56 protein-coding genes (1 of these 56 running past the window's edge) are annotated in these 56168 nt (G+C 63.1%); 35 read left to right on the top strand and 21 right to left on the bottom strand.

Annotated features, from left to right (window positions below; genetic code table 11):
- The 3 genes in view from KO539_RS19100 to KO539_RS19090 are tightly spaced (at most 19 nt apart) and all read left to right on the top strand, a layout consistent with a single transcriptional unit that may run on beyond the window.
- Positions 1 to 109: the 3' end of a hypothetical protein gene (locus KO539_RS19100; RefSeq protein ID WP_035828715.1), read on the top strand. 404 nt of this gene lie to the left of the window's left edge; the window shows 109 of its 513 coding nt (coding positions 405-513); its start codon lies off the left edge, out of view; it ends in the stop codon at positions 107 to 109.
- Complete coding sequence (locus tag KO539_RS19095) at positions 99 to 887, top strand: hypothetical protein (RefSeq protein WP_035825364.1); 789 nt, start codon at positions 99 to 101, stop codon at positions 885 to 887. The genes KO539_RS19100 and KO539_RS19095 overlap by 11 nt, the downstream gene beginning before the upstream one ends.
- A gap of 19 nt (positions 888 to 906) precedes the next feature.
- Positions 907 to 1779, top strand: a complete 873-nt coding sequence (locus KO539_RS19090; RefSeq protein ID WP_219310943.1) for a hypothetical protein — start codon at positions 907 to 909, stop codon at positions 1777 to 1779.
- A gap of 67 nt (positions 1780 to 1846) precedes the next feature.
- Here KO539_RS19090 and KO539_RS19085 read toward each other — a convergent pair whose 3' ends face one another.
- Positions 1847 to 2749, bottom strand: a complete 903-nt coding sequence (locus tag KO539_RS19085) for a LysR substrate-binding domain-containing protein (RefSeq protein ID WP_219310942.1) — start codon at positions 2747 to 2749, stop codon at positions 1847 to 1849.
- Between the two features lie 103 nt (positions 2750 to 2852).
- Between KO539_RS19085 and KO539_RS19080 the strand changes: the two genes are divergently transcribed.
- The gene (locus tag KO539_RS19080) at positions 2853 to 4127 is read left to right on the top strand and encodes an MFS transporter (protein WP_219310941.1); all 1275 of its coding nucleotides are present in this window, start codon (positions 2853 to 2855) and stop codon (positions 4125 to 4127) included.
- 80 nt (positions 4128 to 4207) lie between these two features.
- A complete protein-coding gene (locus KO539_RS19075) occupies positions 4208 to 4534 on the top strand; it encodes a hypothetical protein (RefSeq protein ID WP_099379466.1) in 327 nt (108 codons plus the stop codon).
- Here KO539_RS19075 and KO539_RS19070 read toward each other — a convergent pair whose 3' ends face one another.
- Together KO539_RS19070 and KO539_RS19065 are read right to left on the bottom strand one after the other, a co-directional pair.
- On the bottom strand, positions 4535 to 5419 hold the full coding sequence (locus tag KO539_RS19070) for a LytTR family DNA-binding domain-containing protein (protein ID WP_219310940.1): 885 nt from the start codon (positions 5417 to 5419) through the stop codon (positions 4535 to 4537). It lies immediately after the preceding gene.
- Positions 5416 to 6528: a sensor histidine kinase gene (locus KO539_RS19065; RefSeq protein WP_219310939.1), complete on the bottom strand. Its 1113-nt coding sequence runs from the start codon at positions 6526 to 6528 to the stop codon at positions 5416 to 5418. The genes KO539_RS19070 and KO539_RS19065 overlap by 4 nt, the downstream gene beginning before the upstream one ends.
- 199 nt (positions 6529 to 6727) lie before the next feature.
- On the opposite strand from KO539_RS19065, the gene ugpQ reads away from it, so the two are divergent.
- Positions 6728 to 7471, top strand: a complete 744-nt coding sequence (ugpQ, locus tag KO539_RS19060) for a glycerophosphodiester phosphodiesterase (RefSeq protein ID WP_219310938.1) — start codon at positions 6728 to 6730, stop codon at positions 7469 to 7471.
- Between the two features lie 103 nt (positions 7472 to 7574).
- Here the strand turns inward: ugpQ and KO539_RS19055 are convergent, their stop codons facing one another.
- Positions 7575 to 9632, bottom strand: a complete 2058-nt coding sequence (locus tag KO539_RS19055) for a TonB-dependent receptor domain-containing protein (RefSeq protein WP_225243423.1) — start codon at positions 9630 to 9632, stop codon at positions 7575 to 7577.
- A 158-nt stretch (positions 9633 to 9790) separates the two neighbouring features.
- Here KO539_RS19055 and KO539_RS19050 point away from each other — a divergent pair, with 158 nt between their 5' ends.
- From KO539_RS19050 to KO539_RS19025, 6 genes are all read left to right on the top strand, one after another.
- Positions 9791 to 10231 (top strand): Fur family transcriptional regulator, encoded by a 441-nt coding sequence (locus KO539_RS19050; protein ID WP_035825393.1) that lies wholly within the window; start codon positions 9791 to 9793, stop codon positions 10229 to 10231.
- A 121-nt stretch (positions 10232 to 10352) separates the two neighbouring features.
- Positions 10353 to 12965 (top strand): alanine--tRNA ligase, encoded by a 2613-nt coding sequence (gene alaS / locus KO539_RS19045; protein WP_219310937.1) that lies wholly within the window; start codon positions 10353 to 10355, stop codon positions 12963 to 12965.
- A gap of 237 nt (positions 12966 to 13202) precedes the next feature.
- Positions 13203 to 13430 carry a sulfurtransferase TusA family protein gene (locus KO539_RS19040; protein WP_010395510.1) on the top strand — a complete coding sequence of 76 codons (228 nt, stop codon included), beginning with the start codon at positions 13203 to 13205 and terminating at the stop codon, positions 13428 to 13430.
- 243 nt (positions 13431 to 13673) lie between these two features.
- Positions 13674 to 14423, top strand: a complete 750-nt coding sequence (locus KO539_RS19035; protein ID WP_034759884.1) for an electron transfer flavoprotein subunit beta/FixA family protein — start codon at positions 13674 to 13676, stop codon at positions 14421 to 14423.
- Between the two features lie 40 nt (positions 14424 to 14463).
- Entirely contained in the window at positions 14464 to 15396 is a 933-nt protein-coding gene (locus tag KO539_RS19030) for an electron transfer flavoprotein subunit alpha/FixB family protein (protein ID WP_034781780.1), read from the top strand.
- 92 nt (positions 15397 to 15488) lie between these two features.
- Positions 15489 to 17279, top strand: coding sequence for an acyl-CoA dehydrogenase (locus KO539_RS19025; RefSeq protein WP_219310936.1), 1791 nt, complete (start codon positions 15489 to 15491; stop codon positions 17277 to 17279).
- A 134-nt stretch (positions 17280 to 17413) separates the two neighbouring features.
- On the opposite strand, the gene KO539_RS19020 is transcribed toward KO539_RS19025, so the two are convergent.
- Together KO539_RS19020 and KO539_RS19015 are read right to left on the bottom strand one after the other, a co-directional pair.
- Entirely contained in the window at positions 17414 to 18040 is a 627-nt protein-coding gene (locus KO539_RS19020; protein ID WP_035825403.1) for a glycine zipper 2TM domain-containing protein, read from the bottom strand.
- A 125-nt stretch (positions 18041 to 18165) separates the two neighbouring features.
- Positions 18166 to 18600 carry an NINE protein gene (locus KO539_RS19015; RefSeq protein ID WP_219310935.1) on the bottom strand — a complete coding sequence of 145 codons (435 nt, stop codon included), beginning with the start codon at positions 18598 to 18600 and terminating at the stop codon, positions 18166 to 18168.
- Between the two features lie 277 nt (positions 18601 to 18877).
- Between KO539_RS19015 and rpsP the strand changes: the two genes are divergently transcribed.
- The 10 genes from rpsP (at position 18878) to KO539_RS18965 (ending at position 26268) form a co-directional block, all read left to right on the top strand.
- A complete protein-coding gene (gene rpsP, locus KO539_RS19010) occupies positions 18878 to 19129 on the top strand; it encodes a 30S ribosomal protein S16 (RefSeq protein ID WP_010395524.1) in 252 nt (83 codons plus the stop codon).
- 13 nt (positions 19130 to 19142) lie between these two features.
- Positions 19143 to 19700 (top strand): ribosome maturation factor RimM, encoded by a 558-nt coding sequence (gene rimM, locus KO539_RS19005; protein ID WP_034759867.1) that lies wholly within the window; start codon positions 19143 to 19145, stop codon positions 19698 to 19700.
- 50 nt (positions 19701 to 19750) lie between these two features.
- Positions 19751 to 20497 (top strand): tRNA (guanosine(37)-N1)-methyltransferase TrmD, encoded by a 747-nt coding sequence (gene trmD / locus KO539_RS19000; RefSeq protein ID WP_219310934.1) that lies wholly within the window; start codon positions 19751 to 19753, stop codon positions 20495 to 20497.
- 130 nt (positions 20498 to 20627) lie between these two features.
- Complete coding sequence (rplS, locus tag KO539_RS18995) at positions 20628 to 21011, top strand: 50S ribosomal protein L19 (RefSeq protein ID WP_035825414.1); 384 nt, start codon at positions 20628 to 20630, stop codon at positions 21009 to 21011.
- Positions 21012 to 21091: 80 nt separating this feature from the next.
- A complete protein-coding gene (locus KO539_RS18990; protein WP_219310933.1) occupies positions 21092 to 21751 on the top strand; it encodes a CoA pyrophosphatase in 660 nt (219 codons plus the stop codon).
- A 97-nt stretch (positions 21752 to 21848) separates the two neighbouring features.
- On the top strand, positions 21849 to 22808 hold the full coding sequence (locus KO539_RS18985) for a CobD/CbiB family protein (protein WP_035825418.1): 960 nt from the start codon (positions 21849 to 21851) through the stop codon (positions 22806 to 22808).
- A gap of 224 nt (positions 22809 to 23032) precedes the next feature.
- Positions 23033 to 23368, top strand: a complete 336-nt coding sequence (locus KO539_RS18980) for a DUF3579 domain-containing protein (RefSeq protein WP_029496213.1) — start codon at positions 23033 to 23035, stop codon at positions 23366 to 23368.
- A gap of 81 nt (positions 23369 to 23449) precedes the next feature.
- Positions 23450 to 23899: a CBS domain-containing protein gene (locus tag KO539_RS18975; RefSeq protein WP_035825422.1), complete on the top strand. Its 450-nt coding sequence runs from the start codon at positions 23450 to 23452 to the stop codon at positions 23897 to 23899.
- A 78-nt stretch (positions 23900 to 23977) separates the two neighbouring features.
- Entirely contained in the window at positions 23978 to 24796 is an 819-nt protein-coding gene (locus KO539_RS18970) for an AraC family transcriptional regulator (protein ID WP_219310932.1), read from the top strand.
- Positions 24793 to 26268 carry a nitrilase-related carbon-nitrogen hydrolase gene (locus KO539_RS18965; protein ID WP_219310931.1) on the top strand — a complete coding sequence of 492 codons (1476 nt, stop codon included), beginning with the start codon at positions 24793 to 24795 and terminating at the stop codon, positions 26266 to 26268. Before KO539_RS18970 ends, KO539_RS18965 begins: the two co-directional genes overlap by 4 nt.
- Positions 26269 to 26461: 193 nt before the next feature.
- Here the strand turns inward: KO539_RS18965 and KO539_RS18960 are convergent, their stop codons facing one another.
- The gene (locus tag KO539_RS18960; RefSeq protein ID WP_035825427.1) at positions 26462 to 27202 is read right to left on the bottom strand and encodes a GntR family transcriptional regulator; all 741 of its coding nucleotides are present in this window, start codon (positions 27200 to 27202) and stop codon (positions 26462 to 26464) included.
- A gap of 388 nt (positions 27203 to 27590) precedes the next feature.
- On the opposite strand from KO539_RS18960, the gene KO539_RS18955 reads away from it, so the two are divergent.
- From KO539_RS18955 to KO539_RS18945, 3 genes are all read left to right on the top strand, one after another.
- Positions 27591 to 30251: a TonB-dependent receptor gene (locus KO539_RS18955; protein WP_081922706.1), complete on the top strand. Its 2661-nt coding sequence runs from the start codon at positions 27591 to 27593 to the stop codon at positions 30249 to 30251.
- Positions 30252 to 30373: 122 nt separating this feature from the next.
- Positions 30374 to 31699: a glycoside hydrolase family 18 protein gene (locus tag KO539_RS18950; RefSeq protein WP_219310930.1), complete on the top strand. Its 1326-nt coding sequence runs from the start codon at positions 30374 to 30376 to the stop codon at positions 31697 to 31699.
- Positions 31696 to 32808, top strand: a complete 1113-nt coding sequence (locus KO539_RS18945) for an acyltransferase family protein (RefSeq protein WP_219310929.1) — start codon at positions 31696 to 31698, stop codon at positions 32806 to 32808. Before KO539_RS18950 ends, KO539_RS18945 begins: the two co-directional genes overlap by 4 nt.
- Here the strand turns inward: KO539_RS18945 and KO539_RS18940 are convergent.
- From KO539_RS18940 to KO539_RS18890, 11 genes are all read right to left on the bottom strand, one after another.
- Positions 32805 to 34007 (bottom strand): DUF5009 domain-containing protein, encoded by a 1203-nt coding sequence (locus KO539_RS18940; RefSeq protein ID WP_219310928.1) that lies wholly within the window; start codon positions 34005 to 34007, stop codon positions 32805 to 32807. The genes KO539_RS18945 and KO539_RS18940 overlap by 4 nt on opposite strands.
- Before the next feature lie 81 nt (positions 34008 to 34088).
- Positions 34089 to 35393, bottom strand: coding sequence for a lipopolysaccharide assembly protein LapB (locus tag KO539_RS18935; RefSeq protein ID WP_219310927.1), 1305 nt, complete (start codon positions 35391 to 35393; stop codon positions 34089 to 34091).
- 160 nt (positions 35394 to 35553) lie between these two features.
- Positions 35554 to 36699, bottom strand: a complete 1146-nt coding sequence (locus KO539_RS18930; RefSeq protein WP_219310926.1) for an ABC transporter ATP-binding protein — start codon at positions 36697 to 36699, stop codon at positions 35554 to 35556.
- Between the two features lie 14 nt (positions 36700 to 36713).
- Positions 36714 to 38042 (bottom strand): MFS transporter, encoded by a 1329-nt coding sequence (locus tag KO539_RS18925; protein WP_219310925.1) that lies wholly within the window; start codon positions 38040 to 38042, stop codon positions 36714 to 36716.
- Between the two features lie 26 nt (positions 38043 to 38068).
- Complete coding sequence (locus KO539_RS18920; RefSeq protein ID WP_219310924.1) at positions 38069 to 38905, bottom strand: carbohydrate ABC transporter permease; 837 nt, start codon at positions 38903 to 38905, stop codon at positions 38069 to 38071.
- Between the two features lie 12 nt (positions 38906 to 38917).
- Positions 38918 to 39787 carry a carbohydrate ABC transporter permease gene (locus KO539_RS18915; RefSeq protein ID WP_219310923.1) on the bottom strand — a complete coding sequence of 290 codons (870 nt, stop codon included), beginning with the start codon at positions 39785 to 39787 and terminating at the stop codon, positions 38918 to 38920.
- Between the two features lie 7 nt (positions 39788 to 39794).
- Positions 39795 to 41054 (bottom strand): ABC transporter substrate-binding protein, encoded by a 1260-nt coding sequence (locus tag KO539_RS18910; protein ID WP_219310922.1) that lies wholly within the window; start codon positions 41052 to 41054, stop codon positions 39795 to 39797.
- A 142-nt stretch (positions 41055 to 41196) separates the two neighbouring features.
- Positions 41197 to 42210 carry an SIS domain-containing protein gene (locus KO539_RS18905; protein ID WP_035825448.1) on the bottom strand — a complete coding sequence of 338 codons (1014 nt, stop codon included), beginning with the start codon at positions 42208 to 42210 and terminating at the stop codon, positions 41197 to 41199.
- The gene (gene nagA, locus KO539_RS18900) at positions 42200 to 43312 is read right to left on the bottom strand and encodes an N-acetylglucosamine-6-phosphate deacetylase (RefSeq protein WP_219310921.1); all 1113 of its coding nucleotides are present in this window, start codon (positions 43310 to 43312) and stop codon (positions 42200 to 42202) included. The genes KO539_RS18905 and nagA overlap by 11 nt, the downstream gene beginning before the upstream one ends.
- The gene (locus KO539_RS18895; protein ID WP_046685618.1) at positions 43309 to 44043 is read right to left on the bottom strand and encodes a GntR family transcriptional regulator; all 735 of its coding nucleotides are present in this window, start codon (positions 44041 to 44043) and stop codon (positions 43309 to 43311) included. Before KO539_RS18895 ends, nagA begins: the two co-directional genes overlap by 4 nt.
- A 2-nt stretch (positions 44044 to 44045) precedes the next feature.
- Positions 44046 to 44918, bottom strand: coding sequence for a BadF/BadG/BcrA/BcrD ATPase family protein (locus KO539_RS18890; protein ID WP_219310920.1), 873 nt, complete (start codon positions 44916 to 44918; stop codon positions 44046 to 44048).
- A gap of 347 nt (positions 44919 to 45265) precedes the next feature.
- Here KO539_RS18890 and KO539_RS18885 point away from each other — a divergent pair, with 347 nt between their 5' ends.
- The 9 genes from KO539_RS18885 to KO539_RS18845 all read left to right on the top strand — a co-directional run bounded on the left by KO539_RS18885 (position 45266) and on the right by KO539_RS18845 (position 53338).
- Positions 45266 to 45553 carry a hypothetical protein gene (locus KO539_RS18885; protein WP_035825453.1) on the top strand — a complete coding sequence of 96 codons (288 nt, stop codon included), beginning with the start codon at positions 45266 to 45268 and terminating at the stop codon, positions 45551 to 45553.
- Between the two features lie 230 nt (positions 45554 to 45783).
- On the top strand, positions 45784 to 46308 hold the full coding sequence (locus KO539_RS18880) for a hypothetical protein (protein WP_219310919.1): 525 nt from the start codon (positions 45784 to 45786) through the stop codon (positions 46306 to 46308).
- 51 nt (positions 46309 to 46359) lie between these two features.
- Positions 46360 to 47985 carry an ExeA family protein gene (locus KO539_RS18875; RefSeq protein WP_219310918.1) on the top strand — a complete coding sequence of 542 codons (1626 nt, stop codon included), beginning with the start codon at positions 46360 to 46362 and terminating at the stop codon, positions 47983 to 47985.
- Between the two features lies 1 nt (position 47986).
- Complete coding sequence (locus tag KO539_RS18870; protein ID WP_219310917.1) at positions 47987 to 48682, top strand: general secretion pathway protein GspB; 696 nt, start codon at positions 47987 to 47989, stop codon at positions 48680 to 48682.
- 100 nt (positions 48683 to 48782) lie between these two features.
- Complete coding sequence (locus tag KO539_RS18865; protein ID WP_219310916.1) at positions 48783 to 50234, top strand: alkaline phosphatase family protein; 1452 nt, start codon at positions 48783 to 48785, stop codon at positions 50232 to 50234.
- 94 nt (positions 50235 to 50328) lie between these two features.
- Complete coding sequence (mobB, locus tag KO539_RS18860; protein WP_176390481.1) at positions 50329 to 50865, top strand: molybdopterin-guanine dinucleotide biosynthesis protein B; 537 nt, start codon at positions 50329 to 50331, stop codon at positions 50863 to 50865.
- 57 nt (positions 50866 to 50922) lie between these two features.
- On the top strand, positions 50923 to 51123 hold the full coding sequence (locus tag KO539_RS18855) for a YjfB family protein (RefSeq protein ID WP_034781856.1): 201 nt from the start codon (positions 50923 to 50925) through the stop codon (positions 51121 to 51123).
- Between the two features lie 272 nt (positions 51124 to 51395).
- Positions 51396 to 51698: a DUF2282 domain-containing protein gene (locus tag KO539_RS18850; protein ID WP_077400619.1), complete on the top strand. Its 303-nt coding sequence runs from the start codon at positions 51396 to 51398 to the stop codon at positions 51696 to 51698.
- Between the two features lie 17 nt (positions 51699 to 51715).
- A complete protein-coding gene (locus tag KO539_RS18845) occupies positions 51716 to 53338 on the top strand; it encodes a DUF692 family multinuclear iron-containing protein (protein ID WP_219310915.1) in 1623 nt (540 codons plus the stop codon).
- A gap of 3 nt (positions 53339 to 53341) precedes the next feature.
- Here the strand turns inward: KO539_RS18845 and KO539_RS18840 are convergent, their stop codons facing one another.
- From KO539_RS18840 to fumC, 3 genes are all read right to left on the bottom strand, one after another.
- Positions 53342 to 53626 (bottom strand): hypothetical protein, encoded by a 285-nt coding sequence (locus KO539_RS18840; protein ID WP_035825472.1) that lies wholly within the window; start codon positions 53624 to 53626, stop codon positions 53342 to 53344.
- A gap of 109 nt (positions 53627 to 53735) precedes the next feature.
- Positions 53736 to 53957 (bottom strand): RNA-binding S4 domain-containing protein, encoded by a 222-nt coding sequence (locus KO539_RS18835; RefSeq protein WP_035825476.1) that lies wholly within the window; start codon positions 53955 to 53957, stop codon positions 53736 to 53738.
- Positions 53958 to 54052: 95 nt separating this feature from the next.
- Complete coding sequence (gene fumC / locus KO539_RS18830; protein WP_219310914.1) at positions 54053 to 55447, bottom strand: class II fumarate hydratase; 1395 nt, start codon at positions 55445 to 55447, stop codon at positions 54053 to 54055.
- Positions 55448 to 55619: 172 nt separating this feature from the next.
- On the opposite strand from fumC, the gene KO539_RS18825 reads away from it, so the two are divergent.
- A partial coding sequence (locus KO539_RS18825) for a FimV family protein (protein ID WP_374106456.1) occupies positions 55620 to 56168 on the top strand: 549 nt, incomplete at its 3' end.

Below are 56168 nucleotides of genomic sequence, written 5' to 3'. Positions count from 1 at the left end.
CGACCAGCTGGCCGCCAATGACGACGGCGACGACGATCACGACGAAGACGAAGCCACCGACGATTTTGCCCAGATGTTTGACCAGGATGGAGATGACCATGGCCGATAACACGGAACAAAAGAGTAACCTGCCCGCGCTGACGAAACAGGTCACGGAATTGGTACTGTCCGGTTCGCTGGGCCACGCCGAGCAGGCGTTTGCCGACGCGGCCGACCAGTATGGCGATCTGGCCGTGGTGGAAGTGCTGAGCGCCATCCCGCCGCAAGTGACGGCCCTGCATCTGGCCGGTTTTGATGGCGGCAAGATGTCGCTGGCCACCTTGCTGGTGCCGCCGAAGGCCTGGGCCGACAGCCTGGCCTTCATCGCCGCCACGTGGAGCGACGACCAGATCGAGGACGATCCGGAACGCATCGCCGAGTCGCTGTTCGCGCACATCCACGGCGTGGTGTTTTCCACCGACGACGCCGAGCGCCGCCGCGAGCTGCTGCTGGAAGCATCGGCCACCGACTGGGGCGCCACGGCGTTCGCCATCCTGTTCTCGATGGCGCCGAAGGAAATCCTCGAAGTGGCGGGCGAAATCGTCATCAAGGGACCGTATGTGACGGGCGTGACCTCGTCCGACAACGACGTCGTGCCGCTGGCCATCGAGCTGGCGCAAGCGAATGAGGACGGTTGGGACCGCTCGCTGTTCGAGCTGTTCCCCGACTTCCGCCACAGCGCCGACCTGGCTGACGCGGAATACTCCGACGACCCGGACGAAGAGCCGACCATGTTGCAGCGCAGCACCAAGGAATTGCTGTACCGCCTGCGCAAACAAGTGCCGAGCACGCGCAGCGCGCCACGCTCCAGCACGCGCCGCAGCCTGGGCACGGGCATTTTCTCGTAATGAAAGCAGGGAACGTCTAATGCTGCCAGCAATTGTTGTAGAGAATCTTCCGCGCCTGGTGCGCGCCATCAAACTGTTGCCGGGCGACCCGCGCGAGGACGCGGCGCTGGATCTGGCCGATGAATTGACGGGCATCACGGCCATGGTGGCCGAGAAGTTCACGAATGAACGCACGGCCGACGGCATCCAGAAAGCGCTGTACCTGACGGTGGGTGGCGTGTCCTTGGGCCTGGAGCAGGCCGTCACGCATGAAGGCGACCAGGCCGCCCTCGACTTCCTCGTCGAGCACGGCGCCGAGCATGCATTCCAGGTGGGCTTTCGCCTGATCAAGGAATTGTCGCAACTGCCAGAAGACGCCTTGGTGGGTGAATACGACCAGGACCCCGTCTACCTGCAGCGGCGCCTGCGCGAGCTGTTCATCGATATTTGCCAGGCCGACCCGAACCAGAACTGGGCCGGCTATGAAAAGTATGCGGTGCAGTTGCAACAGCGCAAGGAAGTGCAAGCCGTCGTGCGCCTGGCCGGCTGGCTGCGCCGTCACCACGACAACGGTCCCGTCAGCGACAGCGACTTGAATGCCGAGGGCGTCATCGCCCTGGCCATCATCTTTGCCATCGAAGGCGGCGGGCGCATCATCGCGCGCACGGGTCAGAAGGAGTTTGAACGCTTCGTGCGTTCCGTGCGCAAGAACAAGCCCGACTTCGAGGAAGGCTGGGCCGCCCTGGTGGCCAAGGTGCCCGTGCAGCATCACCCCGTGTTGCTCGACCGCATAGAGTCGTACCGCCGCAGCTGCACCGTCGTGCATAAAATCCTCACGCGGGCCAGCATGAAGAGCCTGTTCGAGGACCTGGAAAATTATGCGGGTTCGGAGCTGGATGCGGATTATTCGTGACCGCTGGTGTCGGATTACGCCCTACGGGCTAATCCGACCTGCGCCGACCTACGCCGACCTCATCGGCCTATTCTTTCTCTTCCATGGCCGCTTCCTCGGCCAGTTTTACAAATGCCGCCACCAGCGGCGACGTCTCTTCTTCCCTTTGTGCAAGCAATAAACTGGTCGTCGCCTGCGGGTCGGCGATCGGGCGGTAGCACACGCCATCCATGCGGATGCGGTCGAACGAGGCGGGCAGCACGGAAATGCCGCAGCCGGCCGCCACCAGGCCGATGATGGTCGACGCCTCGCCCGCTTCCTGCGCCACCTGGGGCACGAAGCCGGCCGCCTTGCACAGGCGGAAGATCTGCGGATAAATCCCCGTGCCCGCATCCTTGGGGTACATGACAAAGCCTTCGCCTGCCATGTCGGCAATGGCAATCGCATCCTTGGCCGCCAGCGCGTGGGCGACAGGCAGCACGAGGAAGAGCGGATCTTTGCGCAACTCCGTCAGGCGGATATCGTCCGGATACGTCGTTTCCGGCGGGCGCACGAAGCCCAGGTCCATGGTGCGGCCGCTGATCGCTTCCAGCTGATGCAGGGTCGCCATCTCGTGCAAGGTCAAGGTGACGTGCGGAAACTGCTGGCGGTAGCGGTTGATGACTGTAGCGAAATACGGCGTGAACGGCGTGGAAAAGGTAAAACCGATGCGCAACTCACCCGCTTCGCCCCGCTGTGCCCGGCGCGCCGTCACGGCTGCCTGTTCCGACAGGGCCAGGATGCGCCGCGCATCGTCGAGGAACAGGCGGCCTGCTTCTGTCAGGCGCACGGAGCGCTTGTTGCGCTCGAACAACTGCGCACCCAATTCCGCTTCCAGCGCCTGGATCTGCTGGCTCAGCGGAGGCTGGCCGATGTGCAGGCGCTCGGCCGCGCGCGTGAAGTGCAGCTCTTCGGCGACGGCGACAAAGTAACGCAGGTGGCGCAGTTCCATATAAGTAATATTTTAAAAGTATGAGTTGGGCCTTGAATATATATTGGACGATATGAGTTGGCAATCCTAAGATGAAGACTCGCTCCTTCTTCGAAACACGGCCATGTCTGATTCATCGCTTGCCTTTGCCCCCGCTGCCCCATCCGCCATTCCGGTTTCTGCTCCCGTTCCCCGCACGGCCATCGCCAAGGGTTCCATCGAATTCAAGCGCAGCAACCGCGCCCTGTTCTTCGGCGGCTTTTCCACCTTCAGCTTGCTGTATTGCATACAGCCCCTGTTCCCGCTGCTGTCGCAGCAGTTTCATCTGACGCCGGCGCAAAGCAGCTGGTCCTTGTCCGTGTCCAGCGGCTTGCTGGCCATCTCGCTGCTGCTGCTCAGTGCCGTGTCGGACCGGGTCGGCCGCAAGCCGCTGATGGTGGCGTCGATGTTTTCCGCCGCGATACTCACGATTTTGTCCGCGTTTGCGCAGGATTATGCGCAGCTGCTGGCGATCCGCGCCGCGCTCGGCATCGCCCTGGGCGGCATGCCGGCCGTGGCCATGGCGTATCTGGGCGAGGAAATCGAGGGCCCGTCCCTGGGCCTGTCGATGGGGCTGTATATTGCCGGCAGCGCGTTTGGCGGCATGTCGGGACGGCTGGTCGCTTCCATGCTCAGCGATTTCCTGTCGTGGCGCTGGGCCCTGGGCGTGCTGGGCGTGGCCGGCGTGCTGGCGGCGGCCGAATTCTGGCGCAGCCTGCCGGCGTCGAAAAATTTCGTGCCCAGTACCAAAGGCTGGAATGCCTTGCCGCACGCAATCAAACAGCATTTTTCCGACCGCGGCTTGCCGTGGCTGTTCTGCCTGGCGTTCGTGCTGATGGGCTGTTTTGTCAGCCTGTATAACTACATCGGCTACCGCCTGCTGGCCGCGCCATTTTGCTTGCGCCAGAGCACGGTCGGCTTGCTGGCCTTTCTGTACCTGATCGGCATCTTCAGCTCTGTCTGGGCGGGCCGGCTGGTGGACCGGCTGGGACGCCGGGGTGTGCTGTGGATCATGCTGTCGGTGATGTTGTCCGGCATTTTATTGACCCTGTTCGATTCGCTGCCGCTGATCGTCATCGGCATGGCGCTGGCCACCTTCGGCTTCTTCGCCTCGCACTCGATCGCCAGCAGCTGGGTCAGCCGCCGCGCCCGCGCACCGCAGGCCCTGGCGTCGGCCTTCTACCTGCTGTTCTATTACCTGGGGTCGAGCCTGATCGGTTCCGCCTCGGGCATGATGTGGGGCTTCGACGGCTGGACGGGCGTGGTCATCATGCTGGGGCTGTGCCTGGGCGGCGGCGTGCTGATCGCCTTGCGCCTGCGCCATCTGCAGCCGCTGGGGGCGCGCGAAGCGGTGGGCTGAGTCCTGCGATTTGGCCGTGGCGGGGAACCCTGTGCCAGCTTGGTGATCCAACCCGGATACCACGCGAACAGGAGATCATCATGATGCAGGTAAAGGAAGTGGCACGGCGCTTTGGCGCCATCGAACATGCAATCGGCCAGGCGGCCCAGCTGTGCGGCAAGCAGCAAGGCATGCCGATGGACTTGAAGGACTGCATCAACCAGCTGGACCAGCAAAAGAGCGCCGTACGGCAAGCCATCGACACGCAAGACGATGCGCGCATCCGGCAAGCCGTCGACCAGATGGAATCGCTGGGCGACCGCGCGAAGCGGGCGTGCGGCACGGCGGCCAGCGTGACGCCGGAAATGAAGAGCGCCGTGCTCAAGGTGCACGATGAATTATCGGACCTGAAGCACCAGCTACATTAGCTACATCTGGCGGAACAAATGCGCATATAAAGGGCTGACGCGCAGTTGCGCCGGGTGCTGGCGCAGGGTCAGCGACAGCTTGCCGGCCTCGTCGCGCACGGCCGTGGCAATGGCGCTGGCGTTGACGATGGTGCCCCGGTGAATTTGCCAGAATTGTTGCGGGTCCAGCTGGGGCAAGAGTTCCTTCAGGCTCGTGCGTATCAGCGCCTCGCTGTCCTGGCACACGACGTTGATGTACTTGTCCAGCGCTTCGAAATACACGACGTCGGCCAGTGCGATCATGCGCACGCTGTTGCCGACGGCCGCCCGTATCATTTGCAGGCGCGGGGCGGGCGGCAGCATGGCTTGCAGCTGGCTCAGCAGGCGGGCCATGTTGTCGTCGCTGGTGGATTGGGCCGCCTGCGGCGCTGGCGGCACCGTTTCGGCTGGCGCTGCTGTTGCAGTGGTTGCAGTGGTTGCGGCGGTGCCGCTGCCACCGCCGCTGTCGCGCAAGCGCTGTTGCAGGCGTTCCACCGTCTTGCCCAGGCGCGCATCGTTGACGGGTTTTAAGACGTAGTCGGCGGCCGCGTGCTCGAAGGCGGCCAGCGCGTATTCGTCGTAGGCGGTCACGAACACGATGTGGGGAAACGCAACGCCGTCCGGCCACTGTTCTGCCAGCTCTTCGGCCGCTTCCAGGCCCGTCTTGCCTGGCATCTTGATGTCGAGAAACAGAATGTCTGGCTGCAGCGCCAGGCCTTGCCGCAATGCTTCCACGCCGTTGGGGCAGGTGGCAACGATGTCGAGTTCCGGCCACAGCCGCTGCAAGGCGTGCGCGAGGGCGGCGGCGAGTATCGGTTCGTCTTCGGCGATCAGGGCGCGTGGCGCGTGTGGGGTGTATTGGCTCATGCGAGTGGACTCGTGATAGTCGTGATAGTGGATGGAAGGGGGAATGTCAGGCGGGCCGTCGCGCCTGCCGGATGGTTGGCGGCCAGGGACAGGCTGGCGGCATCGCCATGCATGCCGCGCAGGCGTTCGCGGATATTCGCCACGCCCAGGTGCGTGCCTTTGGTCTGGCCCGGATGGTCGAGGCCCAGGCCATCGTCGCTGACGGTGAGCAGCAGCACGCCGCCGTCGGTGGAGGCCTGCACGTGGATATGGCCGCCTTCGATCTTCGGTTCCAGGCCGTGCTGGATGGCGTTTTCCACCAGCGGCTGCAGCAGCATGGGCGGCACCTTGATCTGGCGCAAAGCCTCGGGCAAGTCCAGCGCAAAGCTCAGGCGCGCGCCCATGCGTATCGACATCAAGCCCAGGTAGGCTTGCATCAGGGAAAACTCCTGTTCCAGTGTGGTGGACTCGGCGCGCGAGGAAGAAAGTGTGGCGCGCAAATACTGGATCAGCTGGTCGAGCAGCAACTGGGCGCGGTCCGGGTCAAAGCTGATCAGGCCCTGCAGGTTGGCCAGGGTATTGAACAGCATGTGCGGTTCGATCTGCGCCTGTAGCAGCTGCAACTGGGCCTGCATGGCTTGACGCGCCACGGATTCGGCGCGGGCCTTTTCCTGGGCCGCCTCCATTTGCAGGCGGGCGATTTTTTCGCGGCTGCCAAAGAACAGGATGGCCGCTCCCGCCACCGCCAAGGTGAACACCGTCATGCCGACATTGCGTGACGACATGGATACGGGCGCGGGAACGTCGATATTGGCCAGCCAGCCGAACAGCATGGTGCCGGCGACCTGTGCCACGGCGGCGCTGACGATGATGAGGGCAGTGAAGGGCAGCCTTGGGGGGCGGCGTCCCTCGCCCCACCAAGCCAGGCGGATGCCGTCGATCAACAGGAAGGCGATGCCGCCTATGCACATGGATGCAAGCAGGTTGAGCCAGAAGCTTTGCCCGCCGCTCAGCACGAAGGTGATAAAGAGGGCACACAGGACATTGAGCAGCAGCGCATAGCGGGCATCACCCAGCAGGCGCCGGTAGGGAAAGCCCGTCTTGCGGGGGACGGTGTCGGTAGGATGCATGCGGGACAGCTTTCAGATGGGCGCTCAGGTTGGCAATGCGGCAATTATGGGCGGCTCTGCATGCGGGCGCAACGCCGTTGCGACGAAACAGGGCTGGCGTGGCGCCAATCGCCTGATCGCGTCCTTTACATGGTGGCGCTTGCACGCGATGATGGCAAGACGTCTTGATCGACCACCTGATCATCATAAAGGAATCCCCATGTGGCCTTACCCACGCACCCTGGCGCACCGCGGCGGCGGCACCCTGGCGCCTGAAAATACCATGGCCGCCTTGCGCTGCGGCCTGGCCTACGGTTACCATGCCGTGGAATTCGACGTCATGCTGGCGTCCGACGGCGTGCCCGTCGTCGTACACGACCCCGAGCTGGGCCGCACCGTGGCCGGCAGCGGCCAGGTCAGCGACTACACGGCCGCGCAGCTGGGCGCCATGGAGGCGGGTGCCTGGTTCGGCCCCGCATTCGCGGGCGAAGGCGTGCCCACGTTCGAGGCCGTGGTGGCCTATTGCAAGGCGCAGCGCATCTGGATGAATATCGAAATCAAGCCGGCGTCCGGCTTCGACGTGCCCACGGGCAAGACCGTGGCGCGCGCCACACGCGACTATTTCGCAAAGGAAATTGCTGCAGGAGAGTTATTGCCGTTGCTTTCGTCGTTCAGCATCGCTGCATTGGAAGCGGCGCGCGAGGCGGCCCCGGAACTGGCGCGCGGCTGGCTGGTCGAACAGATACCGGATGATTGGGTGAAAAAAGCAAAGGAACTGGGCGTGGTGGCGATCCATTGCGACCACCGGCAGCTGACGCCGGTACTGGCGCGGGAGGTCAAGGAGGCGGGATATGGACTGTTCTGCTACACCGTCAACACCCCGGAGCGGGCCAGCGAGCTGCTGGCCTGGGGCGTGGATGGGTTTTGTACGGACAGGATAGATATTATTCCATCCATGGCGTAGGTCGGATTAGGCGCGCAGCGCCGTAATCCGACAACATTGTTGGCGCCGCTGGTGTTGTCGGCTTACGCGCTTGCGCGCTAAGCCGACCTACGTTTCAAGCAGCTTAGAAAGTCACGCGCATACCGATGGTCACATTGCGCCCCATCAACGGCGCCGCATTCTTGATGAACGAGGTGTGGCTGTACGCCAGTTCATTCGTCAGGTTGTTCGCCTTGATGTAGAACTGGGCCGGCGTCGTGCCGATGCGCGTGTCGTAGTTGGCGGACAGGTTGAGCATGTTGTAGCCCGGCGTTGCCGTTTCGAACGCTGCCACTTTATCCTGCTTGCCCACGCGGTAGAGTTCGGCCACGCCGCTCCACGCCTGCCAGTTGGCGTCGAATTTCACGCCCAGGCGCTGGGCCGGGATGCGCGGCAAGTTGCCACCGCCGTCGGCCAGCTTGGCCCGTACGTAGTCGCCGAACACGCTGGCGCCGAACATGGGGTTCAGTTGCTGACGGATATGGCCTTCGACGCCCGTGAACGTAGCGTCGCGCTGGGCGTACTGGATCAGCTGGAAGCCTTCGTGGTTGTCCAGGGTGGAACCGAAGATGTAGTTGTCGACCTTGTTGCGGTAGGCGCTGGCCGAGAAGGTCGTGGCGCCCGCATATTTGCGCAAGGTCAAGTCGATATTGTTCGACGTTTCCTTGCCCAGGTTTTCATTGCCCAGCTCATACGTGGCCGTGGCCATGTGCACGCCATGCGCATACAGTTCCTCGGCGCTGGGCAGGCGGTGCGTGCGGGAAATGGTCGAGCCGAGCGAGTACTGGGGCGCGAATTTCCACACGGCGCCCAGGGAGATCGAGGTGCCCTTGGCGCTGCGGTCTTGCAAGGTGGCGCTGTCGACCGTGATGTCTTGCCATTCATGGCGCAAGCCCGCTTCGAAGCGCCATTGGTCGAGCTTGTATTCTTCCACCAGGAAGGCCGCGTGTTTCTTCGTGACCGTCGGCGCCACGTACGCTTCCTCGCCCAGGGCCGAGAAATCGCGCTTCGACGTTTGCAGGCCGACTACGCCGCGCCAGCCGAAGACGGGATGGTGTTCCATTTCCAGGCGTGCATCGTGGCCCTTGTTTTTAAACGTGGTGGCGATTTCCGTGCCTTCGATTTCATCGTGCTTGTAATCGGTGAACGCGGCACGCAGGCGCAGCTTGGCGAAGCCGGGCACGGGGTCGCGCAATTCGCCGCGCACGTCCCAGCGTTCGCTCTTCAGTTTCACGTAGGGCACGCTTTCGTGTTCATGCTCGTGCTCATGTTCTTCTTCGTCGCCATGGCCGTGGCCCTCGTGGCCGCCGCAATGCAGGTGCGCGCCATGCGGGTGGCAGCTTTCGAATTCGTGGTTGTGGCCGGGCAAGCCGTATTCCGCATGCTGGCTGGTGAAGGCCAGGCCCAGGAAGCCGCGCTGACCTACCCACGACACGCCCACGCTGCCCGTGTCCGTCTTGTTGTAGCTGCCGCCTACTGTCGAGCCGCCTTCCCAGCCGCTGCCGACCTTGTATTCTTTCGCGTCGCGCTTGACGCCTTCCGCGTGGAAGGCGATGTTGCCGGAGCCGCCAGTCACTTCAAAGGCGCCTGCCTTTTCGCGCGCGCCCGAGTTGGCGCGCACTTCCGCGCTGCCTTCCAAGCCCTTTGCCGGCACGCGCGTGGGGATTTTCTTGTCGATCACATTGACCACGCCACCGACGGCGCCGCCGCCATACGCCAGCGCGGACGGGCCGCGCAAGACTTCAATCTGTTCCGACAGCATCGGTTCGGCCGCGACAGCATGGTCGGGGCTGATGGTCGACGCATCCTGCACTTCGGCGCCGTCGGACAGCACTTTCACGCGCGGGCCATCCATGCCGCGGATGATGGGACGGCTGGCGCCGGCGCCGAAATGGCTGGACGTGATGCCGGGCTGGCCGGCCAGCGTTTCACCCAGGGTCGCTGCCCTTGCCAGCACCAGTGCCTCGCCTTCGAGCACGGTGACGGGCGTGCTCATGTCGTCGCTGCCCAGGGCCAGCGCGCTGGCCGAGACGGTGACGGCAGGCAAGGTTGTCGCCTGCTGCGCCAGTGCGCTGGCGGGAGCGGCAAAGGCCAGCATGATGGCCAGCGCGAGGGGAGTGGGTTGGTGAGGACGGACGGACATGGGCAAGATTTCCTTATCGGCTATCGGTGTTGGCAGGGTTGGGGCAGCGCGTGAAAAGGAAATAGCCTGCCCTAAGTTGATAATGATAACCCATTATCATTACTGTGTGACAGTTTTTCCGGGCGGTAGATAGAGGCGGATGGTGTATTCTGTCGGCTATGGAACGCACAACACGTCAAAAAACCGCTATTCAAGCCGCCATCGAGTCGGCCCAGCGCCCATTATCGGCGCAGGAAATCCTTGAACAGGCCAGCTTGCAGGTGACGCAGCTGGGCATCGCCACCGTTTACCGCAACTTGAAGTCCCTGGTGCTGGAAGAAAAAGTGCACGTGGTGACCTTGCCGGGCGAAAACCCGCGCTACGAGTCGAACGCTGTCGCCAATCACCACCACCACCATTTCCAGTGCACCACGTGCCAGCGCGTGTTCGACGTGCACGATTGCCCGGGCGACTTGAAGCGCATGGCGCCGCAAGGCTTTGTCGTCGAGCGCCACGAGCTGACCCTGTACGGCCGCTGCGCCGACTGCAATGCGGCCGCCGGCGCCAGTGTGGCTGGCACAGCCCCGCACGCCTGCGCCAGCCACCACGACCCGGCCTGAGCGGGCAGGGCGGCATCCATGGGCAGGCTTGCAACAATGCTGCCTGCCCGGCGCCAATTCCCGTATCTAGATCACGTATAATCTTCCCTTTAAAGCTGCCGCCACTCTTTGCCAAAAAAACATGAAATCAACTGAAATCCGCGACAAGTTCCTCAAATTTTTCGAGTCCAAGGGCCATTCCATCGTCCGTTCCAGCTCCCTGGTGCCAGGCAACGATCCGACCTTGCTGTTGACGAACAGCGGCATGGTGCAATTCAAGGACGTGTTTACGGGTACGGACAGCCGTCCGTACACGCGCGCCACCTCGGTGCAGCGCTGCGTGCGCGCCGGCGGCAAGCACAACGATCTGGAAAACGTCGGCTACACGGCGCGCCACCACACTTTCTTTGAAATGCTGGGCAACTTCAGCTTTGGCGACTATTTCAAGCGCGACGCGATTCAATACGCGTGGGAACTGCTGACCAAGGTATATGGCTTGCCGGCTGACAAGCTGACCGTCACCGTCTACATCGAAGATGACGAAGCGTACGATATCTGGGCGAGCGAGGTTGGTGTACCAACCGAGCGCATCATCCGCATCGGCGACAACAAGGGCGCGCGCTACGCATCGGATAATTTCTGGCAGATGGCGGACACGGGCCCATGCGGTCCATGCACGGAAATCTTCTACGACCACGGCGCCGACATTCCTGGCGGCCCGCCGGGTTCGCCTGACGAAGACGGCGACCGCTTCATTGAAATCTGGAACCTGGTGTTCATGCAGTTCAACCGCGACGAAGCGGGCGTCATGCACAAGTTGCCGAAGCCATGCGTCGACACGGGCATGGGCATGGAGCGCCTGGCCGCCGTGCTGCAGCACGTGCATTCGAACTATGAAATCGACCTGTTCCAGCATTTGATCCGCGCCGCCGCGCGCGAAACTGGTGCCACGGACCTGGAAAACAAGTCGCTGCGCGTGATCGCCGACCACATCCGCGCCGCCGCCTTCATGATCGTCGACGGCATCATTCCGGGCAGCGAAGGCCGCGCGTATGTGCTGCGCCGCATCATCCGCCGCGCCTTGCGCCATGGCCACAAGCTGGGCCAGACGAAACCGTTCTTCTACAAGCTGGTGGCCGATCTCGCCATCGAGATGGGCGGCGCCTATCCGGAGCTGGAAGAAGCGAAAGACAACGTCGCCAACATGCTCAAAGCCGAGGAAGAGCGTTTCGGCGAAACCCTGGAAACGGGCATGAAAGTGCTGGAAGCGCAGCTGGCCAAGGATGCCACGGGCATCGACGGCGCCACCGCGTTTACTTTGTACGAAACCTACGGCTTCCCGCCGGACCTGACGGCCGACATTTGCCGCGAACGCAACATCACCTTCGACCAGGCCGGCTACGACGCGGCACTGAAGGAAAGCCAGGAACTGTCGCGCAAGGGCGGCAAGACGCACAAGGACAGCAAGGTCGAGTACACGGGCGAGAAAAACACATTCGTCGGCTACGATCAATTGACGTTCAGCAGCAAGGTCGTGGCGCTGTACGCGGCCGGCACGCAGGTCACCGAACTGAAGGCGGGCCAGGATGGCATCGTCGTGCTCGACACGACGCCGTTCTACGCGGAATCGGGCGGCCAGGTGGGCGACCAGGGCGTGATTTCCTCGGGCGCCGGCAGCTTTGCCGTCAGCGACACCCTGAAAATTCAGGCGGACGTGTTCGGCCACCACGGCGTGCTCGAGTCGGGCGTGTTGAAAGTGGGCGACGCCGTCTCGGCGCAAGTCGACACGGCCAAGCGCGCGCGCACGATTCGCAATCACTCGGCCACGCACTTGATGCACAAGGCCTTGCGCGAAGTGCTGGGCAGCCACGTGGCGCAAAAAGGTTCGCTGGTCGACCCGGACAAGACCCGTTTCGACTTCAGCCACAATGCGCCGATGACGGCCGAGCAAATCGCCGCCGTGGAAACCATCGTCAATAAAGAGATCCTGGAAAACCGCGCCACGCAAGCGCACCTGATGTCGTTTGACGATGCCGTCAAGCATGGCGCGATGGCCCTGTTCGGCGAGAAATACGGCGACGAAGTGCGCGTGCTCGATATCGGCAGCTCGAAAGAGCTGTGCGGCGGCGTCCACGTGCAGCGCACGGGCGACATCGGCCTGTTCAAGATCATCGGCGAAAGCGGTGTTGCCGCCGGCATCCGCCGCGTGGAAGCCGTGACGGGTGAGGGCGCGCTGGCGCTGGTGCAAACCATCAACCGCCGCCTGGTCGAAGCGGCCAACGCCCTGAAGGCGCAGCCGGAAGAGCTGACTGCCCGCATCGGCCAGGTGCAGGATCACGTCAAGGCGCTGGAGAAGGAACTGGCCGCGCTGAAATCGAAACTGGCCTCGGGCCAGGGCGATGAACTGGTCACGCAAGCTGTCGACGTCAATGGCATCAAGGTGCTGGCGGCCGTGCTGGACGGCGCCGACGTGGCCCGCTTGCGCGAAACCATGGACAAGCTGAAGGACAAGCTGAAAACGGCCGCCATCGTGCTGGCCAGCGTGGCGGACGGCAAGGTCAGCCTGATCGCCGGCGTGACGGCCGACGCGACTTCCAAGGTCAAAGCGGGCGAGCTGGTGAACTTCGTTGCACAGCAAGTGGGCGGAAAAGGCGGCGGACGCCCCGATATGGCGCAGGCTGGCGGTACCGATGCTAGCGGCCTGGCGAACGCCCTGGCAGGCGTGCCGGCCTGGGTCGGCGAGCGCGCGAAATAAGGCGTAAGCTAGCAGGCATGCGGGGTTTTCGCCCCACAGCCCCTTGAAAACGGCCCGCAGACGGTGTTTGCGGGCCGTTTTGCCGTGTGGAATCTCGTTGTGACACCACAACAGCCGATGAACTATTTTGGTGCAGCGCGTCAATGCCCCTGATTTAGAGTAGTATGTCGAAAATCAGTACAACAAAACAATGGTGGGATATTGATGATGAGCGACACACTACTTGATACCGAGATTATGGAATTTCACAAAGAACTCGACGCGCGGGGCTTGAATTGCCCGTTGCCGATTCTGAAGGCGAAAAAGGCTTTGTCAGAGCTGCAGAGCGGGGAAGTGCTGCGCATCATGGCAACCGATCCCGGTTCCGTGCGCGACTTCCAGGCTTTCGCCAAGCAAACGGGCAATGCCCTGCTGTCGCATGTGCAGACGGGCACCGAATTCGTCTTCCTGATGCAACGCAAATAATTCTGCCAGCCGGGGCCGCCGTGGCGCGGCCTGGTTTTCCTTCCCGAACCAGCCCTTTTGCTGCCCTGCAGCGTAGCGGCGGACACCCTTGAAATCCCCGAAGCTGGACAGTTTAGATGGATTGCTCTAACAAAAAATCGCACGATCGTGCTTAAATTCGGTTCAAGATTCAAATTTCTCTTATAATCGAACGCACAATCAGCACTTGATCCGTCATTTTTATAATTTCCCAAAGGCATAGCTATGAAAGTCTTGGTACCCGTCAAACGCGTGGTCGACTATAACGTCAAAGTCCGCGTCAAGAGTGACGGCACTGGCGTCGATACCGCCAACGTCAAAATGTCGATGAACCCTTTCGATGAGATCGCGCTGGAAGAAGCGATGCGCCTGAAAGAAGCTGGCAAGGTCACTGAAGTGGTCGCCATCTCCTGCGGCGTGACGCAGTGCCAGGAAACCCTGCGCACGGCCATGGCCATCGGCGCCGACCGCGGCATCCTGGTGGAAACGACGACCGAACTGGAACCGCTGGCCGTGGCCAAGCTGGTGAAATCCCTGGCCGAGAAAGAGCAGCCGCAACTGATCATCCTGGGTAAGCAAGCCATCGATGACGACAGCAACCAGACCGGCCAGATGCTCGCTGCCCTGCTGGGTTGGCCGCAAGCCACGTTCGCTTCGAAAGTCGTGCTGGAAGACGGTAAAGTCACCGTTACCCGCGAAGTCGACGGCGGCCTGGAAACCCTGGCATTGACCTTGCCAGCAATCATCACCACCGACCTGCGCTTGAACGAGCCACGCTATGTGACCTTGCCGAACATCATGAAGGCGAAGAAAAAGCCGCTCGAGACCGTCAAGCCGGAAGACCTGGGCGTCGATGTTGCGCCACGCCTGAAGACCCTGAAAGTCGTCGAGCCAGCCAAGCGCTCGGCCGGCATCAAGGTCCCGGACGTCGCCACGCTGGTCGCCAAGCTGCGTACCGAAGCCAAAGTCATCTAAGCGGCCTCGCCGTTTATCCAGAACAATTACAGGACATATCATGGTCGCATTAGTTATTGCTGAACACGACAACGCTACCTTAAAGGGCAGCACCCACCACACCGTGACCGCGGCTGCCCAGTGCGGCGGCGACGTGCACGTACTGGTCGCAGGTTCGAACGCATCGGCCGCCGCCGCTGCCGCCGCGCAAATCGCCGGCGTGACGAAAGTCATCGTGGCCGACGCGCCATACTTTGCCGACGGCCTGGCCGAAAACGTGGCCGAGCAAGTGCTGGCCATCGCCGGCAACTACAGCCACATCCTGGCGCCAGCCACCGCCTACGGCAAGAACATCCTGCCGCGCGTGGCCGCCAAGCTGGACGTGGCGCAAATCTCGGAAATCACCAAGGTCGACTCGCCTGACACCTTCGAGCGCCCGATCTACGCCGGTAACGCCATTGCCACCGTGCAATCTGGCGACAAGATCAAGGTCATCACCGTGCGTACCACCGGTTTCGACGCCGCTGCCGCCACCGGCGGTTCGGCTGCCACGGAAACCGTCGCCGCCGTTGCCGACAATGGCAAATCGGCCTTCGTGGGCCGCGAACTGGCCAAGTCCGACCGTCCTGAACTGACCGCCGCGAAAATCATCGTGTCGGGCGGCCGTGGCATGGGTTCGGCCGAAAACTTCCACATCCTGGAGCCGCTGGCCGACAAGCTGGGCGCCGCCATGGGTGCGTCGCGCGCCGCCGTCGACGCCGGCTTCGTGCCGAACGACTGGCAAGTGGGCCAGACGGGCAAGATCGTCGCCCCATCGCTGTACATCGCCGTCGGCATCTCGGGCGCGATCCAGCATCTGGCCGGCATGAAAGACTCGAAAACCATCGTCGCCATCAACAAGGATCCGGAAGCGCCGATCTTTGCCGTGGCCGACTACGGCATCGTGGGCGATCTGTTCGAGATCGTGCCGCAACTGGTCAAAGAACTGGGTTAAGTCACACCCCTTCCGGTTTTGTTATTGACAAAGCCACGCCGGCCCGCCCCACACGGCGAGCCGCGCGTGGCTTTTTTCTTGGAGAAAAGAAGATGAGCTATCAAGCCCCGCTGAAAGACATGTTGTTCGTCATGAACGAACTGGCCGGCCTGGCCGAAATCCACACGCTACCTGGCTGCGAAGACGCGACGCCCGACACGGCCGAAGCCGTGCTGGAAGAGAACGCCAAGTTCTGCGGCGGCGTGGTGGCCCCCTTGAACGGTCCCAGCGACAAGGAGCCGAGCTTCTGGCACGACGGGCAAGTGACCACCTCGAAAGGCTTCAAGGAAGCCTTCAAGGCCTACGGCGAAGCGGGCTGGCAGGGCGTGCAGCATCCGACGGAATTTGGCGGCCAGGGCTTGCCCAAGCTGCTGGCCACGCCCTGTATCGAAATGCTCAACTCGGCCAGCATCTCGTTCGCCCTGGTGGCGTTATTGTCCGACGGCGCCATCGAAGCGCTGCTGACGGCCGGCAGCGACGAGCAAAAGGCGGTTTACCTGGAAAGCCTGGTGTCAGGCAAGTGGACGGGCACCATGAACCTGACGGAGCCGCAAGCCGGTTCCGACCTGGCGGCCGTGCGCACGCGCGCCGTGCCGCAGGGCGATGGCACCTATAAAGTGTTCGGCACGAAGATTTTCATCACGTACGGCGAACACGACATGGCGGAAAACATCGTCCACCTGGTGCTGGCCCGCACGCCGGACGCGCCCGCCGGCGTAAAAGGGATTTCCCTGTTCATCGTGCCGAAATTCCTCGTCAATGCCGATGGCAGCCTGGGCGCGCGCAACGACGCGCACTGCGTCTCCATCGAGCACAAGCTGGGCATCAAGGCCAGCCCGACGGCGGTGCTGCAGTTCGGCGACCACGGCGGCGCCATCGGTACGCTGGTGGGCGAGGAAAACCGCGGTCTCGAATACATGTTCATCATGATGAACGCGGCCCGCTTCGGCGTCGGCTTGCAAGGCATCGGCCTGGCCGAGCGCGCCTACCAGCAGGCCGTGGCGTTCGCCAAGGACCGCGTGCAGTCGCGCGACCTGGCGGGCTCGCCAGGCCCGGTCTCCATCATCCACCATCCGGACGTGCGCCGCATGCTGATGTCGATGCGCTCGCAAACGGAGGCGGCGCGCGCGCTGGCTTACGTGGGCGCGGCCATCAGCGACGTGGCGCACCACCATCCGGACGCGGACGTGCGCGCGGAAAGCCTGGCGACATATGAATACCTGGTGCCCGTGATCAAGGGCTGGGCCACGGAAATGTCGCAGGACGTCACGCGCGACGGCGTGCAAGTGCACGGCGGCATGGGCTTTATTGAAGAAACGGGCGCCGCCCAGCATTACCGCGACGCCAAAATCTTGACCATCTACGAAGGCACGACGGCCATTCAGGCGAACGACCTCGTGGGCCGCAAGACGGTGCGCGACGGCGGCGCCGTGGCGAAAGCCATCATCGCCCAGGTGCGCGCCACGGAAGCCCAGCTGGGCGAACTGACTGGCGCCGACTTCCAGGCCATGCAGCGCCACCTGGCCGAAGGCAGCGCCGCGCTCGAGGCGGTAGTTGAGTATGTGGTGGCGAACATGAAGACGGACATCAAGGCCGTGTTCGCGGGCAGCGTGCCGTATCTGAAGCTGGCCGGCATCGTGCTGGGCGGCTGGCAAATGGCGCGCGCGGCCGTGGTGGCGCAGCAAAGGCTGGGAGAAGGCAGCGGCGACGCTTCGTTCTACAAGGCAAAAATCGCCACGGCGCGCTTCTTTGCCGACCACATCCTGTCGCAAGCGCCAGGCTTGCGCGCCACCATCATCGACGGCAGCGCCGGCGTGATGGCGCTGTCGGAAGAGCAGTTTTAAGTTGAAACTTGGCCAGCCGAAGCTGGCTGAATGCAAAAAAGCGCTGGAGAGTGATCTCCAGCGCTTTTTTTAACCCCAAACGTAAGTGCCGGGGTCAGACCCGCCGGGTCTGACCCCAGATTTACTCTGCGTTCTTAACGGCGGGCAATGCCGTTGCCGGAATTACGCACCAGGTCGCCAGCAGCCAGCCCTGGATCCTGGTCAAACGCGAAGTCAGCCTTGGCGCCCGTTTCGTATTGCACGGTGACGGTCCACACCTTGCTGTTTTTCATGTGGCCTTCGACTTGTTTGCCCGCGAAAGCGCCGCCTGCGGCGCCGGCCAGGGTGGCCAGATCCTTGCCGCGTCCGCCGCCGACCTGGCGACCCAGCAGGGCGCCGGCCACGCCGCCGCCGATCATGCCCAGGGCGCCGCCTTCACCGGCCTTTTCAGCGACGTTGACTGCCAGCACCTTGCCGCAATCGGCGCAGATCTGGTGTTGCGGCTGCTTGGAAGGCTGGCTGGCGTAGGAATTACCGGCTTTTTGCGCGGCCTTGGCGTTGATGATGGCCTGGTCGTATTCGCCCTTGGCGTCGCGCAGGCATTGCATGCGCGCTTTCGAGCTGCTTTCTTCTGCACACAGTTTCTTGTCGTCCGCATAGCGGGTGCTGGCCTGCTTCGTGTCGTAGGCGTATTGCGCCTTCGGCGACAGGTTTTGCGCGAAGGCGGAAGTGCTGAACAGGGCCGTGATGGCGACTGCGAGGATGAGTGGGCGACGAATCATGATCTTCTCCTAGGGGGTGTTAAATGTGCCAGTAATGTCGGCATTGTGAATGCAGTATAGAGGAAAATCATGATTGCTTACCAACACTTACATGTGGGCGAGTCGAGCTGGTTTCCGAATGGAAATTAACCGTAGGCGCCGCCTGTGTACAGCAAGTCGAACAGGCGTGCCATGGTGGCGATCAGCACGCCCGCGCCTAGCATCAAGGTAGCGACCAGCACGACGGCCAGGGGCCAGCCCGTGTCCGACGGGCGACCGGAGGCGGCGTTGTAGCGCGCATCCCATTTGTCGTCCGGCATCAGGCCCAGCACCAGCGCTTGCAGGAAGCCGCCCAGGGCGGACAGGGTCAGCGGCAATATCTGATAAAACCAGTCCGCGTCGGGAAACAGCTGGCGCAGCAGCAAGGAGGCGGGCAGGGCGGCCAGGTGCAGCCATCCCCAGCGGTCCTTGGCGCCATGCAGGTAGAAGCGGTGGGCGCCCAGCATGCCCAGCAGGAAGGCCAGCAGTGCCGTGAAGGCCTTGTTCTTGTGCGACTGTTGCAAAATGGTAGCGGTGGTCATGGGACTCCAGAGTTGCTCATCGGTAAAGATTGCCAGTATCGGTCATCGTCTCGCACAACGATAGCACTTTCCTGTGGCGTTTATGTAATGATTTCGCCTGATGTCAAGCCATGGCAGGCACGATAGACGCACGCGCCTATTGCGTCTTCGGTCATGACTGGTCATAATGTTTGATTAGCCCAAATTACACGCCCGTCATCATAACGCTTGCTGCCTGGCGGTAAAGCGCGCTATAATTTGCGGCTTTTTCCGCCTCAGCACACTTTTTGGAAATATTATGGTCGTTATTCGTTTAGCTCGTGGAGGCGCCAAGAAGCGCCCGTTCTTCAACATCGTCGCTACTGATTCGCGCAATCGCCGCGATGGTCGCTTCATTGAGCGTATCGGTTTTTACAACCCGATGGCGCAAGGTGGCGAAGTTCCACTGCGTATCACCGCAGACCGTCTGGCCTACTGGCAAGGCGTTGGCGCACAATTGTCGCCAACCGTTGCTCGCCTGGTAGCCAGCAACAACAAAGCAGCAGCTTAATTAGATCACTGGTTTGACGGTCAAGACTGCATCCGGGGTGAAAGTCCCCGATGACCTGGTACAGGTAGGCTATGTCTCCGGTGCTTATGGCATTGCTGGCGGAGTCAGGATCACTCCTTTCTCCGACGACGCGGATGCATTATTAAGCGTCAAAACCTGGTGGTTTGATAAACCGACCTTGCATGATGTTCAAGTCAGGCAAGCGAAGTTACACGGCGGCGACGTCGTGGCCCAGCTGGTGGGTGTGGTCGGGCGGGATGCCGCAGAAGCGCTGAAAGGCGTCTCTGTGCAAATTCCGCGTAGCCATTTCCCGACGCTGACGGCCGATGAATTTTATTGGTCCGATCTGATCGGACTGACAGTCGAGAATTTGCAAGGCGAGTGCCTCGGCACAGTGCACGACATGATGAGCAATGGTCCGCAGTCGATCTTGCGCGTTACGCCCGTCGCCACTGCCGATGAGACCGTTGAAAAGGCGCCTGAGCGCCTGATCCCGTTTGTTGGTCAGTTTGTCATTAACGTTGACAAGGCTGCCAGCAAGATCACGGTCGACTGGGGCCTCGATTATTAAACCGCCTGCGCTTAACAATGCGCCGGGCAAACGTTGCAGGATGGTGAGCGATGCAATTTGATGTCGTGACCCTGTTCCCGGAAATGTTTGCCGCGCTGACGCAGTCGGGTGTGACCCGGCGCGCCTTCGAGCAGGGGAAATGTGGCTTGTCGCTGTGGAATCCCCGGGATTTCACCACCGACAATCACCGTACCGTGGATGACCGCCCGTATGGCGGCGGCCCCGGCATGGTGATGATGGCCCGTCCCCTCGAAGTGACAATCAATGCCGCGAAGCAACGCCAGACCGAATTGGGACTGGCGGCGCCCCGCGTGGTGTTCATGTCGCCGCAAGGCCGTCCACTGACGCACGAGCGCGTTACGCAGCTGAAAGCCGAACCTGGTTTGGTGATCCTGTGTGGCCGCTACGAAGCCGTGGACCAGCGTTTGCTGGACCGTTGCGTCGACGAGGAAATCAGCGTCGGCGACTTCGTGTTGTCGGGCGGTGAATTGCCTGCCATGGCGCTGATGGATGCGGTGATCCGCTTGTTGCCGGGTGTCTTGAACACCGAGGCATCGGCCATCGAGGACAGTTTCGTCAATGGCTTGCTCGATTCGCCGCACTACACGCGGCCGGAAACATACGAAGGCATGGCCGTACCGCCCGTCTTGATGGGTGGCAATCATGCCGAGATCGTCAAGTGGCGCCGCCAGCGCATGCTGGAAGCGACCGCGACGAAGCGGCCTGACCTGCTGGTCAGTGCACGCGCCGCCGGCTTGCTCAGCAAGACTGACGAAAAATTCTTGGCCAGCCTGTAAGCCGTCTCCGGACGGCGGGCAGGGTGGCCAGTAGTGCCGGGCATGTTGCCCATATTGTGTTACCCATCCTCTACCGGGCGGATACTTGCTATCCACAGTGCGCCGGCATGATGGTTTTCGGAGTTATAAAATGGACTTGATTCAACAATTAGAGCAAGAAGAGATCGCCCGTCTGGGTAAATCGATTCCTGACTTCGCACCAGGCGATACCGTTATCGTCAGCGTCAACGTAGTCGAAGGTACGCGCAAGCGCGCCCAGGCTTACGAAGGCGTCGTTATCTCCCGTCGTAACCGTGGCCTGAACTCGAACTTCATCGTTCGCAAGATCTCGTCCGGCGAAGGCGTTGAGCGTACGTTCCAACTGTACTCGCCGCTGATCGCTTCGATCGAAGTGAAACGCCGTGGTGACGTTCGCCGCGCCAAGCTGTACTATCTGCGTGAGCGTTCGGGTAAATCGGCGCGTATCAAAGAAAAATTGCCAAATCGCCGCGTTGTGGCGAAAGCAAGCGCGTAATATCAGCGTCTGCGTTGGGAAAAGGGGTACCGTATTGGTGCCCCTTTTTTTATTCTGAATTGCTGTTGAGGCAAGCTGCCATGGCCACTATCGCATTTGATCCAAAACAACTTGCCATCGATTCGATCGCCGGCGAAGCGGCGCTGGACGCCGTGCGCCTGACGCCGGACTGGCTGCGCCAGCGCCTGGCCGAACAGCCTGACTGGCAGCCCGAGATGACCCAGGATTTTCTGTCCGCCCGCGCCGTGCCCGTGCGCGCCGCCGTGCTCATTCCGCTGGTGCAGCGCCCGCAGGGCTTGACCATCTTGCTGACCATGCGCACGGATCACCTGAGCAGCCATGCGGGCCAGGTCAGCTTTCCCGGCGGGCGCAGCGAAGCCTTCGATGCGTCGCCCGTCGCCACGGCCTTGCGCGAAACGGAAGAAGAAGTGGGCTTGTCGCGCGAGCACATCGAGGTGCTGGGCTGCCTGCCCGATTACCTGACGGGCACTGGCTACCAGGTCACGCCCGTGGTGGGCCTGGTGACGCCGCCGTTCGAGCTGCGCGCCGACCCGTCCGAAGTGGCGGAAATCTTCGAAGTGCCGCTGGCCTTCCTCATGGATGGCCTCAACCATCAGCGCCTGTCGGTGGAATTGCCCGGTGGACGGCGCTCGTTCTACGCGATGCCGTATGAGCGCTTCTATATTTGGGGCGCCACCGCCGGCATGCTGCGCAATCTGTTTCACCTCTTGCGCGCGTAAAATGATGCCGCGCACGTAATAAGTTTGATTCCAGCACGGCACTGCGCTATCGTAGCGGGCATTGCGGTATTGCTGAAAAAGACAAAAAGGACGTTTGATGACATTTCTCTCCATACTTTGCGCATTGCTGATCGAGCAGCTCAAACCTTTGCGCGCGGACAATCCGATCTACGCCGAAATCAAGAGCCTGGCAATGCGCATGGAGACCTGGTTCAATGCCGGCCACGCCAACCATGGCCGCATGGGCTGGTTCCTCATGATCGGCGCGTTGATGGTGCCGACGGCAGGCGTGTACTGGCTCTTGCGGTATTACCAGCTGACCCCCCTGGCCTTCGTCTGGAACGTCCTCATCGTCTACCTGACCCTGGGCTTTCGTCACTACAGCCATTATTTCACCTCGATCCAGCTGGCCCTGAGCGCCGGCGACGAAGCGTCCGCGCGCACTTTGCTGGGCGAGTGGACCAAACTCGACACGGTAGGCATGGAAGCGAGCGAAATCGCCCGCATCGCCGTGGAAAAAGCCCTGATCACGACGCACCGCAATGTGTTTGGCGTGTTCTTCTGGTTCCTGATGCCGGTGGGTCCTGCCTGCGCCGTGATGTACCGCGTGGCCGAATACCTGGCGCGCGCCTGGAACGAGCCTGAGCACATGCGCAATGAAGCGTTCGGCCAGTTCGCCGCGCGCGCCTTTTACTGGATCGACTGGATCCCCGTGCGCCTGACGGCCGTGGCGTTTGCCGTGGTCGGCAATTTCGAGGATGCCATCTATGCCTGGCGCAATTTCGCCCAGCGCTGGCAGGACGAGGCCATCGGCATCATCCTGACGGCCGGCGGCGGCGCCATGGGCGTACGCCTGGGCACGCCAGCGGAAACGGCGGCCCGCGTGCTCGTCACGCCGGACATGGCCGTCGATGACAGCGACAGCGAAAGCGATATCCTGCCAGGCGAAGAGCCGGGCGCACGCGCCTTGCAGAGCACGGTGGGCCTGGTCTGGCGCGCCTTGCTGCTGTGGATGCTGCTGCTGTTGTTGATGTCGGGCGCCGTTTTCCTCGGCTGACGCGGGCGCACACGCGCCATCCATGCGCCTTGCGCGTGGAACAAGGTTAAAATAGGGGCTGGCGCGTTACGCGTGCCGGCCCCTGTTTGCATCGTCAGGGCAGATCGAGGTAGAACCCAAGTCTTCTATAAGATATAATACTGGCTTACCGCAGCAAACGTAGTTGACTACCAGCCCGGCTTACCCGCCGGGGCCATTCACGCAATCCAGTCCCGACAAGCCACATGGCCGAGTTATCTCAAAAAACAGGGGAACTCTCAGACGAGTTCTTCATCCTTGGTCTCACCAGCAATGGCAAGCAATTCCGACCCAGCGATTGGGCCGAGCGCCTTTGTGGAGTGATGTCCTGTTTCAATCCCGAAGGTGGCGGGCGCAATGCGCACCTCCAGTATTCGCCCTACGTGCGCCCGACCGTCGTCAATGGCGTCAAGTCGGTGGTGGTCAACACGAAGTTGCGCGAGATCGAGCCGATGGCGTTTCACTTCGTGCGCGAATTTGCCAAGGATAACGACCTGCAAATCGTCGAAGCCTGCTTCCTGCCGCCTCCCGAAGAAAAGTAAGACTCGTTTCATTGATGTGCCTCAAACCCGCCACGGCGGGCTGGCGTAGCGTGGACACTCTGTCTCAAACGGAGTGGCGACATGCGCATCGGCGACATCTGTACCCTGCACACCATCCATTGCCAGCGTGACACCAGCGTGCAAGACGCGGCGCTGCTGATGCGCCAGCATCACGTGGGCGACCTGATCGTGGCCGAACAGCCGAACGGCGAGCGCGTCCCCATCGGCATCCTCACCGACCGCGATATCGTCATTTCCGTCATCGCCCTGGGCCTCGACCCCGCCAGCCTGCTGGTGGGCGACATCATGAGCGCGCAGCTGCTCACGGCCAGCGAAGACGAAGACGTCTACGACATCATCGAACGCATGCGCGTCAACGGCATCCGGCGCCTGCCCGTGGTCAACAGCCTGGGCGCGCTTTCCGGCGTCGTCAGCATCGACGACCTGCTGGCCTTCCTGGCCCAGGAGATGGCCGAGCTGGCGCGTATCAGCAGCGGCCAGCTGGTGTACGAAAAGCGCACTAGAAAGTAAGCCGGTATTGCGCAATTCCGGTCAAGTCACACCTGCCTGAAAATGCTACAGTCGCTGCTCGTTCAACGGAAAGCGTCCATGCACACTCTGGCCAAGGCACTCTGGTATATCGAATCGCATTATGCGCAAAATATTTCGCTCGGCGACATCGCCCACGTGGGCGGCGCCTCGCCGTGCCACCTGACGCGCGCGTTTGGCCTGGCCACGGGCCACTCCGTGATGCGCTATGTGCGGGCGCGCCGGCTCAGCGAGGCGGCCCGCGCGCTGGCGCAGGGCGCGCAAGACATCCTCGCCGTCGCCCTGCAGGCCGGCTACAGTTCCCATGAGGCATTTACACGGGCCTTCCGTGACCAGTTCCAGATCACGCCGGAAAAGGTGCGGGCCCAGCGCCACGTCGCCAACCTCGCGCTGGTGGACGCCATCAAAATGGATGTGGCGCCTGGCGTGGCCCTGGACGCGCCGCGTTTCGAGCAGGGTCCCGCCTTGCTGCTGGCCGGCCTCGTCGAACGTTATCGCGCCGAAACGGCTGCCGGCATCCCCGCCCTGTGGCAGCGCTTCCTGCCCCATGCGGCGCGTGGCCAGCTGGTGTATGGCGTGTGCTGCAACAATGACGAGGCGGGCAATTTCGATTACCTGTGCGCCATGCCTGTGAGCGACTTTTCCCAGGCCCCCGAGGGCTGGATACGGCTGCGCATCGCGCCGCGGCGCTATGCCGTGTTTCATCACCGCGGCCACATTTCCACCATCCGCGCCACCTGGCATACGGTGTGGAACGAGTGGCTGCCCCAGTCCGGCCTGGACGTGGCCGACGCGCCCGATTTTGAACGCTACGACCAGCAGTTCGACCCCGCCAGCGGCATCGGCGGCGTGGAAATCTGGCTCCCCTTGAAAGCATGAGCATGCTCAATACCTTGTCCAATACCGTGTCTGCGCCGGCCCTGTTTGCCGGCGGCACCGCGCTGCGCCAGCGCCTGTTGCAAATCGCCGCCGCGCTGGTGGTGGGCTTGCCTTTGTACTGGGTGCTGGGACCGCAGCCGCTGGGCCCGCTGGCCTGGTGCGCGCCACTGCCCGTGCTGTGGCTGGCCCTGCGCTCGTCGCGCCGCGATGCGGCCTGGATGACGTTCCTGGCCGCCGTGCTCGGCTTGTCGTCGAACCTTGCCTATTTCCGCCTGCTGATGCCCTTGCCGGCCGTGCTGGCCGCGATCGCCGTCAAGGCACTGCTGTGGCTGCTGGTGGTGCTGGCCACGCGGCGCCTCGTGCTGCGCTACAGGGCAAGCTGGACGGTGCTGGCGTATCCCGTGCTGTGGGTCGCCGTCGATACCTTGATGGCGGCCTTGCTGCCGGACGGTAACTGGGGCAGCCTCGCGTATTCGCAAGCCGATAATATTGCCGTGTTGCAGGCGGCGGCCCTGGCGGGCGTGCCTGGCCTGCTGTTCTTGCTGTGCCTGGCGCCGTCCGCGCTGGCCTTGCTGCTGGCCGGTGGCCGCGCGCATGCGCCAGCGGCGGGCGCGGCCGTGCTGCTGCTGGCGGCCGCATGGGCCGGTGGCGCCTGGCGCGTGCACGGCGCCCCTGCGCCGGCCGGCCCGCTGGCGGGGCTGGTGGCCATCGATGACTTTATCGGCCCGGCCACGCCGCCGGCGCGCGCGCAAGCCATCTGGGACCAGTACGCGCGCCACGTCGAAGCGCTGGCCGGGCAGGGCGCCACGCTGGTGCTGTTGCCGGAAAAGATCGCCGTGCTGGACCCCGTGCAGGCGGACGCCGTGCGGCAGCGTTTCCAGGCGCTGGCGCGCGGCACGGGCGCGTGGATCACCGTGGGGATCGGTGTGCAGGACGCCGCCGGCCGGCGCAACCTGGCCTGGCTGTTCGCGCCCGATGGTGCCGCGCCCGTCAGCTATCAGAAACAGCATCTGGCGCCGCCCGAACGCGAGTTTCTTGCTGGCAGCGCGTATGCCGTGCAGCCGGTGGCGGGGCAGGCCATGGGCTTGGCCATCTGCAAGGACATGCATTTTGCCTCCCTGGGGCAGGCGTATGGCGCAGCCGGGGCACAGGCGATGCTGGTGCCGGCCTGGGATTTTCAGCTGGACGCCTGGATGGGCGCGCGCATGACGGTCGTGCGCGGCGTGGAAAACGGTTACGCCGTGCTGCGCGCGGCGCGCGAGGGCGTGCTGACGGTCAGCGATGCGTATGGCCGCGTGCTGGCGGAACGGGCCAGCAGTGCCATGCCGGGCAGCACCTTGCTGGCGCCGCTGCCGGCGCAGCCGTCTATTGCCACTTGGGCTGGATGGCTGGGGCCGCTATTCGGCTGGTTGTGCGTGGCGCTAAGCGTGATCCTGCTGTGCATGGGCCGCCCCGCCGCGCCCGCTGCCTGACGCATAAGGCCCTGTTTTGTTGCGATGCGCAAAACCGTATTGCACGGCCTTATTTTATATTCCGCGCAGGCAGCCACATAATCGACGCCGATGATTGCACCATAGCCGTGCATATATTCGGCGCGATACTGGCATATATATTGCACCGCAATAAGTGGTGTTATCTGGTATTGAGAAATTCGGGCATCCGGTATTAATTGGTACTTAATTCCGCCACGAAGTCATACATATCGCCGCGGAAGTAGGAGCGGCAAAATTCCACGGCGCGGCCATCGCGCAAAAAGCCCAGCCTTTCCACCGACAAGCCCGCGTCGCCTTCCTCCGCCTGCAACAGGCTGGCCTGTTCCCCCGTCAACAAAAGCGCGCTGAGCCGCTGCAAGGCGCGCACGGGCCGGTTGCCGGCCTGTTCCAGCGCGTCATACATCGATACGTCGACTGCGTCGAGCGCCGGCAGGCAACTGGCGACGATGGTCGCGTACTCCAGGCACATCGGTATCTCGTCCGCATAGCGGATGCGGTGAAAACGGTACACGGGCGCACCCGGCGACAGCCGCAGGCGCAAGGCTTCTTCCGGCGTGACGGTGCCCTCCGCGCGCTTGAGCCACACGCTGCGCGGCGTGCGTCCGCGCGCCCGCATGTCCTCGGAAAACGAGGTCAGCTTGGCGAAGTTTTTCTCGATGCGCGTATTGATGAAATTGCCCGAGCCGGGGCGCCGCACCAGCAAGCCCTCGTTGACGAGGCCATCGATGGCCTTGCGCACGGTGATGCGCGAGACGGACAGGTCGCTGGCCAGCTGGCGCTCGGCCGGCAGGGCTTCCTCGGGGCCGAGGATGCGCTTGTCGATCGCTTCGCGCAGCGCGCGCTGCAGTTGCTGGTACAGGGGCAGGCTACTCGTCTGCCCCAGGCCTTGCATGATGTGAGCCAGGGTGGTCATACGCTGAGGGTCTCCGTTACGGCGCGTTGCAGACGCGCTCTGTATCTGTTTTGTGTCGCTGGATAATACCAAAAAAGGCCGTTATAAAACCAATTTGAATTATCAGGCCAGCAATTTGTGCCTGGCTTCGCAGGCATTTAGCCTGCTCATACGGGCTACGGATTGATTTGGATAAAGTGGTCTGTGTGATTCAAGCAACGTTATAAAAAAAAAGTTGCAACTGGTAGTGTTCTGGTATTGGATAGTAGTATATTGGCGTTGAATTGGTTTTGTAAGTGGTTGTGCCGAAGGGTCTGCAGCATGCCGGCGAGAGTGGGCGGGCTGGAAAGAAGACCTACATTAAAAATGAAAAGGTTCCAATCCTGGAGCCTAAATCAAGGGGGAGTACATGAAACGCAATTTGACAGCTAGCGGTGTAACGCGCCTGACGCCTATCGCGGCAGCCGTGGGGTTGATGGTACTGGGTGCGAGTTTTGCCGCCCAGGCGCAGGAAGCAGTGCAGCCGGATTCAAGTGTTGTGGTGGTAACCGGCGTGCGCGCCGCAATGGCCCAGTCGCTGAATCAAAAGCGTAATTCCGACTCCCTGGTCGAAGTCGTCACGGCCGAAGACGTGGGCAAGATGCCGGACAAGAGCGTTGCCGATTCGCTGCAGCGCATCCCTGGCGTGTCCGTCGCCACGGCAGGCGGCACCGAAGGCGGCTTTGGCGACAATGACCGCGTCAGCCTGAAAGGCACGCCGTCGAACCTGACCTTGACCACCCTGAACGGCCACACCGTGTCGAGCGGCGACTGGTATATCGCCAACATCACGGGCGGTGGCCGCAGCGTCAGCTACTCCATGTTCCCGTCCGAGCTGATCGGCCGCGTCACCGTACACAAAAGCTCGCAAGCAGACCTGATCGAAGGCGGCGCCGCCGGCAATGTCAATATCGAAACCCGCAAGCCCTTGAGCTTCAAGAAGAATCTGACCCTGATGGGCTCGATTGAAGGCGCTTACACGGAATCGGCCAAGAAAACCGATGCGCAAGTCAGCGGCTTGATCAACTGGAAAAACGACACCAACGACCTGGGTATTCTGTTGCAAGTGTTTAACGAGAAACGCACCTTGCGCCGCCAGGGCCAGGAATTCCTGTGGTGGGAAAAGCTTAATGACACGAATGCAAAAGCCTGGATTGCCGCCAATCCCGAAGTCGCAGGCAAGACTTTGTCGTTCCTGACCGGTTCCTCGCTGTTTGAGCAAAAGCGCCAGCGCAAGGGCGGCTCGCTGGACATCGAATACAAGGTATCGAACGACCTGAGCTTCAACGTCAACGGCTTCTACACCCGCCTCGATGCGGACAACGTCAATACCAACTTCATGCATGCGCCGTTTCAAGTCCTGGGCGTGCCCGGCGCCGTCCCGTCGTCGTACACGCTCAAGGGCAACACGATTACGTCGATCGCCTTCCCGTCGAAGTGCCCGGTCGCCGATTGCTCGGAAATGGGCGCCTCGGTGCAGGACATCATTGCCCGTCCAGGTTCCTACAGCGATTCGAAATTTGTCGACTTTAACTTCAAGTACCGCGCCAACGCCAACCTGAAGTTTACTGGCCAGGTCGGTACCACGCGCGGCACGGGCCACGCCCGCGACTACGCGTATGAAGCCTGGCTGGCTTATTCGGGCAGCAGTCTGACCGTGCATGGCATCGATGCGCCGGCCAATGTCGTCATCGACAATGCCGCGACCTTGAATCCACGCACCGGCGCCCCGTTCTTCACCGGTTGGGCAACGGACACCACCACGCGTGACAAGGAAAACTATGGCCAGGTCGATGGTGCCTACAGCACCGTATGGGATGCCGTGCCGACCATCCGTTTTGGCCTGCGCACCGCCAAGCATGACCGTTCCCTGACCGCACTCGAAGGCACCTATGCGCCGGGCGCCGGCCTGCTGGAGAATGCGCCGAAAGGCTTGACGCGTTTCCCGACCAGTCCCCTGGCCAACGTGCTGCAAAATCCCTGGACCTTCAGCGGTTCCTCGATGAAGGAGTGGGGCGACAAGTACGTGACGTACGACAGGCATGCTTACCAAGGCGAATTCCAGATGACGGAAAAAGCCAATGCCGCCTACGTCATGGGTGACCTGAACTTTGCCAACGTGCAAGGTAACTTCGGTGTGCGTTATGTCAAGACCGAGATCGACGTGGCCAATGCATCGCCGAACACCGTGTGGAAACCGACCCTCAGCTCGAACACCTATAATAACTTCCTGCCGAGCGTGAACTTGCGCACGGACCTGGCGAAGGATGTCGTGTTGCGCGGCGCGGCCAGCCGCACCATGGCGCGTCCTGACTTTGGCGCCCTGGGTGCCTTGAGCCTGAACGATTTGACGATGTCCGGTTCCGGCGGCAATCCGAACCTGAAGCCGATCTTGTCGAACAACGTCGATGCGGGCGTGGAATGGTACTTCATGCCGAAGTCGCTGATCGCCGTGAACCTGTATCAGATGAAACTGGCTTCGTATGTCACCTACGGTTCGTCGGTGGCGCAGTTCTACAACACGACTCTCGGCCGCGTAACCGACTACAGCATGAGCGCCGCCGTCAATACCAAGGCGCGCGTGCGTGGCGTGGAACTGCAGTACACCCAGGACCTGAGCAATGGTTTCGGCTTCAGCGCCAACTACACCTATGCTGACGGCAAGGAAACGCAAGCGGCGCCAAAATCGGCGTGCGCCGATGAAGGCAACTGCGATATGGTCGGCACGTCGAAGAACTCGTACAACCTGTCGGGCTTCTTTGAAAATGCCAAATGGAGCGCGCGCCTGAACTACAGCTTCCGTTCCGCCTTCCTGAACGGCCTGGATCGCAAGAGCGCCATTTACCAGGATGACGTCGCCACCGTTTCGGCTTCCGTCAACTACAACATCAACGAGTTCCTGACCCTGTCGCTGGAAGGCAAGGACTTGAACAATCCGCTGTTGAAGTCGTATGCGTCGACCAAAGACCAGCCGCGCGCGTTCTACAAGAATGGCCGCCAGGTATTCTTTGGCCTGCGTGGCAAGATGTAAGACGTTTTACTTGGTTAATGCCTCCCGGCGGACACCCGGGATGGCATGACAATGGCGGAGCGCAGCTGGCTCCGCCATTTTTTTATTGCAAGATGGATTTTTTATAGGGTGGGATACCTCCGATGACATTACACGCAATGCTGGCTTGCTTCGCCTGCGCACTGCCACTGGCCGCCGCCTCCGCCAGTCCTTCCGCTCCTGCCGCGCCGGTTTTCGCGCCGGAAGTGGTGGCGTATTATCCCGGCTGGAAATCGGCCGATTTTCCCGTTAACGAGCACAATATTCGCGCTGGTAATGTCAGCCTGATCCAGTACGCGTTCGCCGACATCTGCTGGGATGGCGAACATGGCAATCCCGCACCCGAGGGCGGCGGCGTGAGTGCCTGCCTGGATGCCCAAGGCCAGCCGTCCCGGCCGGCCAATGGCAGCATCGTGCTGCCGGCACCGCAAGCCGATGCCGACAACTTGCGCAAGCTCAATGCGCTCAAGCAAAGTCATCCGCGCCTGCGCGTCCTGCTGTCGGTGGGCGGCTGGATCTGGTCGAACCGCTTTTCGGACGTGGCCGCCACGCCGGCCGCACGCCAGGCGTTCATCGCTTCCTCGCTGGAGCTGGTACGCCGGCATGGCCTCGATGGCGTCGATATCGACTGGGAACATCCGGCCACGGGGGGGATTCCCTGTATCGAAGGCAAGCTCTGCCATCGCGCCGACGACAAGGAAAACTATGTGCGCCTCGCTAGCGAACTGCGCAGCGCCTTCGAGCAGGCCGGCAAGCAGGATGCGGGCCGTCATTACCTGATCACCATCGCCGCCGGTGCGCATGCCAGCCTGAGCGACGACAGCGACGCTTCGCCCGGCTGGATCGTCCGCCTGGCGGCGCAGCTGGACTGGATCAACCTGATGACGTATGACTACCGCGGCGTGTGGGATGCCGAGAGTGGCCAGCTGGCGCCCCTGCATGCCGACCCCGCCGACCCGCAGCGCGACAAGCAGCTGTATGCGGACGCCACCGTGACGCGCTTCCTGCGCGCCGGCGTGCCTGCCGCCAAACTGGTGCTGGGCGTGCCCTTCTATGGCTATGGCTGGAAGCAGTGCGCCGCCGGTCCCCGCGGCGATGGCTTGTACCAGCCTTGCCAGGGCGCCGCCAGCGGCAACGACGCTACGCCGACATTTACTTACCGATATCTGCAGGAGCAAGGCTACCTGGCCGAGGGCAAGGGCGCGCGAGGCTTCCAGCGCCATTGGAATGCCGCGTCGCAAGTGCCGTATCTGTACAACCGCGACAGCGGCGTGTTCATCAGCTATGAAGATGCGCAATCGGTGGCGCATAAAGTGCGCTATATCCGTGACAAGGGCTTGCGTGGTGGCATGTTCTGGGAATTGAGCGGCGATGCGCAGCATGTGCTGGGTACGGCCATGGCGCCCATCCTGAAGGGGGCGCAGCCATGAACCAGCGCTACCTCGCCCTCGACGTCCTGCGCGGCCTCACCGTCGCCCTGATGATCGTCGTCAATACGCCGGGCGACTGGGGCAGCGTGTATGCGCCGTTCCTGCATGCCGAATGGCATGGCTTTACCCTGACGGACCTGGTCTTTCCCAGCTTTTTGTTTGTCGTCGGCAATGCGCTGGCGTTTGCGTTGGGGAAATATGAACACCTGGGCCATGGCGCCGTGCTGGCCAAGCTGTGCAAGCGCAGCGCGCTGATCTTTTTACTGGGCTTCCTGCTGTACTGGTTCCCCTTCTTCAAGCTCGACGATGCGGGCCAGTTCGCCTGGTCGCCGCTGTCGCACACGCGCATCCCCGGCGTGCTGCAGCGCATCGCCGTGTGCTACCTGGCCGCCGCCCTGATCCTGCATTACTGGAAGACGCGCGGCGCGCTGGTGTTCAGCGCCTGCGCCTTGCTCGGCTACTGGGCCATCCTGGCGACCTGGGGCGATTACAGCCTGTACGGCAACGCGCCCGCCAAGCTCGATTTGATCCTGCTGGGCGACAGCCATTTGTACCACGGCGACGGCATCGCCTTCGACCCGGAAGGTGTTCTCGGTACCTTGCCGGCTATCGTCAATGTGATTGCCGGCTATCTGGCGGGCAGTTTCCTGCGCCAGGCGGCGCCGGCGCAGTTGCGTTCGAGCCTGTATCAGCTGGTCGTGGCCGGCGTCATCTGCGTGGCGGTGGCCCTGTGCTGGAATGAAGTGTTTCCGATCAACAAGAAGCTGTGGACCAGCTCTTACGTGATGCTGGGTATCGGCCTGGACTTGCTGCTGCTGGTGCTGCTGATGTTCATCATCGACGTGCACAAGGTCACGGGCTGGACCTACTTCTTTGAAGTCTTCGGCAAGAACACCCTGTTCATTTACCTGGTGTCGGAAGTGCTGGTGATCATCGCGTTTACCGTGCGCATCGGTGGCGGCAATCTGTACCAGTGGCTGTACACGCACTGGTTTACGGGCTGGGCGCCGGCGCGCGTGGGCTCCTTGCTGTTTGCCGTCAGCTTCATGCTGCTGTGCTGGCTGATTGCCTACGGCATGGACAAGCGCAAGATATATATCAAGGTCTAGAACTTCAGCTTCAGGCCGTAACGCGTGGCCAGGGCAGTGAAGAGCAACATCAGGGCGGTGACGGCGGCGGCATTCCACAGGCCGGCCGCGCCGCCCGTTTCCAGATACGGCCACCAGAAGCGCGGCAGGTGCAGCACGGCCGCCAGTTGCTGCCACAGGTCGGGCACGATGTAGGCGAACAGGGCATTTGTTCCGGCAGGCAACAGCACCACTGCCCACGCGCGCCAGCGCCACACGTCGATGACGACATAAAACACGAGGAACAGGGCCAGGATGAGGGCGCTGCAGACGAGCGTGTAGGATTCCGTTGCCGCGATCTTGTTGATGTGGTGATACGGCCGCAGCAGCAGGCCGGCAGCGAACAGTCCCAGCGCGAACCACGCCATGAAACGGATGCGCTGCCCATGGCTCAGCGCGGCACCGCGCAGGAACAGCTGGCCCACCAGGGTGCCGGCCAGCACATTGGCCGCCGTCGAACCGAGCACTTGCGGCACGTTGACCAAGCCGTTGATGCCAGCCGGCAGGAAATCGAGGCTGCCCGCCGTGCCGCCCATGTACAGCGCGATCAGCAGGGCAAATACGCCCATCAGCGCCGTGCCGTTGCCCTGGCACGCCAGGTACAGCAGGCTGCACAGCAGATACGCCCAGCCGATCATGCCGAGGATGCCCCACCATGACGGTTGCAGCCAGGTGCTGGAAAATTCCGCATTCAATTCGCCGCGGAACGTCGCCAGCAGGAACAGCATCAGGATGCCGCCTGCGGCCAGTTCCAGCTTGCCCGCGCCCTGGCGCCACAGCAGGATCATGGCCATATAAAACAACAGGAAATAGACGGCGTGCGGCAGCAGCGCCGCCTGCGCATCGTAGCGGTAGGCATTCGCCAGTACGACGCCGGCCAGCATCAGGCTGGCGGAGCGCCACAGCAGGCGCCCCAGCAAGGCTGGCGTGACGTGGCCGCAATGGCGCTGCAAGGCCAGCGGAATGGCCATGCCGACCATGAACAGAAAGCCGGGAAAGACCAGGTCGGGCACGGTGATGCCGTCGGCGCGCGGCCCCGCATGTTCGAGCCACCAGGCAATGCCGGGCATGCCGGCCAGGTAGTTGACCCAGATCATGGTGACGATCACGAAGCCGCGAAAGGCGTCCAGGCTGGTCAATCGTTCGGCGGCGGTGGTGGTGGCGACAGTGGCTGGCGGCATGGAAGGGGGAAAAAAGGTCGAAAAAAAAGCAGCCCCGGCCTGAGCCGGGAACCGCCTTGCGTGTGCTGCCGGGAGCGGGAATTACTGCGCTGCTGCTGCCGGTGCCGCCGCTGCCGTGGCAGGACGGTTCAGCCACAGGATCCAGTAGCGGGCCAGATCGCCCACGCCGTCGCCGCCCTTGACCGTTTCCAGCACCTTGATGGCGTCGTCTTTCTTGCCGGCCATGGCGTAGGAATAGCCGAGGCGCAGCTTGGCGTCTTCAACGCGCTTCAGGCCGCCCTTGGCGATGCCTTTCTGGATCAGGTCGATACCTTTGTCGAACTGGTCCATCGTCACGAAGGCGTAGCCCAGGTTGATCAAGCCCGTGCCATCCTTGCTCTTCATGGCCGAGGCTTCGCCGCTGGCGATGTTTTTCGCATCGTCGGCGGCAGCCTTGCTGGCCTGGTCGCGCAGTTTCTTGTGCTTGGCGGCATTCGCGCCCGTGCCCAGCACGCCTTTGGCAAAGCCGGCGTCGAGGACTTTTTTCGCTTCCGTAGGGAAGGCGTTCTGCAAGGCGATTTCAGCCATGTCGCTGTAGTCCTGTGGCGGCATGGTGCCGACGGCCTGGAATTGCAGGCGCAGCACGTCCAGCGCGAAGCGGTCGGAATAGCCGGCCTTGCCTTGCAAGCGGCCCAGCAGGTCGCTCCAGTAGTCATCCGACGGGTAGTAGCGCACCAGGTTTTCCATGGCGATCAGGTAGGTGGCTGGATCCTTGCTTTTCGAACCCGTGTTGGCCAGCAATTGCAGTTCTTCGATGCTCGGCGTCTTGCCCGCTTGCTGCTTGGCCGTTACGTCGGCCATCAGTTCCTGCTTGGCGCGCGCGAAATCGTTGCTGAAGTAATAGGCGCGGATGATGTAGGGACGCACGGTGGCCACGTCGCCCGTTGCTGTCTGGTAACGGGTGAACCATTTGATGGCGTTCGGGTAATCCTTGGCGTTGTAGTGGTAGTTCGCCAGTGCCTGGATGAAGTCGCCTTCCGATTTCTTGTCCAGCTTGCCCGATTCGATCACCGCTTCCAGCGCCGTCATGGCCATCGGCGCATTGTTGGTGGTCGAGGCCAGCGCCACGCGCAGGCGGTTCAGCACGAACGTTTCATATGGTGTCAGGGCCGGAATGGCGGCAGCCTGGTCGATGCGGCTTTGCACGTCGGCGTAGTTCTTGGCATCCATCGATGCCTTCACGACGGTCGGATCGAGCAGCTTGAACACTTCAGGGCGCACGGAGTCGGCCGGTGCGGCAGCGGCGGCGGCTGGCTTGGCATCCTGCGCGTGCGACAGGGATGGCAGGACATTGAGGCCGATGGCGGCCAGGAGCAGACTAAGACGGGCAAGACGGAATTGGGACATGGGTTATCCTTCAATCAATAACAAAAATACGCACCTGCACTGGCAGCCGCAACATCGTGCAGTGGCTTTGCCAGAGGGGCAAGGAAGCTCGAAAAAACATCATTCTGCCAGTCTGCCTGCACAAGTCAAACAGAAGCGGCATGATACAAAACGGCTATTGTCACATAAACGGCTGAGCGGGTGCGGCAAACGTGCGCGCCAGGGCTTGCCCTTTTGCATCGAACAGCAGGCAGCGCTGCGGCGGCAGATGCAGGCGCATGGCGTCGCCCGCCTGGCGCATGCCTTCCTCGGCCGGCAGCTTAACGGCCAGCATTTCGGCCAGCATCTCGTTCACGCCTGGCATGCTGGCGTACACGATGGCCACGTCGCCCAGGTATTCGACATGGCTGACGGCCGCGTCGACCACGTTGTCGCCTGCATCGTTCGCGTGCCGCAGGCTGACATGTTCGGCGCGCACGCCCAGGGTCAGCTGGTCGCCCGGCGCCACGGTTTCGCCCTGCGCTTCGACGTCGATGACGGCGCCGCCGGGCAGGCGCACGGCCACCGAGCCGGGGCCGCTGGCGACGGCCTCGCAAGCGACGAAGTTCATCTTCGGCGCGCCGAGGAAGCCGGCCACGAACAGGTTGCCGGGGTTGTTGTACAACTCGTGCGGACTGCCCACTTGCTCGATGCGCCCGCCGTTGAAGACGACGATGCGCTCGCCCAGGGTCATCGCCTCGACCTGGTCGTGCGTGACGTAGATCATGGTGGTTTTCAGCTCCTGGTGCAGGCGCGAAATCTCCACGCGCATCTGCACGCGCAAGGAAGCATCGAGGTTCGACAGCGGCTCGTCGAACAGGAAGACCTTGGGCTTGCGCACGATGGCGCGGCCGATGGCCACGCGCTGGCGCTGGCCGCCCGACAGATCCTTCGGCTTGCGTTTCAACAGTGGCGTGATCTGCAGGATGTCGGCCGCGCGCTCGACGGCGGCGCGCACCTCGGCCTTCTTGTGCCCGGCCAGACTCAGGGCGAAGGCCATGTTCTCGTACACCGTCATATGCGGGTACAGGGCGTAGCTCTGGAAAACCATGGCAAGACCCCGCTCGGCCGGCGCGACGTCGTTGGCCAGCTGGCCGTCGATATGCAGCTCGCCATCCGTGATGTCTTCCAGCCCCGCGATCATGCGCAGCAGGGTCGATTTGCCGCAGCCGGACGGTCCCACGAAGACGACGAATTCGCCGTCGCGGATATCGAGGTCGATGCCGTGGATGACCGGGTGCTTGTCGTCGTACAGCTTGACGATATTTTTTAATGCGATGTGTGCCATGGACTGTGCGATTCCTAGCTTGCGCTGGCCGGCGCGGACGTGGCGCCGGCGTCAGATGGGTCGGAGGACTCCTTCGGGCCGATGCGCATGAAGCGCGACAGGATCAATACGGGCACGGCCGACACCAGCACCCACAGGAAAAACGTCTTGTAGCCGAGCGCCGTCTGGATGTCGCCGCTGATCATCTTGAACAGCACGGAACCGAGCTGCATCACGCCGGTGGCGAACGCATAGTGGGCCGTCTGGTATTTGCCGACGGAGACCACCTGCATCATGAACAGGATCAGGCCGACGAAGCCGAAGCCATAGCCGAACATCTCCACGCTGAGCGCGGCCGTGATCAGGGTCAGGTCGGTCGGCATGCTGTGGCTCAGGTAATAGAACACCAGGTTCGGCAAGTTCATGGCCAGGATCAGGAAGAACATGGCGCGTTTCAGGCCCAGCCAGGAAGTGAAGTAGCCGCCGCCGATGCTGCCCAGCAGGAATGCCACGGTGCCGGCCGTGCCGTACACGGCGCCTACTTCCGTCGTCGACAGGCCCAGGCCGCCCAGTTCGCGCGCTTCGCGCAGGAACAGCGGGCCGATGGTCTGCACTTGCGCTTCGCCGGCGCGGAACAGGATGATGAAGGCGATCATGCCCCAGATGCCAGGCTTTTTCAGGAAGTCCACCAGCACGTCCCACAGGGTGCGGCTGATGCCTGCCACGCTCTTGTCGGCCACGGCCGCGTTGCGCACCTGCGGCAGGGCCCACAGGTGGTAGGCGGCCAGCGACAGCATCATGGCGCCGATGATCAGGAAGATCACCGACCATGCCGGCTTGATGCCGATTTTTTTCTCCAGGTAGCCGGCCAGGATGACCAGGCCGCCCAGCGAGATGAACTTGCCCGCATTGAAGAAGGCGCCTTGCCAGCCCGCGTAGGCCGCCTGCTGCTTGTCCGACAGGCTGGCGATATACAGGCCGTCGCAGACGATGTCGTGCGTCGACGAGGCCAGCGCGGCGACGAACAGCACGGCGATGCAGGCGGCGAACCACAGCGGCGTTTGCAGGGCCAGCGCGATCAGGCCCAGGCTCAGGCCGCCAAGGAACTGGAACAGCACCACCATGGTCTTCTTGCTCGATGCCAGTTCCATGAAGGGGCTCCACAGCGACTTGAAGACCCAGGCAAAGCCGATCAGGCCCGTCCAGCGGGCGATCTGGTCGTTCGGCACTCCCAGGCTCTTGAACATCAGGCCGGCCACCAGGGCCACGGCGTAGAACGGCAAGCCCTGGGCGAAGTACAAGGTGGGCACCCAGGAAATCGGGCTGCGTACTTTTTTGCTGATGCTGATGCGCTGGTCGTGCATGGAGGCTTCCTTATCGAGAGACGTTTTCATTTGACTGCGCCGTCCATGCCGCGCATGAAGAAGCGTTGGGTAAACAGGAAGGCGAGCAGGGTCGGCACGATGGTGATCAGGGTGCCGGCCGCAATCACGCGCGTGCTGCTGCCGAAGGTGCCGCGCAAGTACAGCACGCCGACAGAAAGCGGGAATTCATCGGGCTTGCTCATGACGATGGAAGGCCAGATGTATTCATTCCACGATTCGACTGCCGTCAGGATGCCGACGGTAGCCAGCCATGGCGTGATCAAAGGCAGCATGATGCGGCTGAAGATGACCCACTCTGACGCGCCATCGACACGCGCCGCGTCGATCAGGTCTTGCGGCACTTCCTCGAACGCCTGCTTGAGCAGCAAGATGGCCACGGCCGTCACCACGTTGGGCAGGATCACGCCCGTGTAGGTGTCGACCAGGCTCATTTGCGTGATGGTGATGAAGTTGACGAGGAAGTTGACCTCGGACGGCAGCACCAAGGTGGCCAGGATCAGGCCAAATACCAGTTTGCGGCCGCGGAACTTCAGGCGCGCCAGCGGATACGCGGCCAGTGAGCACAGCAGCAGTTTCCAGAACACGGTAAACACGGCGATCAGCACCGAGTTCCTGAAGAACGACCAGATCGGGATCGCATTGAACACTTCGATGAAGTTGGCCAAGGACGGCGCCTTTGGCCAGAAGGTGGGCGGAAAAGCAAAGATATTGCCTTCCGTGGAAATGGCCGTCACCAGTGTCCACCAGAACGGGAAGACGCAGACGACGGCGATCGCGCACAGCACGGCATAGTGGCCCAGGATGTGCAGGCGTGTTTTCAGGGGGCGGGAGCGTTTTTTCATGGTCAGTCCCGGTTAGCGGTGCTTCGGTTTCAGATAGCGCAGGCACAGCAGGGCGATGCCGATGCAGAACAGCGAGACGACGAAGCTGGCCGCCAGCGCGCGCGGCAGTTTCAAGTGTTTGAGACCCTGGTCATACGCGTAGTACAGCGCCGTGAAGGTGGAATTCATCGGCCCGCCCTGGGTCAGCACGTCGACTTCCTGGTACGCCTTGAGGGCCGCCAGCACGGACAGGATGGAGCACAGCATGATGGTCGGGCGCAGCATCGGCACGGTGATCTTCCAGAAGCGCTGCCAGCGGTTGGCGCCATCGAGCATGGCCGCTTCCTGCATGTCCGACGGAATCGATTGCAGGGCCGCCAGGTACATCACCATGTACCAGCCCAGGCCGCGCCACAGGGTGACGAACATCACGGCAAACAGGGCCAGGCTGTCGTTCGACAGCCAGCCCACGGGCGCGTTCACCAGTTTTAAGGTCATCATCACGTAATTCAGCGCGCCCTGTTCGTGGAACATGAAGCCCCACATGATGCCGACCACGGACACGGTGGTCACCACGGGCACGTAGAAGGCGGCGCGGAACAGACGGATGCCGGGCAGGCGGTTGTTCACCAGCACGGCCAGGGTGATGGCGCCCACCTGCACGAAGGGCACCATCAGCAAGAACATCAGCGAGTTTTTCAGGCCCGAGACGAACATCTCGTTGTTGAAGATGTAGCGGAAGTTGTCGAGGCCGACGAAGCGCGTCTCGCGTATCAGGCTGTAGTCGGTAAACGCCAGCACGGAGCCGTAGCCGACGGGCCAGAAGGAAAAGGCGGCCAGCAGCAGCAGGGCGGGGGCGAGGAACAGCCAGGCTTGCACGGTATGGCGGTGGGCGAGTTTCATGGGGTCCTCAGTGGCGCGGCAGGGTGGCCAGCTTGCGGTTCCAGATGGCGACGGCCTGGTCCAGCGCCTGCTGCACGTCCTGCTTGCCCGTCACGCCTGCCTCGACGGCTTTTACGAGCGAGCGGCGCAACTCGTCGTAATCGTCGATGCCGGCCACGTACAGGGTGCGCGAGTGATTCATCGACAGCGCGCCGGCGGCCACCGCCTTTTCAGCCGCGCCCGCGTTCTGCGGCGTGGACAGAAAAAACGGATCGGCCGCCGCTTTCACGGTGGTGGGAAAGACGCTGGCCTGCTTGGCGAAGGCCAGCTGGTTTTCGTCGTTTGTCAGGAAGCGCGCGAACTTGCCGACCGATGGCAACTGGCGCGCCGGCACGCCTTTCGGAATGGCGAAGTGCACCAGCCAGCCGCCATCGGCGATACCTGTGGGGCCCAATGGCGCGGGCGCCACGTCGGTGATGGCGTAGATGTCTTTCGCATCGCCGCGGATGCGCTGCATGGCCGTCGGCGGCGCCAGCAGCATGCCCAGGCGGCCGCCCTTGTAGGCGTCGATCACGGCGGGGAAATTGTCTTCGGCGAACAGGCTTTCTTTCAGTAGGCCGCCCACTTTATAGGTGTCGGCCAGCTTTTGCACCAGCGCCACGTGCTGCGGCGAGTTGAAGACGGCGCGGTTGTTCTGGACCACGCCCAGGCCCTGCTGCATGAACAGGCCATCGATTTTGGAGAGGGCGGGCGCGATGCCGGCCTTGCCCGTGCGTTGCGCGATCTGACGCGCAAACGCCAGCTGTTCATCGAGGCTGGCGGGGCCGCGCGTGAGGCCCGCCTGCTTGAAAATGGCGGTATTGAAGGCGATCACCGCGACATTGCTGTACATGGGAAAACCGTAGGTGCCGCCCTTGAAGCGCAAGTCCGCCAGGGCGCTGGGAATGTAGCTGGCGCGCGCATCCGCGATCAGGCCATCGACTTGTGTGAGCAAGCCATCGCGCGCGAATTCGTCGGCCCAGGGCACGTTCAGGCTGACCAGCGCGGGCGGCGTGCCGGCCACGATGCGCGTGACCAGCTTGGTCTGGATGACGTCCCATGGAAAATCGATCCATTCGATCTTGACGCCGGGATTTTGCGCCTCATAGCGCGCCACCACCGCATTGAAATACGGCGTGAACTTGGGCTTCATGCTGAAGGTCCAGAATTCGATTTTCTCGGCAGCCCATGCCTGCGGCGCGAGCATGCCCGCGCAGGCAACAACCGCCAACAGTCTCTTGATCGTCATTTTTATCCTGGAGCGCGAGGCTCCAATGTCCATGAGTCCGCGGCGCGGGTACATGCCCTTGCCGTCGCTTATATTCGGGTGCTGCGGACGGCAGCGTCGTCCCGTGCCGGGGGCGAAGCTGCCGATACTGCTTAAATATTGCTTAGTTTGTTTTTGTTACCTTGCTCAGGTGACGCGGCGCATCCGGGTCCATGCCGCGCGCGGCCGACAGTTTCGCCGCCATCACGTAGAAGGACTGGATGGCGACGATCGGATCGAGGTCCGGCGTGGCCGCCACGGGCAGGGTCAGGTCGCGCTCTGCCACGTCGGCGGGGGCCGCCAGCAAGACCTTGGCGCCGCGGCCGCGCATCTCTGTGGCCAGTTGCAGCAGGCCGGCCTGCGTCGGGCCGCGCGTTGCAAAAATCAGCAGCGGGTAGCCGTCTTCGATCAGGGCCATCGGACCGTGCTTGATTTCGGCGCCGCTGAACGCTTCCGCCTGCAGGGCCGAGGTTTCCTTGAATTTCAGCGCCGCTTCCAGCGCCACGGGGAAGCTGATGCCGCGTCCCACGACCATGATGTTGCGGGCCGGGGCCAGCACGTCGATGGCGGGCGACCAGTCGACGCGGGTCGCTTCGAGCAGCGCTTCAGGCAGCGCTTCCAGGCCGGCCTGCAGTTCAGGGTCATTCTGCCACTGGGCCACCATGCGCGCGCCGGCGACCAGGCTGGTAATAAAACTCTTGGTGGCGGCGACGCTTTGTTCCTTGCCCGCGCGCAGGGGCATGGCCCATTCGGCGGCGTGCGCCAGCGGCGACTCGATATCGTTGACGAGGGCCACGGTGGTGGCGCCGCCGTCGCGGAAGTAGCGGATCGGTTCGACCACGTCGGGACTCTGGCCCGATTGCGAGATCGAGATGGCCAGGGTGTCGCGCGTCACCAGCGGCGACTTGTTCAGGGTCACCAGCGACATTGGCAGGGACGCGACGACGCGGCCCAGGCGCGCCATGATCAGGTAAGCGACGTAGTTGCAGGCGTGGTCAGAGCTGCCGCGCGCGATGGTCAGCGCGGTCGAGAACGAGGTGCTCCTCAATTTGCGGCCCAGTTCCGCGTAGCGTTCCGTGTCGCTGGCCAGTTGCAGGGCGACGCATTCGGCGGCGGAAATGGCTTCTTTAAGCATCATTGAGGTCACAGATTTCTCCTTCTATATACACAGCTTTGAGTTTGAGATCGCGATCGAGTACCACCAGATCGGCGTAAGTACCGGGGGCCAGCCGGCCTCGTTCTTCCAGGCCCAGGTAATCGGCGGCGTTGGTCGACACGCGCTTGGACGCGTCGGCCAGGTCCAGTCCCAGTCCCACCAGGTTGCGCAGCGCCTGGTCCAGGGTCAGGGTGCTGCCCGCCAGCGTGCCGTCGGGCAGGCGCACGCCGCCCATGCATTTCTGCACGGCGTGGCGGCCCAGCATGTATTCGCCGTCCGGCATGCCGGTGGCGGCGGTCGAATCGGTGACGCAGTACAGGCGCGGAATGGCGCGCAGGGCCACCTTGATGGCGCCCGGATGCACGTGCAGCAGGTCGGGAATCAGTTCGGCGTATTCGGCGTGCGCGAGGGCGGCGCCGACCATGCCCGGCTCGCGGTGGTGCAGGCCGCTCATGGCGTTGAACAGATGCGTAAAGCCCATGGCGCCGTGTTCCAGCGCGGCCACGCCGTCTTCATAGGAACCGAGCGTATGGCCGATCTGCACGCGCACGCCGGCGTCGGCCAGGGCACGCACCAGGTCCAGGTGGCCGGCGATTTCCGGCGCCACGGTGATGACGCGCAGCTTGGCCAGGGTTTGCAGGCGTTCGATTTCAGCCAGCGTGGCGGCGCGCGCGTAGTTCGGCTGCGCCCCGAGCTTGCCGGAATTGATGTACGGGCCTTCCAGGTGGGCGCCCAGCACGCGCGCCGTGTTCGGGCGGCGGTGGTTGGCGGCGATGCCGATGGCCGTCAAGGCCATGTCGATGTCTTCCGGCGGCGCCGTCATGGTGGTGGCCAAGAGGCTGGTGGTGCCGTGGCGCGCATGGATGGCCGCGATGGTGTAGACGGCTTCGCCGCCTTCCATGATGTCCTTGCCGGCACCGCCATGCACGTGCAGGTCGATAAAGCCGGGCAAAATATAGTCGTCGCTGTTGTTCGACGGGTGGAGTGAATCGCCCGTGATGCTGTCGACGCGCTCGCCGAAGGCGATGGCGCCGTGGATCCAGCCGCCGGGGGTAAGGATATTGCCTTTGATAGTGCTGCTCATCTGCGCGACTCCGCTACGAATTCATAATAATCACTGCGGCAATACGAGTGGGTCAGTTCCACCGCTGCGCCGTTGTCGAGATAACTGACACGGGTGATGTGCAGCATGGCTTCACCCGTCTTGATATTGGCCAGCTTGGCCTGTTCCGCCGTGGCGTTGACGGCGCGGATATGCTGCAGCGCGCGCATCGGGATGGTGCCGCGCGACTCCAGGTAGCCGTACAGCGAATCGGTCACCTGCTGCGGGTCCGGCATGTACAGCGCGGGGATGGTGGTCGTTTCGATCGCCATCACCACTTCGTCGGCCGTGCGCAGGCGGCGCAAGCGCGCCACCGGCATGTGCGGCGACAGGCCCAGCGACAGCAGTTCCAGCGGCGCGGCCGAGCCGATATCGCGCTGCAGCCAGCGCGAGCCGGCCGTAAAGCCCCGCTGGCGCAATTCTTCCGAAAAGCTCGTCAGGCGCGACAGCGGCTGTTCCAGCTTGGGCGTGATGTAGGTGCCCGAGCCGCGCTTGCGCGTCAGCATGCCCCGGTCGCACAGCATGTCGATGGCCTTGCGCGCCGTGACGCGCGAGATTTCCAGGATGTCCGACAGCACGCGCTCGGAAGGCAAGGCCTGGTTGGCGCGCCAGTCGCCGCTGGCGATGCCGTCCGATAGCATGTTCGCCAGTTGCATGTAGAGCGGCGTGTCGCTGGCCGGATTGGGTTTGAAGGTGGACAGTTTGGCCAGCATGGTCATTGCTCCTGCAAGTACTTGCGTATCAGGCGCAGACCGCCTGCGGCCGAGTCGCCCTGTGCCGGCACGACCAGTTTCAATAGTTCCGCCGGCAGGTAGGCCGACAAGGGCGCCGCCAGGCCGCCGCACAGGGCCACAGGCAAGGCGCCGGCCGGGTCGAGCGCCCTGGCGATCAGCGCGATCTGCTGGCCCGCGTCGACCAGGATGGTGCGCGCCACGACATTGCTGGCCGCGTGTTCGAGCACCAGGCGCGCCAGTTGCGCGAAATTGGTCTGGCTGGCGGCCGCGAGCCACACTTGCATGGCGTCGCGCTGGCCGCCGCAGGCATCGATGATGGCCGTGGCGAAGGCGCTGCCGGGCACGCGCCCGTCAACCACTTGCTGCGCGTGGTTGATGGCGCGCATGCCGATCCAGGCGCCGCCCGCCTCGTCGCCCGAGGGGAAGCCCCAGCCGCCCACTTCATGGCTGCTGCCGTCCGCGTGCAGCACTTCGCCCACGCTGCCCGTGCCGATGGCCACGATGGCGCCCGGCTGGCCCGCGTGCGCGCCCAGCAGGGTGGTCAGGGCGTCCGATTCGAGCGCCACCAAGGCATAGCCGGGATTGTGTTCGACGAAGCTGGCGGCCCACTGCTTGTTGTGCACGCCGGCCAGGCCCAGGCCGATGGCCATGCGCTGCAACGATGGCTGTTCCAGTCCGGCCGCGCGGAAGGCCAGGGTGACGGCGTGCGCCACGGAGGTCCAGGCCCGTTCGATGCCCAGTCCCAGGCCGGATGGACCGCTTTGTCCCTGCGCCAGTTCCTCGCCATTGAGGCGCGCCAGGCGTACGCGGGTTCCGCTGCCCCCGCCGTCGACGCCGATTATGTATTCGATCATGTTGTGCAGTCCCGCGTTTGGTTGAATGCGCCTGTCTCGGTTCTTTTATTTGTCGGGCGGCGAAAAGCTGAAGGCACTATATTGTTGCCCCGATGGCTAGTCAAGAGGTATTTAAGTGGTATTGTAAAATAGTGTGGCGCTTGACACGGCCTGCCCGAGGGTGTGATTGCAAGTCATTGTTAGTAAAGGAATTTTTGTATATCGTGAATGGTATTGAAATTGGCCTTGTTTAATGCCAATTTTTTAGCACTGGTCTGCGCCGCGCGCTGTGGTGTTGCTTGTGTGCATGCTTGGCAAGGGACGCCATGAAGAGTAAAGTCCGCCTTTTACACCTGAGTTGGAAGAGCATGATGAACGACAAGGCAGCAAAGAGCGAGTACTGGGACGACTGGCAGCAAGAGGCGCTGGCCGCCGGCGTGTCGGCGCCGCTGGCTAAGCTGGGCATGGAAATGATGCGCACGCACCGCAAGAACCGCTGGCCGAAGGATTTCCTGGGCCGCGAAAGCGATGGCCCGGTCATGATCGAAATGTGCCTGGAAGACGAGGCCGAAACGGAATTGTTCTTTATCGAGAACCTGCATCCCTACGATGCGGAGCTGATCGAAAAGACGCGCCGCCGCCTGTGCCTGCACTGAGTGTGCGCTGACGTGTGACTGGAACGGCCGCCTTGTGCGGCCGTTTTGCTTTTCGGCTGGCATTTTCATGGGGGAGTGTCATAATGGCCCAGGCATTTTCGCCCAGGTATGGAGTAGATAATGAGCAAGGCACAGGACAGCAAGAAGGAAGCCAAGAAGGAACCGGCCAAGAGCATGAAGGAAAAGAAGGAAGCCAAGAAGGTCAAGAAAGAAGAGCGCAAGCGCTGATCATGCGTCTGCGCCGTTGCTTGACGCGCCCGTGGCGTGCGCCGGCCCTGCTGGCGGCGTTCGCCCTGCTGGCCACTGGCGTGCCCGTGTCCGGGGTGCTGGCGCAGCAAAAGCCGCCGCCGTCCACGTTCGGGCAAGTGGTGGGCAATGCCGTGCTGTGCATCGACCAGATCGACAACAAGGCCTTCTATGCCTATCTGCTGACGGCTTTCGGTCCCGCCTACAAGCATGAAGGGGGCGCCTACTGGTTCCGCACGGACGCCACCTTGTGGGGCGCGCCGATTACCGACGTCATCGTCAGCGACGACACCAGTCCCCTCGTCTTCATGGGCGTGGTGGCGGACGCGACGCCGGAAAAGCTGGAACCGGCCATCCGCGGCGTCTCGGGCCTGCGTTTCAATAAACTCGACAATTCCGCCTTTCCTGTCCGTGGTTCCGTGCCTGGCAGTAAAATCGTCTACTTCCGTAGCAAGGCGAAAGTGTATTGCGCTAAATACAAGCCGTTGCCGCCCGCCCGCACCCGCTGAGGGGTTCGGCTCGCCGCCGCGCATTTTGATCGTTTCATCCGCAGGGTCTCCATGTACACGCATTATTTCCAGCTCAAGCAATCGCCGTTTTCGATCGCCCCCGATCCGCGCTACCTGTTCATGAGCGAACGCCACCGCGAAGCGCTGGCGCACCTGCTGTATGGCGTGGGCAGCGGCGGCGGCTTCGTGCTGCTGACGGGAGAAATCGGCGCCGGCAAGACCACCGTGTGCCGCTGCTTCATGGAGCAGATTCCGGAAAACTGCCAGCTCGCGTATATCTTCAATCCGAAACTGTCCGTCGAGGAATTGCTGCTGTCGATCTGCGAGGAATTCCGCATCGCCCCGGCGCCCGGCGTGTCCAGCGTGAAAGGCTATGTCGACGCCATCAACGCGCACCTGCTGGCCAGCCATGCACAGGGCAAGAACAATGTGCTGATCATTGACGAAGCGCAAAACCTGTCCGCCGCCGTACTCGAACAATTGCGCTTGCTGACGAATCTGGAGACGAGCGAGCGCAAGCTGCTGCAGATCATCCTCATCGGCCAGCCGGAATTGCGCGCCATGCTGGCCCGGCCGGAACTGGAGCAGCTGGCGCAGCGCGTGATCGCCCGCTATCACCTCGGTTCGCTGACGGCGGACGAGACGGCCAGCTATATCCGTCACCGCCTGGCCGTGGCGGGCAGCACGGCGCAGACGCCGTTCGCGCCCCGTTTGATGGCGCAAATTCACGCCATGAGCCACGGCGTGCCGCGCCGCATCAACCTGCTGTGCGACCGCGCGCTGCTGGGCGCCTACGTGGAAAACCAGCCGCAAGTGACGCGCCAGATCCTGCGCCGTGCCGCCGAGGAAGTGTTTGCGGAAGAGGGCAAGCCGGCTGCCGGACGGGGTCTGCGCTGGCCGCACGTGGCCGGTGGCGTGCTGGCCGGCGCCGTGGTCACGGCTGCGCTGGCCTGGCATTTCATGCCGCATGCGCCTGCCACAGTGGCCGTGGCGACAGCACCTGCCGTGGTGGCGCCGGCAGCGCCCGCTGCGGCAAGTGTTCCTGCGCCCGCCAGCGTGCCGGACCGCAACGCCATGCTGCGCCAGCTGGCCAGCCTGTGGGGCGAGCAGTTGCCGGCCGGCGACGCTTGCCAGGCGGGCGCGCGCGCCGGCCTGCGCTGCCTGCACAGCCGTGGCGGTATCGCCGAGCTGCGCGTGCTGGACCGTCCCGCCCTGCTGGCCTTGCGCGACGGGGAGGGCAGGGAACAGCTGGCGCTGCTGACGCGCTTGCAGGACGAGACGGCCACCTTGATGCTCGATGGTAAGCAGCAAAGTGTGCCGCTGGTCCAGCTGGCGCAGCGCAGCGATGGCGCTTTCACGACCTTCTGGCGCGCCCCGCGCAGCTGGCGCGACGAGGTGCCGCTGGGCGCCCGCGGCGCCGACGTGGACTGGCTGGCGCAGCGCCTGGCGCAGCAGCGGGGCTTGCCTGTGCCGGCCGCCAATCTGCCGCTCGACGCCGAGATGCAGGGCCAGCTGCGGGCTTTCCAGCAAAGCCAGAACCTGCGGGCAGATGGCCTGGCGGGTCCGAAAACGTATATACGCCTGATGCAGCTGGGTGACAATTCGGAGCCGCGCCTGAGCAGCGCAGCTCCTGCCGTGGCGGCGTCCGCTGCGACGGCGATGGTGGCGGGGAAATAAGATGTCCTACATACTAGAAGCACTGAAAAAATCGCAAGCCGAGCGCCAGCTGGGCGAGTTGCCGTCGATCCACGCACCGCAAGTGCAGCTGCATGATGCCGCCGCGTCCGGCGCGTCGCGGCGCGCGCCTGTCTGGCTGGCGCTGGGTGGCGTTGCCGTAGCCGTGGCTGCCGCAATGCTGCTATGGCAGCCTTGGCAGGCAGCAGCCACCGCACCGGCGGCCGTTGCTGTCGTCCCTACTGTGCTGGCCCAGGCTGTGCCCGCGCCGATGCCGGTAGCTGCGCCACCGGCGACCCCCGCGCCTGCGCCGGTTCCCGTTGCGCAAGTCACGCCCGTGCCGCCGGCGGCCACCGCCGCGCCCGTGCACCATGCCAGGCCTGTGGCGGAACCAAAGCAGGAGTCGCCCGGCCAGGCCGCGCCGTCTGTCCCCGCTCCTGCGCCTGCCGTGCCTGCGCCTGCTGCCGAAGAGACCGTGCCCGGCATGCGCGACTTGCCCGAGCCGATACAGCGGCAAATCCCTGCGGTCGCCATCGGTGGCTATATCTATTCGAAGAATCCGGCCGACCGCCTGCTGCTGATCGACAAGGTACTGCGCCACGAAGGCGAGGAGCTGGCGCCGGGACTTGTGCTGGAAAAGTTGCAGCCGAAGGCGGCCATCTTCAGTTTCAAGGGCTACCGCTACCGCGTGCCGTATTGAGTTGTTGTGCATCAAGGCCGGGCCGCCATAGCTGAACCATACTGGCCAGGCCTGGTCGAACCAGGGTCGCTGCGACCGTGTGCGCGGCCGGGGAGGTCCGATGATTGCTGCCGCAGCTGCTGGTGAGGGTGTGCTTGATGTGGGTGTGCCTGGAAACCTGGCGCGCATCGACCACATCGTCGTGCTGATGATGGAAAACCGCTCGTTTGACCACATGCTCGGCTACCTGAGCCTGGAAGGCGGGCGCGCCGATATCGATGGCTTGCAGGCCAGCCATGCCAACGTGCATGCGGGCGTCAGCTACCCCGTGCACCATTTGCGGCGCACGGCCTTTGGCCCGCAGCAAGACCCGTCGCATACGGGCATGTCGGTGGCGCAGCAATTGCAAAACAATAATGGCGGCTTTGTCGACGACTATGCGCAAACGCATCCGGGCGACCCCGACATCGATCTGGTGATGGGTTACTACAATGGGGCAGACTTGCCCATGTACGATTTCCTGGCGCGGGAGTTCTGCGTCTGCGACCGCTGCTACAGCTCCGTGCCGGGCGCCACCTGGCCCAACCGCCTGTATGCCATCAGCGGCAAGGCGGCCGGCAGCCACGACAGCAAGCGCGTGCCCCTGTATGCGAACAAGTCCTTCGTGCGCCACCTCGAGCGTGCCCAGGTCAGCTGGAAATTCTATTCCGCCTGGAAGCCCTGGAGCCTGGCGCTGACGGACGACCATTACCGTTCGTCGGAAATGTACGAGCCGTTCGGCTCCAGCGCCCGCCGCTATGGCTTCATCGGCGATGCGCTGGCGGGCACCTTGCCCTCCGTCAGCTGGATCGATCCGCATTTCTTTGACAATGACGACCACCCGCCGGCCGATATCCGCGCCGGCCAGGCGCTGGTGGCGCAGGTCTACCAGGCCCTGTCGCGCGGACCGGCCTGGGCGCGCACCTTGTTCATCCTCAGCTATGACGAGCACGGCGGCTTTTTCGACCATGTGCCGCCGGGCCCCGCCATCGATGACGACCCCGCGTTTCGCCGCTACGGCGTGCGTGTGCCCATGCTGCTCGTGTCGCCGCTGATCGCGCCGGGCAGCGTCAGCCACGAGGTGGTCGACCACACGTCGATCATCAAAACCATTTTGCAGCGCTTTTGCCGCGCCGCCGATGGCGCCTTGCCCCAGATGGGCGCGCGCGTGGCGGCCGCCAGCGGCCTTGGCGCCGTGCTGACCCTGGCGCAAGCGCGCGCCGCGCCTGCCGTGCCCGCTGCTGTGCTGGCGCAGCGGGCAGCATGGGAGGCGGAGGTGCGGGCGCAGGATTTTACTTCGCTGGCGCCCGCTTGCCCGCCCGATGGCGTGCTGGCCACCGCCGCCACCGTACCGTTCCAGTCCGATGCCGAGGCGGGCGCGATCGCCGCCCACCGGCAATTGGCGCGCACGGCCAGGAATGCGCAGGCGGTGAATAGTAAAACCGCGGGAACGACAGCGCCGAAGTCCACAGGCAGGCGCCGGCGGCAGGTGTCCGCCGGCGCGAAGAATGGTGGAAAACCTGGCGGCGCTTGACTTGGGCGATGCGCTGGGCAATGCGCTGCGCTGCGCCAGGCGGTCGCGCCCGTGGGGCTGCGTATAATCATTCCTTCTCAATCAAGGAGTGACCATGCACGATGCGATGCCCGCACACCCGGTACTCGGTGTGATCGGCCGTTCCGGTAGCGGCAAGACGACCCTGCTGGAATTTGTGGTGAAGGAACTGGCGGCGCGCGGCTTGCGCGTCAACCTGGTCAAGCACAGCCACCATGATCTGGCGCTGGAACCGCCGCAAAAAGACAGCGCCCGCCTGCGCCTGGCCGGGGCGGCGGAAGTGCTGGTGGCGTCGCCGTACCGTTTTGCCATCGTGCATGAGCTGCGCGGCGCGCCCGAGCCGAGCCTGGCGCAGCAATTGTCCCGCATGGGGCCGGCAGACCTGACCCTGGTCGAAGGTTTCAAGACGGATCCCATTCCCAAGCTGGAAGTGTTTCGTCCGGAAGTGGGACAGGCGCCCCTGTATCCGCACGACCCGCATGTGATCGCCGTGGCCTCCGACAGCCCGGCGCCGGCCGACTTGCGCGAAGGCGTAGAATGGCTGGACTTGAATGCGCGCGAGCACGTGCTGGCCTGGCTGCTGCTGCAGTTGGAAAATAAGCTGGAAAAATAAGCTAAAGGTTTGCCGCGGCCATCCGTTAATACTGGTAGAACCTCATTGGAGAAACGTATGGACGTCGGAAGCATTGCTCAACTGTCAACCACGATGGCGGAGACAGGCACGCGGCAAGCCGTCGGCTTGACTGTCCTGAAAAAAGCCCAGGATATCCAAAGCTCGACCGCCACGGCCTTGCTGGCAGCGTTGCCACCGGTACAGTCGGCGCCTAGCCTGCCGGCTCACCTCGGTAACCGCATCAACACGACCGCCTGAGCGCAGTCCCGCGGCGCCAGCCTGGCGCCCGCTCTATCTACGCCCACACCACCGTCATCAACGGTGGCGAGTGGGCGTTTTTGTCTGTCTTTCCGCTTTCCCCCTCTATAAAATTGACTGATTGAAGATGGTTCGCCATGGCGCGGCCGATTCAGTAGAATGACGTCCATCACCCCATGTTGCCCATCGTGCAGCCCGGGGCGTGCCGTGATTTGCCGCGATTACTTATCGATTACTTATCGATTACTTTGACCCATGCAAGAGGATTTTCCATGAACAAACGTCAAGCTCTCATCGCCGCCGCCCTCGCGGGCATCTGTGCCGGCACCACCCTCAACGCGGCCGCGCACGATGGCCCCGCTCCTGGCGACAAGGAAAAATGCTATGGCGTGGCCAAGGCAGGGCAGAACGATTGCGCCTCGTCCGATGGCGCGCATTCCTGCGCGGGCCAGGCGGAGGCGGACAACCTGCCGACCGAATGGACTTATGTTGCCAAGGGCACGTGCGAACAGGCGGGCGGCTCCGTCAAGCCCATCAAGGCCGGCAAGGCTGCCAAACCGGCCACGCAGCCCTAAGCGTTCGCCGCCTGCCCATGCCGCCGCGCATCCAGGCGTTTGCCGGTGTCGGCCTGCGCGCCGCGCATTACCGCGACTTCCTGGCGCGCCGGCCCAAGGTCGGCTGGCTGGAAGTGCACACTGAAAACTATCTGCAGCCGTCGGGCTGGGATAATCATGTGCTGCAAGCCTTGCGCCAGGATTACCCGATCAGCCTGCATGGCGTAGGGCTGGGCCTGGGTTCCGCGCGGGGCTTTTCCGAAGCCCATTTGCAGCGCGTGCGCGCCGTGGTCGAGCGCATCGAACCGGCCCTCGTGTCGGAACACCTGAGCTGGGGCGCCGTGGCGCAGCAGCAACTCAATGATCTGTTGCCGCTGGCCTTGAATGGCGCCGCCCTCGATTTACTATGCGCACGAGTGGGGCGGGTGCAGGATGTGCTGAAAAGACCGATCTTGCTGGAGAATGTCTCCACTTGCCTGCGTTTTGCCGACGATGCCATGAGCGAGGCGCAATTCCTGGTGGAGCTGGCGCGCCGCAGCGGTTGCGGCCTGCTGCTCGATATCAATAACCTGTATGTGAACCAGTGCAACCACGGCGAAGACGCTTTGGCGGCCATGCAGTCCATTGCGCCGGGCAGCGTGGGCGAGCTGCACCTGGGCGGCCATCTGCTGACGCCGCATGCCGTGATCGACCATCATGGCGCCGCCGTGGCCGATCCCGTCTGGGATTTGTATGCGGCCGCCTTGCTGCGCTTTGGCGCCATGCCCACCCTGATCGAATGGGATACGGACTTGCCCGCCCTCGATATCCTGCTGGACGAGGCAGACAAGGCGCAAGCCATGCTGGCGCGCCATGCGCCGCAAACGCCATGGCAGGGAAGAGTGCTGCCGTCCCCGCCGCCGCCCGTGTCGCTTGACGCGCTGACGGCCGGCCAGCAAGCGTTTGCTACAGCCTTGCTGGATGCTGAGGCCGCATTGCCAGCGTTCGCGGGAGAAGCCGTGCCGCAGCGTTTCTCGCTGTACCGCGGCAACCTGAGCGCCACCTGGCGCCGCACCCTGGGCCACGCCTATCCCGTCGTGCTGGCGCTGGTGGGCGAGGCATTCTTTGCTGGCCTGGCGCGCGCGTATGGCCGCCAGTACCCGTCCGATAGCGCCGACTTGAATGAGTTTGGCGCCCGTTTCGCCGATTTTCTGGCCAGTTTCCCGCATGTGGCCACCTTGCCCTACCTGCCGGACATGGCGCGCCTGGAATGGGCCGTGCACCTGGCCCATTACGCGGCCGATGCGCAGGGCCTGGCGCCCGAGTCGCTGGCCGCCCTGCATCCCGATCAACTGGAAGCGCGGCGTTTCCGCTTGCATCCCGCTTGCGCCTTGCTGGCGTCCAGCTGGCAAGTGGCGGCCCTGTGGCAGGCGCATCAGGAAGGTGAGGGGCAGGGGAAGTTTCCGCAGGAGTTGCAGGTGGCCAGCTGGGCGCTCGTATGCCGGACGCGCTGGAAGGCGCAGGTGCTGGTAGTGGATGTGGCCGCGCATGCGGCCTTGGTCATGTTGCAGCAGGGCCAGACGTTTGGCGCCGCGCTCGATGCGGCGTTCGAGCTGGACCCGGCATTCGACCTGGCCGCCCACTTGCGCCAGTGGCTGGCGCACGCGGTGTTGACAACCTGACGGTTATTCGAAGGCCCGCAGCAGGCGTGCTTCGCCCGTCTGATCACGGTACAGGGCATTCGCTGCCAGGGTGGCGTCCATCATGCGCGTAACTTGCTCTTCTTCAAAGCGGGCCAGCTCGGCCGTGGCCGCGACGAGGGCCAGTTCCAGCCTGGCGCGCGCGCTCTGGTACAGGCTGCTGGTGTATTTGTCTGTGTTACGCAGCAATTCTTCCGCGTTTTCTATTACCTGGCGCAAGTCGCCGATCAGGCGTTCCTGGCTGCGCGTACCTTGTTCGGGCTGGTCCATGGCGCTCCCCTTCTGCAATCGATATTTATCTGACAATAACGACGTGTTTGCAGCTTGATCCAGGCAGCCAGCTGGACGCATGGGGCCGCTTTCGCACCCCATGCCGGCGTCACACGGGAGCGACGACCGTGATACGGATATCGCCCACGCTGACGACCTGGCCGGCCCGGATCTTGGCGGTCTTGCGCAATTCCTTCTTGCCATCGACCTTCACCACGCCGCTATCGACCATGACCTTGCCTGCGCCACCGCTGTCGCACAGGCCGACCAGCTTCAACAGCTGGTTCAGCTCGACGAACTCGGATGTTAAATCAAAGCTTACTTTTTGCATTGTATCCCTTATTGCAATGATGTGTTTTCAACACTTGATGACGACCTCAACTAACTCATAGTTTACCTGAAGCCGCCAGCAATGCAGGGTGGAAGTCAGCTTTTGTTGGGCCGCGTCATCTCCAGGGGCACGATCCACGCACCGAATTGCTCTTCCGTCACAAAGCCCAGGGCCAGCGCCGCTTCCTTCAAGGTCGTGCCTTCATGCTGGGCCTGCTTGGCGATTTGCGCTGCCTTGTCGTAGCCGATGTGCGGCGCCAGCGCCGTGACCAGCATCAAGGAACGCTCCATCAGGTCGGCGATGCGTGCACGGTTCGGTTCGATGCCGTGGGCGCAATGCTCGTCGAAGCTGCGCATGCCGTCGCCCAGCAGGCGCGCGCTTTGCAGGAAGTTGTGCGCAATCAAGGGCTTGAAGACGTTCAGCTCGAAATTGCCCGAGGCGCCGCCCACCGTGATGGCGACGTCGTTGCCGAACACCTGGCAGCACAGCATGGTCAGCGCTTCGCACTGGGTAGGATTGACCTTGCCCGGCATGATGGAGCTGCCCGGCTCGTTTTCCGGTATCGTGATTTCACCGAGGCCGGAACGGGGGCCGGAGGCCATCCAGCGCACGTCGTTGGCTATTTTCATCAGGGCCGTGGCCAGGGTTTTCAGCGCGCCATGGGCGGCGACCAAGGCATCGTGGGCGGCCAGGGCCGCAAACTTGTTGCTGGCCGTCTCGAACGGCTGACCCGTCAGGCGCGCCAGTTCTTGCGCGATACGGCCGGCAAATTCCACGTGGGCATTCAAGCCCGTGCCGACAGCCGTGCCGCCGGCGGCCAGTTGCAGCAGCGGCGGCAACGAGGCCGCGATGATGTGCTCGGCAAAGTCCAGCTGCGCCACGTAGCCCGAGAATTCCTGGCCCAGGGTCAGCGGCGTCGCATCCTGCAAGTGCGTGCGGCCGATCTTGACGATGTCGGCAAATTCCGTCGCTTTCGCGTCCAGGGTGGCGCGCAGCTGGCGCAGCGGCGGCAAGACCGTGTTGGCGACGGCCAGGGCGGCCGCCACGTGTATGGCGGTGGGAAAGATATCGTTCGAGGACTGGCCCAGGTTGACGTCGTCGTTCGGATGCAGCAGGCGCTCGGCACCGCGCAAGCCGCCGATCAGCTCGGAGCCGCGGTTGGCCAGCACTTCATTCATGTTCATATTGCTTTGCGTGCCCGAGCCCGTCTGCCAGACGGCCAGCGGGAATTCTGCATCATGCTTGCCGGCCAGCACTTCGTCGGCTGCCTGCGTGATGGCCACGGCTTTCTTGCCATCTAGTAATCCCAAGTCCAGGTTGACGTGGGCGGCCGCGCGCTTGACGGTGGCCAGGGCGGCGATCAGTTCGGGCGGCATCTTTTCCGTGGAGATATGGAAGTGCTCAAGCGAGCGCTGCGTTTGCGCTCCCCACAGCCGGTCGGCGGGTACGTCGATCGGGCCGAAACTGTCGCGTTCGATTCTGCTACTCATGACATCCCTTTCATCGATAGAGGTGGATCGAGTGTACTCCAGGCGTCAAAAAGGCACAGGATGATGCTGTATTGCATCATTTTTGCCGTGGCCCATCTATATATTTGCGATTTCCTGCCGTTAAAGACAGGCGAGTCCCCATTATTTATCCTGTTATCAAAGCGATCAGTCCATGCACAGCAGCATTATTCCCCGTTGGTCCCTGATCGCGTGCGCCGCCGCCAGCCTGGCCTTGCCGCCCGTCATGGCGGCCGAACTGGGCGAGATGGCCGTGCTGTCGCACGTGGGCCAGCCCTTGCTGGCCGAGATCGAACTGACGGCCCTGGCGCCCGAGGAGGCCAAGGGCGTGGCCGTGCGCCTGGCTTCGCCCGATGTGTACCGCGGTGGCGGCATCGGCATGGATCCGGCCCTGCAGGGATTGACGATCAGCCCGCTGGAGCGCGGTGGACGCCATTATGTGCGCGTGACAACGCGGCAAGCGATCCAGGCGGGTCACGTGCATCTGTATTTATTGCTGGGTAATGGCAATGGCGCCGTCGTGCGCCTGGGCACCGTGTGGCTGACGCCGGCGCCGCCTGCTGCCGCTGCCGTCAGTGCGCCAGCCAGGCCCGCCGTTCCGGTATCCATGCCTGTCCCCGCGCCGTTGCCACGCGCGGTGACCGGCGCGCCATCGCCCGATGCCGCCGCGCTGGCGGCCCGCGCGCGGGCCGAGGGTCTGGTG

Origin of the sequence: Janthinobacterium sp. NKUCC06_STL (assembly GCF_019345455.1) — a bacterium.
GTDB classification, from domain to species: Bacteria; Pseudomonadota; Gammaproteobacteria; order Burkholderiales; family Burkholderiaceae_D; genus Janthinobacterium; species Janthinobacterium rivuli.
This window is presented reverse-complemented; position numbering and strand designations above follow the sequence as displayed.

Coding starts and splice junctions, on each gene's coding strand:
- KO539_RS19095 (WP_035825364.1), top strand. CDS start 99: ATGGCCGATAACACGGAACAAAAGAGTAACCTGCCCGCGCTGACGAAA.
- KO539_RS19090 (WP_219310943.1), top strand. CDS start 907: ATGCTGCCAGCAATTGTTGTAGAGAATCTTCCGCGCCTGGTGCGCGCC.
- KO539_RS19085 (WP_219310942.1), bottom strand. CDS start 2,749: ATGGAACTGCGCCACCTGCGTTACTTTGTCGCCGTCGCCGAAGAGCTG.
- KO539_RS19080 (WP_219310941.1), top strand. CDS start 2,853: ATGTCTGATTCATCGCTTGCCTTTGCCCCCGCTGCCCCATCCGCCATT.
- KO539_RS19075 (WP_099379466.1), top strand. CDS start 4,208: ATGATGCAGGTAAAGGAAGTGGCACGGCGCTTTGGCGCCATCGAACAT.
- KO539_RS19070 (WP_219310940.1), bottom strand. CDS start 5,419: ATGAGCCAATACACCCCACACGCGCCACGCGCCCTGATCGCCGAAGAC.
- KO539_RS19065 (WP_219310939.1), bottom strand. CDS start 6,528: ATGCATCCTACCGACACCGTCCCCCGCAAGACGGGCTTTCCCTACCGG.
- ugpQ (WP_219310938.1), top strand. CDS start 6,728: ATGTGGCCTTACCCACGCACCCTGGCGCACCGCGGCGGCGGCACCCTG.
- KO539_RS19055 (WP_225243423.1), bottom strand. CDS start 9,632: ATGTCCGTCCGTCCTCACCAACCCACTCCCCTCGCGCTGGCCATCATG.
- KO539_RS19050 (WP_035825393.1), top strand. CDS start 9,791: ATGGAACGCACAACACGTCAAAAAACCGCTATTCAAGCCGCCATCGAG.
- alaS (WP_219310937.1), top strand. CDS start 10,353: ATGAAATCAACTGAAATCCGCGACAAGTTCCTCAAATTTTTCGAGTCC.
- KO539_RS19040 (WP_010395510.1), top strand. CDS start 13,203: ATGGAATTTCACAAAGAACTCGACGCGCGGGGCTTGAATTGCCCGTTG.
- KO539_RS19035 (WP_034759884.1), top strand. CDS start 13,674: ATGAAAGTCTTGGTACCCGTCAAACGCGTGGTCGACTATAACGTCAAA.
- KO539_RS19030 (WP_034781780.1), top strand. CDS start 14,464: ATGGTCGCATTAGTTATTGCTGAACACGACAACGCTACCTTAAAGGGC.
- KO539_RS19025 (WP_219310936.1), top strand. CDS start 15,489: ATGAGCTATCAAGCCCCGCTGAAAGACATGTTGTTCGTCATGAACGAA.
- KO539_RS19020 (WP_035825403.1), bottom strand. CDS start 18,040: ATGATTCGTCGCCCACTCATCCTCGCAGTCGCCATCACGGCCCTGTTC.
- KO539_RS19015 (WP_219310935.1), bottom strand. CDS start 18,600: ATGACCACCGCTACCATTTTGCAACAGTCGCACAAGAACAAGGCCTTC.
- rpsP (WP_010395524.1), top strand. CDS start 18,878: ATGGTCGTTATTCGTTTAGCTCGTGGAGGCGCCAAGAAGCGCCCGTTC.
- trmD (WP_219310934.1), top strand. CDS start 19,751: ATGCAATTTGATGTCGTGACCCTGTTCCCGGAAATGTTTGCCGCGCTG.
- rplS (WP_035825414.1), top strand. CDS start 20,628: ATGGACTTGATTCAACAATTAGAGCAAGAAGAGATCGCCCGTCTGGGT.
- KO539_RS18990 (WP_219310933.1), top strand. CDS start 21,092: ATGGCCACTATCGCATTTGATCCAAAACAACTTGCCATCGATTCGATC.
- KO539_RS18985 (WP_035825418.1), top strand. CDS start 21,849: ATGACATTTCTCTCCATACTTTGCGCATTGCTGATCGAGCAGCTCAAA.
- KO539_RS18980 (WP_029496213.1), top strand. CDS start 23,033: ATGGCCGAGTTATCTCAAAAAACAGGGGAACTCTCAGACGAGTTCTTC.
- KO539_RS18975 (WP_035825422.1), top strand. CDS start 23,450: ATGCGCATCGGCGACATCTGTACCCTGCACACCATCCATTGCCAGCGT.
- KO539_RS18970 (WP_219310932.1), top strand. CDS start 23,978: ATGCACACTCTGGCCAAGGCACTCTGGTATATCGAATCGCATTATGCG.
- KO539_RS18965 (WP_219310931.1), top strand. CDS start 24,793: ATGAGCATGCTCAATACCTTGTCCAATACCGTGTCTGCGCCGGCCCTG.
- KO539_RS18960 (WP_035825427.1), bottom strand. CDS start 27,202: ATGACCACCCTGGCTCACATCATGCAAGGCCTGGGGCAGACGAGTAGC.
- KO539_RS18955 (WP_081922706.1), top strand. CDS start 27,591: ATGAAACGCAATTTGACAGCTAGCGGTGTAACGCGCCTGACGCCTATC.
- KO539_RS18950 (WP_219310930.1), top strand. CDS start 30,374: ATGACATTACACGCAATGCTGGCTTGCTTCGCCTGCGCACTGCCACTG.
- KO539_RS18945 (WP_219310929.1), top strand. CDS start 31,696: ATGAACCAGCGCTACCTCGCCCTCGACGTCCTGCGCGGCCTCACCGTC.
- KO539_RS18940 (WP_219310928.1), bottom strand. CDS start 34,007: ATGCCGCCAGCCACTGTCGCCACCACCACCGCCGCCGAACGATTGACC.
- KO539_RS18935 (WP_219310927.1), bottom strand. CDS start 35,393: ATGTCCCAATTCCGTCTTGCCCGTCTTAGTCTGCTCCTGGCCGCCATC.
- KO539_RS18930 (WP_219310926.1), bottom strand. CDS start 36,699: ATGGCACACATCGCATTAAAAAATATCGTCAAGCTGTACGACGACAAG.
- KO539_RS18925 (WP_219310925.1), bottom strand. CDS start 38,042: ATGCACGACCAGCGCATCAGCATCAGCAAAAAAGTACGCAGCCCGATT.
- KO539_RS18920 (WP_219310924.1), bottom strand. CDS start 38,905: ATGAAAAAACGCTCCCGCCCCCTGAAAACACGCCTGCACATCCTGGGC.
- KO539_RS18915 (WP_219310923.1), bottom strand. CDS start 39,787: ATGAAACTCGCCCACCGCCATACCGTGCAAGCCTGGCTGTTCCTCGCC.
- KO539_RS18910 (WP_219310922.1), bottom strand. CDS start 41,054: ATGACGATCAAGAGACTGTTGGCGGTTGTTGCCTGCGCGGGCATGCTC.
- KO539_RS18905 (WP_035825448.1), bottom strand. CDS start 42,210: ATGATGCTTAAAGAAGCCATTTCCGCCGCCGAATGCGTCGCCCTGCAA.
- nagA (WP_219310921.1), bottom strand. CDS start 43,312: ATGAGCAGCACTATCAAAGGCAATATCCTTACCCCCGGCGGCTGGATC.
- KO539_RS18895 (WP_046685618.1), bottom strand. CDS start 44,043: ATGCTGGCCAAACTGTCCACCTTCAAACCCAATCCGGCCAGCGACACG.
- KO539_RS18890 (WP_219310920.1), bottom strand. CDS start 44,918: ATGATCGAATACATAATCGGCGTCGACGGCGGGGGCAGCGGAACCCGC.
- KO539_RS18885 (WP_035825453.1), top strand. CDS start 45,266: ATGATGAACGACAAGGCAGCAAAGAGCGAGTACTGGGACGACTGGCAG.
- KO539_RS18880 (WP_219310919.1), top strand. CDS start 45,784: ATGCGTCTGCGCCGTTGCTTGACGCGCCCGTGGCGTGCGCCGGCCCTG.
- KO539_RS18875 (WP_219310918.1), top strand. CDS start 46,360: ATGTACACGCATTATTTCCAGCTCAAGCAATCGCCGTTTTCGATCGCC.
- KO539_RS18870 (WP_219310917.1), top strand. CDS start 47,987: ATGTCCTACATACTAGAAGCACTGAAAAAATCGCAAGCCGAGCGCCAG.
- KO539_RS18865 (WP_219310916.1), top strand. CDS start 48,783: ATGATTGCTGCCGCAGCTGCTGGTGAGGGTGTGCTTGATGTGGGTGTG.
- mobB (WP_176390481.1), top strand. CDS start 50,329: ATGCACGATGCGATGCCCGCACACCCGGTACTCGGTGTGATCGGCCGT.
- KO539_RS18855 (WP_034781856.1), top strand. CDS start 50,923: ATGGACGTCGGAAGCATTGCTCAACTGTCAACCACGATGGCGGAGACA.
- KO539_RS18850 (WP_077400619.1), top strand. CDS start 51,396: ATGAACAAACGTCAAGCTCTCATCGCCGCCGCCCTCGCGGGCATCTGT.
- KO539_RS18845 (WP_219310915.1), top strand. CDS start 51,716: ATGCCGCCGCGCATCCAGGCGTTTGCCGGTGTCGGCCTGCGCGCCGCG.
- KO539_RS18840 (WP_035825472.1), bottom strand. CDS start 53,626: ATGGACCAGCCCGAACAAGGTACGCGCAGCCAGGAACGCCTGATCGGC.
- KO539_RS18835 (WP_035825476.1), bottom strand. CDS start 53,957: ATGCAAAAAGTAAGCTTTGATTTAACATCCGAGTTCGTCGAGCTGAAC.
- fumC (WP_219310914.1), bottom strand. CDS start 55,447: ATGAGTAGCAGAATCGAACGCGACAGTTTCGGCCCGATCGACGTACCC.